The organism is Marinobacter sp. (assembly GCF_041690615.1).
Classification (GTDB): domain Bacteria; phylum Pseudomonadota; class Gammaproteobacteria; order Pseudomonadales; family Oleiphilaceae; genus Marinobacter.
Genome location: NZ_JAWLGY010000010.1, coordinates 57,234 through 114,904, shown reverse-complemented (window position 1 = coordinate 114,904; position 57,671 = coordinate 57,234). Strand labels below are relative to the sequence as shown.

Below are 57,671 nucleotides of genomic sequence, written 5' to 3'. Positions count from 1 at the left end.
AGATGCGCACCGAAACCGCATGGCAGAACCTGTTCGGTCGCAATCTGTTTATCCGTCCGGACAGCTACAACCCGTCCTCGAAAGACGAGTGGCAGATCCTCAACGCGGCCAACTTCGAGTGCGTCCCGGATCGGGACGGCACCAACAGTGACGGCTGCGTGATCATCAACTTTGCCGCCCGCAAGGTTCTGCTGGCCGGCATGCACTACGCCGGCGAGATGAAAAAGGCCATGTTCTCGGTGCAGAACTTCCTGCTGCCCGAGAAAGACGTTCTGCCCATGCACTGCTCTGCCAATGTGGGCGAAAACGGCGACACCTGCCTGTTCTTCGGCCTTTCCGGCACCGGCAAGACCACCCTGTCCGCCGACCCAGACCGTTACCTGATCGGTGATGACGAGCACGGCTGGGGTACCGGCACCGTCTTCAACATCGAGGGCGGCTGCTACGCCAAGTGCATCGACCTGAGCAAGAAGAACGAACCGATTATCTGGGACGCCATTCGTTTCGGCGCCATCGTGGAAAACGTGGTCATTGACCCGGACACCCGCGAACCGGACTACACCGACGTTTCCCTGACCGAGAATTCCCGCTGCGCCTACCCGCTGGAGCACGTGGAGAAGCGCGTCGAGGAGAACCGGGCTGGCGAGCCTTCCCACATCGTATTCCTGACCTGCGACATGACCGGCGTACTGCCGCCCGTGTCCATTCTCAGCAAGGAAGCGGCTGCGTACCACTTCCTGAGTGGCTACACCGCGCTGGTGGGCTCCACTGAAATGGGCTCCTCCTCCAAGCTGAAGTCCACTTTCTCCACCTGCTTCGGTGCGCCCTTCTTCCCGCGTCCGGCCGGTGTCTACGCCGAGTTGCTGATGAAGCGGATGGACGCCTTCGGCAGCAAGGTTTTCCTGGTCAATACCGGCTGGACCGGTGGTCCCTACGGCGTGGGCGAGCGCTTCAGCATCCCCACCACCCGGGGCATTATCGCTGCCATCCAGAACGGCGACCTGGACAACGCAGAAACCGAGCACCTGCCGACCCTGAACCTGTCCGTACCCAAGGCGGTACCGGGTGTCGACAGCAACCTGCTGAACCCGCGCAACACCTGGGCCAGCAAGGAAGACTACGACGCCAAAGCGGCCGAACTGATCAGCCAGTTCGTGGAGAACTTCAAGAAGTTCGAGGTGTCTGACGCCATCGTGGCGGCTGGTCCGAAGCTGTAATCGTACCAGGCCAGAAGAAAGCGCCCTGCCCCCGGCACGGCGCTTTTTTTATTCCCAGCCCCCCCAGGCGGCGAACCGGACGAACTGTCCGCCCCATCATGGACAGCCGTTCAGGGGCAGGAAAGCACGTCAGGACTTTCCTGCGCTCAGGATGGTTGGTAGGTCACCCGTCCGTCGCATACGGTCCAGCGAATGACCCCTTTCAGGGCCTGACCTGGTACAGGCACGTGAACCCCCCGGGATATCAGGGACGGCGGACCGGCCTGCCAGGAGTCACCGAGGGACCATAGGCTGAAGTTCGCCGCTCGTCCGGGCTCAAGGCCGGACGTCTGACCAATGACGGCAGCAGGCCCGTCGGTCATGGCTCGAACCAGCGCCTTGAGGGACAATTCTTCCTGCTGGACCAGGTTCAGTCCCATGGAGAACAGGCTCTCCACAGTGGACATCCCGGGTTCAGTAATACCCAGGGGCGCCTGTTTGGCGGCGGAATCATGAGGCTGGTGCTGACTGACAATGGCATCGATGACACCGTCTTCCACCCCCTTGAGCAGGGCCTTGCGGTCCGCCTCGGTGCGTAGCGGCGGAACCACATGGTAACGGCTGTCAAATCCGGACAGGGCCTCTTCGGTGAACACCAGCTGGTGCATGGCCACGTCGGCGGTGACGGCGACGCCACGGCTTCTGGCCTCGGCGACCATCTCCACGCTGCGGGCGCAGGAAAGCTGGCCCAGGTGCAGGCGCACACCGGTTTCCTCGGCCAGCAGCAGCATTTCCATGACCGAGGCAGTTTCTGCCACTTCCGGCACACCCAGCAGACCCAGACGGGCGGCTACCTTGCCATCATGGGCATAGCCATCCGCCGCCAGAGCCTGATTCACAGGCTGCAGCATCAGGGTCAAATCAAAGGTTCGGGCATAGGCCATGCAACGACGCAGGATGCGGGCATTGGCCATGGCATGGGTGCCATTGCTGAACGCCACACAGCCGGCATTACTGAGCCCCACCATGTCGCTGAGCAGCTCCCCCGCCAGGCCCCTGGTGGCAGCGCCGACCGGCAGCACCCTGACTGCAGCGGAGCTACGGGCCACATCCCGGATCAGGTTGGTCACTGCGCCGGAGTCGTTGACCGGCGAGGTATCCGGCGATGCACACACGGTGGTGAACCCGCCCCGGGCAGCAGCGCGGGTTTCCGAGGCGATATTGCCCTTCTGGCCATTGCCCGGCTCCCGCAGGTTGCAGCAAAGGTCCACGAAGCCCGGCAGCAGGGTCAGACCACCGGCATCGATGACCCTGCCGGCGGATTCGGTGATCGCTTCCGCACCCATGGCCTGGATAATGCCGTCGCGAACAAGCAGACTGACCGGACCCTCACTGACAGACAGACGCGCGTTATCAATGCGCAGGCTGGCGCTCATTGCTCACCTCCCTGCTGGCGGGATCGCCCGGCACGCTCTGCCACCTGGCCGCTCATGGCCATGGACATCACTGCCATGCGGATGGCTATGCCGTTGGTGACCTGGCTGAGAATCACCGACTGGGGTCCGTCGGCCACGGCGGACTCAATCTCCACGCCCCGGTTGATAGGTCCCGGGTGCATCACAATACAGTCCGGCTTTGCCAGGGCCAGTTTCTCGGTATCCAGGCCATACAATCGGTAGAACTCACGCTCGCTCGGCAGCAAGGCACCCTCCATCCGCTCTTTCTGAAGGCGCAGCATGATTACCACATCCAGGTCTGCCATGCCCTTTCTCATATCGTATTCCACCGTGCAGCCCAGGCTGTCCACATCTGCGGGCAGCAAGGTTCCGGGTGCAATCAGCCTTACCTCCTCTGCACCCAATGTCTGCAGGGCACGAATCTGGGAACGGGCCACCCGCGAGTGAAGGATATCCCCCACGACGGCTACCTTCAGGCCCTCGAACCGGTGCTTGTTCTGACGGATGGTCAGCATGTCCAGCATCGCCTGGGTGGGATGGGCATGGCGACCGTCACCGGCATTGATAATGGCCACTCCGGGGGTAACCGACTCGGCGATAAAATGGGGGGCTCCGCTCTGGGAATGACGGACAACGAACATGTCGCTGGCCATGGCTTCCAGGTTGAGCAGGGTGTCCGACAGGGACTCGCCCTTGGATGTGGCGGAGGTGTTGATGTCCAGGTTGAGCACGTCAGCAGACAGGCGCTTGGCCGCCAGTTCGAAGGTGCTGCGGGTGCGGGTGCTGGACTCGAAGAACAGGTTGACCACCGTACGCCCCCGCAGCAGCGGTACCTTCTTGATGGTGCGTTCGCCCACCTCGATAAAGGAATCCGCCGTATCGAGAATGTCGGTCAGCATGACCCTGTCCAGCCCGTCCAGGGTAATAAAGTGACGCAACTGGCCGTCGCCGGTGAGCTGCAGATTACGGGAAGCCCTGTCATGGGCACTCAGGGAACCGGGTGCCTGATCCATCATGCCTTCACCTCCCGGAGCTCAAGGGCCAATGGCTCCGGTCCAACCAGCTTTACCCGCCGGGAAGGCGGCAGACTCAGTCGTTCTCCGCACACATCCGGTTGAATCGGCAGTTCGCGGCCGCCCATGTCCAGCAGGGCCACCAGGGAGATGGAGCTGGGCCGGCCATAGTCAAACAATTCGTTCATCGCCGCGCGAATGGTGCGTCCGCTCATGACCACATCATCCACCAGCACCAGGTCGCGACCCTCGGTCTCGAAAGGCAGATGGGAGGGGGTGACCCGGGGGTTGAGCCCGATACGGCTGAAATCATCGCGGTAGAAGGAGATATCCAGCTCGCCCCAGGGCTCTTCCAGCCCCAGCCGCCGGTGCAGTTCGCTGGCCACCCAGACACCACCCGTACGGATACCCACCAGCAGGGGGCGCTGGATGTCCCGTTCATTCAGGTAACGACGAAGCCCTAGCTCAATTTCATCCAGCAAGGCGGGAACGGCGGGTAAATCAGTCATGACAGTGTCACTCTCCCGTTGATGAGTCCTCGGATCTGTCTCGCTGGTCATTGAACCAGCTCTCCAGGATCAGTACAGCCGCCAGGTCATCCACGCCATGGCGACCGAAGTCACTGCTGCCGCCCCGGGCCAGCACCGCGTCCTTGGCTTCGAAACTACTCAGGCGCTCGTCCATCATTTCCACTGGCAGGTGATAACGCCCATGGATGCGTTGGCCGAATTTCCGGGCCCGGGCGCACATGTCGCTTTCAGTGCCATCCATGTTCAGGGGCAGGCCCACCACAACCAGGTCCGGCTGCCACTCGGCCAGCAGCTTTTCGATCTGCGGCCAGTCCGGGATGCCGTCGCGGGCGGAAACCATGGCCACCGGGCTTGCGGTGCCCAGCAGGGACTGACCGAATGCCACACCAATGCGACGCAGACCAAAATCAAACGCAAGCACCTGATGCCCGCGCGTTTGCCGCACGTCTGGTTCAGGCATGGCCCACCGACTGGTCCAGCTGGCCCGGATCGATCCCCATCCTGGCCAACACGGTTTTGTAACGGTCCTGCCACGGAATGTCGAACAACAAATTGTCGCTGGCCGGACAGGTCAGCCAGGCGTTGCCAGCCAGTTCTTCTTCCAGCTGGCCGGCACTCCAGCCGGCGTAACCCAGGGCCACCAGGTAGCGCTCCGGGCCGGCATCATTGCCGATGGCCTGGAGAATATCCCGGGAGGTGGTGACCTGAATATCCTCACTCACGGCAACCGTGCTCTGCCAGTCACCATAAGGCGGGTGCACCACAAAACCACGTTCCTGCTGGACCGGACCACCGGCAAACACTGGCGCCTCAAGGTGCCCGCCATCCATATCCAGCTGTTCCAGGATTTCCCCCAGGGAAACATCCAGCGGCTGGTTGATCAGCAGGCCGAAGGTACCGTCGTCGCCATGGTCGCAGATGTAGACCACGCCACCGTGGAAGTTGGGGTCACCGAGCCAGGGCGAGGCCACCAGAAAGTGGTCTTTGAGGTTCTGCAGGGGCGGTTGGCGGTCAGTCATCCCGACGACAACCCCCGGCGCTGGAACGACCAGGTACGTATGATTTCAAGCTCATCGGTCTTCTCACGCATTTCCTCCGGGAATGGCGCAAAGGGTGCGGCAAGACGGATGATACGGATGGCGGCATCATCGAGAACCGTGCTGCCGGAGGATTCAAGAATATTCACTTCCTTAATGGTGCCATCCTTGCGCAAGGATACCAGCAAACGCAGGTCGCCGTAGATACCCCGGCTACGGGCTTCCTCGGGGTAGTTGCTGTTACCCACACGCGTTACCTTGTCGACCCAGTTACGGACATACCAGGCATTGGACGACTGCAGGGTGGAAGCCGCGGTCACCCGGGTCACCCGGGGGCGACGGGCGTAGGACTGTTTCTGGGCATCAAGGCGGGCTTCCAGGCTGGCGATTTCCAGGCTGCGCTCCATCAGGCTTTTCTTCTCGGCCACCGGCAGGTCCTCTTCCGGTTGCTCCTCGCTTTCTTCAGGGGCCACAGCTGTCTCTGACGGCGCCCGGGTCTGCACCACTTCACGCTCTGCCTGCGGCTGGCGCTCGGTCACCGTCGGCGGTTCGGGCTGTATCGGTGCCACGTCACGGGCGTTGACCTCTGCCACCTCCGGTGTGGTCTGCTCGAGCTTTTCCTCGGCCTCCCCGCTGCCCTGCTGATTCGTGGCCGCCAGAAAATCAGCCTCGTCCGGTGCCTGCTCGTCATCGAACCGGGACAGGGTGATTTCCATGGTTGAGGCGCTGGTGGCCGGCTCCTCCGGGGCAAACGTTACCCCCAGCAGGACCACTGCATGCAGCGCGAGCGCCATGAACAAAGTAAACATCAGGCGATCGTTCGCCGTGACCTGTGCTGCCATTCCTGCCACTTCCAGGGGTTTCGGATTCAGGGAATCGTTCTATTATCCCAGACGACGCTCGATGGCATCCATGAGCTGGCCCGCAATATCGATACCGAAGGCGGCATCCAGTTCCCGAACGCAGGTGGGACTGGTCACGTTGATTTCAGTGAGATAGTCCCCGATCACATCAATGCCTACGAAGATCAGGTTCTTCTCCTTCAGCACAGGGGCGACACGCTCACAGATTTCCCGGTCCCGGGCTGTGAGTTCCCGACCCTCACCGCGACCACCAGCGGCCAGGTTGCCACGGTTCTCGCCGACGGAAGGTATCCGGGCCAGGGCGTAAGGCACCGGCTCACCCTCGATCAGCAGGATGCGCTTGTCCCCGTCGGTAATCTCCGGAATGTACTTCTGGGCCATACACTGGTGCTGGCCGTCGTTGGTGAGGGTTTCGATGATTACCCCCAGGTTGAAGTCATTCTCTCGAACCCGGAAGATTGACTTGCCGCCCATTCCATCCACCGGTTTCATGATCACATCACCATGTTCCCGGTAGAACTCCCGCAGACGCTCGGAGGAGCGGGTAACAATCAGCGGGGGGGTGCAATCCTCGAACTGGGTCGCAAACAGCTTTTCGTTGCAGTCCCGCAGGGCCTGGGTCGGATTCACCACCAGCGCACCCTGACGCTCGGCCGCCTCCAGGATATGGGTCGCCATCAGGAATTCACGGTCCACCGGGGGGTCCTTGCGCATCAGAATCGCATCCAGGTCACCCAGGGCAATGTCGTCTTCATGGCCGAAGCTGTACCAGTGGGCCGGATCCATCTGAACATCCAGTGACCGCACCCTTGCCCGGGCCTGGCCGCCTTTCATATACAGGTCCGGCAGCTCCATGTACTCCACCTGCCAGCCCCGTTGCCGGGCCGCCCAGAGCATGGCCAGTGAGGTATCCTTCTTGAACGAAATATCCTGGATCGGATCCATCACTACGCCGATTCTGAGTGTCATCGAGTCTCTCCGGTCAATTGACGAAAAACAGGAACCCGTCTACAGAGCATACTGATCAAACGGTGCTATGCTGCATCATGATGGTATTGTACCGGGCGCCGGAATGCACCTGTGATTGCAGCGTGTCGAATATCCGTCACTGCCGGGCATCAAAACTGTGAGCGCGTACAATACGTCACAAACTGAAACTTTGTTGCACGTCACGAATATCCTATAAATAGAGGGGCTTGATAGAACACCTTCAATTTGTGTGTTAAAAAGCCACTCTCTGAACAACGACACTCGCAGAGCGCAAGGCAGTTGCACAATGGATGACAACTTCGAAAATCTGAAAATCATGGTGATTGACGACAGTAAAACCATTCGTCGCACCGCAGAGACGCTGCTCAAAAAAGTGGGCTGCGAGGTAATCACCGCGACCGACGGATTCGATGCGCTCGCCAAAATAGCCGATTCCCACCCCGACATCATTTTCGTGGACATCATGATGCCACGTCTGGATGGCTATCAGACCTGCGCCCTGATCAAGAACAACTCCGCATTCCGCAAGACACCCGTTATCATGCTGTCCAGCAAGGACGGGCTGTTCGACAAGGCCAAGGGGCGTATTGTCGGGTCAGACCAGTACCTGACCAAACCGTTCAGCAAGGATGAGCTGCTTAACACGATTCGCCAGTATGTTCCCCAGGCGGAACAGTGAATCCGCCCTACAAGAGAACCATCGAGGATAACATGGCCCGCATTCTGATCGTTGACGACTCCCCCACCGAAATCAAGAAAATTTCCACCATCCTGGAAAAACACAAACACGACGTCCTGACCGCTGATAACGGCGCCGATGGCGTAGCCATGGCACGGGCCGAGAACCCGGACCTGGTGCTGATGGATGTGGTCATGCCCGGACTGAACGGCTTCCAGGCTACCCGGCAGCTGACCCGGGCACCGGAAACCGCCTCTATCCCCGTGGTTATTGTGACCACCAAGGACCAGGAAACCGATCGCGTCTGGGGCACCCGTCAGGGGGCCAAGGGCTACCTGGTCAAGCCTGTTAACGAGAACGACCTGATCAGCACCATCAACAGTCTCGTGTCCTGAAAAAACGCCCTATGGAGTAAGCATGTCTGCCCAGGCCACACCCTTTGCCGTACTGACGGATATTGCCCGGCGAAGCCGGTCCCTGGCTGCCGGCCTACCGGAGCAGCAGGAAGCGGTGACCCTCTGGAACGGCATCGGTTTCATGCTGGCCGGTCAGCGCTTTGTTGCCCCGATGGGCGAAGTGGTCGAGATTCTTCACCTGCCCCGCTTCACTCACGTGCCAGGGGTTCGCCCGTTCATGCTCGGCGTGGCCAACGTTCGTGGCCGCCTGCTGCCACTGATCGACCTTGCCCAGTTCTTCGGCCTGCCACGAACTGCCCGCAGCAACCGTGACCGGCGGGTGCTGGTGGTGGAACAGGACGACATCTTCACCGGCCTGGTAGTGGATGATGTGGCCGGTATGCAGTATTTCGCCGAGGACAGCTTTGTGTCCCGGTCAGAAGATATCCATGAAGCAGTGACCCCCTTCGTGCAAGGGGGCTATGTCCGTGACGATGAAATCTGGAACGTGTTCTCAACTTTTGCGCTAATCGATGATGAGCGCTTTCTGGATGTGTCACAGTGGTAATGTTTACGGCCGTGCCGGCATTGCTGGCCGACTTACCCTCCGAAACCTATTTGCCAAAAAGAAGAGAGGCCGGGAGCCAAAGATGAAAAACAAAGCCGGAAGATTCAGCATGGGACAGGGCGCCAACAAGCTTGTTGCCGGCCTGATCGCAGCGCTGATCGTACTTACCGTGCTGCTCGTTGTTGTCCTGTTCATCATCAACCAGAACAGCCGCAACGATCAGGAATATATTGCCTATGCAGGTGAGTTGCGGGTACTTTCCCAGGAAATCACCAGTAACGCCACCGAGGCAGCCGACGGTAACGAAGAAGCCTTCAGCCGGCTGCAGGCCAGCCGTAACGAATTTGCGGAGCTGTGGGGCTACATCCTCGAGGGCAACCCGCAGACCGGCCTCCCGGCCAGTGACCTTGCCGCCGAGAGTCAGGTACAACCGTACTGGGACACCGTTCGGAACAGCGCCGACAGCATCGTGAACACCCGCGAGGAAGTACTGGGCCTGCACGAGGTTGCCAGCACCCTGAACGAAACCATTCCCCGCCTGCAGGTGGAGTACCGGGACATTGTCTCCGTACTGCTGGATAACGACGCCCCGGCTGACCAGGTAGCCCTGGCCCAGCGTCAGTCGCTGCTGGCAGAGCGTATTGCCCGGGCGGTGAACAGCGTTCTCTCCGGTGAGGAAGACGCGGTCGTCGCCGCTGACCGTTTCGGACGCGACGCCACCGAGTTCGGTCGGGTGCTCCAGGGTCAGCTGGAAGGCAACCCGGCCATGAGCATTTCACGCATCGATATTGAGGAAGCCCGCTACGGCCTGGAAGCGGTACAGGAGCTGTTCCAGTACGTTTCACAGAACATTGACGCGATCCTGGAGGCATCTCCCGACCTCTACAGCGTCCGTAACGCCTCCAACGATATCTTCCAGAACTCCCAGCTGCTGCTGCAGGAAATATCCACCCTGGCGGACGTGTTTGCCAGCCAGGCCGGCGCCCGTGCGATCAGCCCGCTGCTGGCTTACCTGATCCTGGCACTGATGGTCGCAACCGTTGTCGCCATCGGTGTGGTGCTTTACCGCGCTGCCCAGGAGCGCCTGGCCCAGACCCAGGCCCAGAACGAACAGAACCAGAATGCGATCCTGCGTCTGCTGGACGAACTGGCCGACCTGGCGGATGGTGACCTGACCACCGAGGCCACGGTAACCGAAGACTTTACCGGCGCCATCGCTGACTCCATCAACTACGCGATTGACCAGATGCGTGGCCTGGTACAGGCCATCCGGGGTACGGCGGTACGGGTAGCCTCTGCCGCCCAGGAGTCCCAGTCCACTGCCATGCAGCTGGCGGACGCGTCCGAGCACCAGGCCCAGGAAATCGCCGGGGCCTCCGCGGCGGTTAACGAGATGGCCGTATCCATCGACCAGGTCTCCTCCAACGCCGCCGAATCCACCGCGGTTGCGGAGCGCTCGGTTGCCATCGCCAAGAAAGGCGCGGAAGTGGTGCAGAACACCATCCGCGGCATGGACAACATCCGCGAGCAGATCCAGGAAACCTCCAAGCGGATCAAGCGTCTGGGTGAGTCTTCCCAGGAAATCGGCGACATTGTATCGCTGATCAACGACATCGCCGACCAGACCAACATCCTGTCGCTGAACGCTGCTATCCAGGCCTCCATGGCCGGTGATGCGGGCCGGGGCTTCGCGGTGGTTGCCGACGAGGTTCAGCGCCTGGCGGAACGTTCCTCTGCCGCCACCAAACAGATTGAAGCCCTGGTAAAAACCATCCAGTCGGATACCAACGAAGCGGTTATCTCCATGGAACACACCACCGCCGAGGTGGTCCGTGGTGCACGCCTGGCCCAGGACGCGGGTGTCGCCCTGGAGGAAATCGAAAACGTTTCCATGAGCCTGGCGGAACTGATCCAGAACATCTCCAACGCGGCACGCCAGCAGGCCTCGTCGGCAGCGCACATTTCCAACACCATGAACGTTATCCAGGAAATCACCTCCCAGACCTCTTCCGGTACCAATGCCACGGCACGGTCCATCGGAAACCTGGCCGAGATGGCTTCCGAGCTGCGGTCTTCGGTTGCCGGCTTTACTCTGCCGGAAGAGGACCAGGCCGACATCGTGGAGCACGAGGAAGACAACAACGTGCCGGTGGTCAGCTGACCACCGTTGCCAGGGGCAATGAGGGTTTATGGCTGAAGCACCCCGCAACCTGTCTCACGGCTCCGAACACTGGGTGCTGCGCCCGCTCCCGGACATGGACGAGGCGCAGTTCCACCAGTGGAAGACGTTGCTGGAACACCGGACCGGCATGGCCCTCGCCCCTGAGCGCAAGTCCTTCCTGGAAACCAACATCGGCATCCGCATGCGCGAGATCGGATGTGGCAGTTTCCAGGCCTATTACGAAAAGATTGTGGCCGGACCGGAAGCCGTCGTGGAATGGTCCACACTTGTGGACCGGCTTACCGTCCAGGAAACACGGTTTTTCCGGGATGGGGATGCCTTCCGGCTGGTGTCTGACTATGTGATGACCCGGCCGCGGGAGCAACTGCGACAGCGCCCGCTGGAGGCCTGGAGCGTTGGCTGCTCCACCGGCGAGGAAGCCTATACCCTGGCGATCCTGCTGAATGAATGTATGACGCAGCTGAAGCTGCCACCGCTTTACGGAGTGACCGGTTCTGACATCAGCAAGCCGGCCCTGGAAAAGGCGCAAAAGGGGCTTTTTAATCCCCGGCGCCTGAACGGCATGGATGACAGTCTCCGACAGCGGTATTTCCGGGCAGGGGCCCGTAACAGTGCAGAAATTGAAGAGCGCATTCGCGAGCGTGTCTGCTTCACCCGGCTCAATGTGCTGGACCTGAAGCGGGCACCCATGCAGGGGATGAACATCATTTTCTGCCAGAACCTGCTGATCTATTTCCGTCGCTGGCGCCGGCGGGAGATCGTCACCAGGCTGGCGGAACATCTGGCCCCTGGTGGCCTGCTGGTGCTGGGACAGGGTGAAATCACCGGCTGGCAACCGCCGGGAATGCAGCGGGTTCCCTCGGAACATGTGCTGGCGTGGATTCGCCGCCAGTCAGACGACGAATAACCGGAGTGGTTATGGGCAACAACCATGACAGTATCGCCCTGGACTGGGTTCGTGGCGAAATAGAACAAACACTGACGCAGGGTCAGCAGGCGCTTGAAGCCTATGTCGAGAACCGTGATGACACGGCACGCCTGCGTTTCTGTCTCAATTACCTGCACCAGGTAAACGGCACACTCCAGATGGTCGAGCTTCAGGGCGCCGCCCTGCTCACCGAGGAAATGGAAAAGCTCACCCAGAGCCTTCTCAGGGGCGAGGTGTCGGACACCGACCAGGCCCTGGACAGCCTGATGGAAGCCATTCTCCGGCTTCCCCGGTATCTCGAAAGCCTGCGCAACAGCGCCGACGACCTGCCTCTGACCCTGCTGCCCTTGCTCAATGACCTGCGAGCGGCCCGGGGCGAGGGCCTGCTGTCCGATCTGTCACTGTTCCGTCCCGATATGAGTCAGGCCCGCTTCGAGGCCTCCCCCCGGGTGGCGCGCCTGCTTCAGGATCCCAAGGTCCTGGCCAACGTCGGCAAGCTGGGGCAGATGTTTCACCGGGCGGTGAGCAGCATCGCACCCGGCAGCAGCAATGACGTTCAGTACGACAACCTGCAGAAGGTTAACCAGCGGCTGGTCAAGCTCTGCACCAGCACCCCCCGTGAACAGCTGTGGCGCGCCTCCGGTGGTTTCATCGAGACCTTGCAGCAGGAGATCAATGAGCTGACCCCGGCCACCCACGCGCTGCTGAAGGAACTGGACGACGAGATCCACCGCCTTACCCGGGAGCCCAACGACATCCTGCGGCAGCCGGTACCGGAAACCCTGTTTCGTAACCTGTTGTACTACATCGCACAGGCCCATGAGGCGACGTCGCCTTATATTACCGACTTGCGGGAAAGGTATCGCCTGGAGCAGGCCATGCCCACGGGCACCCGTGTCGACAGCGCCAGCGGTCCCGGCCGGGAAGCTATCCACTCGGTGGTCCTGGCGCTTAACGAAGAGGTCGCCCGGCTCAAGGATCAGCTTGACCTGTTTGTGCGGGATCAGAACCGCCAGAACCAGGATCTGGAAGAACTGCTGCCGGGCCTGCGCCAGGTAGCCAATACCCTGGCCGTACTCGGCCTGGGCAACCCCCGCCGCATTATCGGGGAGCAGCTTGACGTGGTGGAGCGTCTGCTGGACCAGAGCGAAACCGTGGATGACGGCACCCTGCTGGACATCGCCGGCGCCCTGCTCTACATCGAAGCCACCCTTTCCGGCATGGACCGGGACCACAACCTGACGCCCGAAGGCGCTGACCGGGGAGAGTCCGAAGAAGTCGCCGGGCCGGGCCGTCAGGAACTGGGTGATGCCCACACCGCCCTGCTGCGGGAATCCCGTAACGCCCTGGAACAGGTCAAGAGTGCGGTGGTCAATTTCATCGCCTCCCAGTGGGACCCGAGGGAAATCGAACACGTGCCGGAGATGCTCGCCAGTATTGAGGGCGGCCTCAAGGTCATTCCACTGGAACGACCAGCCATGATACTGACAGCCGTCCGCGACTACATCCAGCAGGTGCTGCTGGAGCGCAAACGAATTCCGGACTGGAAACAGCTCGATACCCTGGCTGATACCATTACGAGTATCGAGTACTACCTTGAGCGCCTCTCCGACGGCATCAGCGACAACGAGTCCGTTCTGCGAGTGGCCGAAGAAAGTCTGCGCACCCTGGGCTTCCCCCCGGGTGCCGAGCCCACCTGGGCCGAAGACGAAGTCGCCGCGACCGGGATTCCTGAAGCGCCAGAAGCTGCTCCGCCACAAGCGCCGGAGCAGACCACCAAGCACTCGGATCTGGAACTGGTGGACGACGAGATCCTGGAAATCTTCGTCGAGGAAGCCGGCGAGGTTATGGATACCATCAACACCTGGTATCCCCGCCTTCGCCAGGACCATGACGACCGGGAAGCCCTCACCGAAGTGCGCCGTGCCTACCACACCCTCAAAGGCAGTGGCCGGCTGGTGGGGGCCACCAGCATCGGTGAGCTGGCATGGTCCATCGAGAACCTGCTGAACCGGGTTCTGGATCAGACCCTCCGGCCCACCGAGGACCTGTTCGCCCTGGTGGATGAGGTCAACAACCGCATTCCCACCCTCATCGAGGAGTTCCGTACCGGAAACGCAACCGGCGATGTGGATGCTCTTATCCAGCGGGCCGAGGCCATGGCCAACACCCGCAAGACCGGCAATGGCGAAGAGGCCGGGCCTGTGGCCACGGCGCACGATGAAACCGCCGGGGAAGCCGCCGAGACTCCCGCCGGCGAACCCGGAGCCACCGGCAGCGTCGAAAGCAACTTCGACGATGATGACCTGATCGATGACGAGATCATTGAGATCTTTGTTGAAGAGGCCGGCGAGGTACTCGACACTATCAACGAATACCTGCCCATGCTGCTTCGTCAGTATGACGACCGCAGCGCCCTGGCCGAAGTGCGGCGCGCGTTCCATACCCTCAAGGGCAGTGGCCGCATGGTCGGTGCCAGCATTGTGGGTGAACTGGCCTGGGCCGTCGAGAACATGCTTAACCGCATTATCGACGGCACGGTATTCATGAATGACGACATTGCCGGACTGCTGCGGGAGGTCACTGACACCGTTCCTGCGCTGGTCACCGATTTCGAGCAGCGCCGCACCCCCACCGTGGACACCACGGAGCTTCAGCAACGGGCCACGGCCCTGGCCAATGGCGAGATTCCCGACACCCGGGCCATGCCCGTCAGTGAAGCACCAGACACTCAGCCGGAGGAAAGCGAACAGGGGGACGCTGTCACCGAAGGTCTGCCCGCCGGGGAAGCCGAAACTCAAGCCGGATCCACAAACGCCGACACTACCGGGGAAGAGGGCAGCGATGACCTGGTGGATCCGATTCTCGTGGAAATCTTCGAGAGCGAGGCCCGGACCCACCTGGCCGCCCTCGAAAACTTCCTTGAAGATGCCGGGGGCCGCAGCAGCGTGGCCTATACCGACCAGGTGTCCCGTGCCCTGCATACCCTCAAGGGCAGTGCCAATACCGCCGCCATCGAACCGATTGCCCAGGTGGTGACGCCTCTGGAGCAGTTCGTCAAGCAGGCCCGGGCCGAAAACCGTCGCGCGGACGGCGACGTTATCGGGCTGATTCACCAGTGCTGTGAATTCCTCAGGACCGGCCTCGATCAGCTGAACACGTCTCCGCAACGACCGCTGGCTGGCACCGAATCCTACCTGGAACAGCTCGCCGCTGTGTCTGCCCGAACCCTGGGCCGCCGCGACAGCGACGACGAGGAAGCAACCGGCGGCACCGACAGCCAGCTGGTCTCCCTGTTCCTCAACGATGGTCTGGACGTGCTGCTGGACGCAGACCGTATCGTTCAGGACTGGGCCGCCGACCCGTCGCAGACCAGCGACATGGACCGCCTGTCCCACGAGCTGGAACAACTCACCACCGGTGCACAGGATGCCGGCCTCGCAGATGTTGCCGCCCTCACTGAAGCCCTCGCCCGGGTCTACCACAACGCCCTGGCGCATCCGGAAGGCCCTGATGACTGGTTCATGGAAACCGTTCAGTCTGCCCATGAGCACCTGATCAACCTGATGGACCAGGTCGCGGCCGGCCTGGCGACCCAGCCGGACCATACCCTGCTGACCGAACTCCAGGTACTGGCAGACTCCCTGTCCACTCCGGATATCGAGTCCGACGAGCCGGAAGACATTGACTACGACAGCTACGAGCTGCCGGCCGCAGAGCCGGAAACCGAAAGCCACCGTGACGGCGACTCCGCTGATGACGTTGACGACGAGCTGGCGGAGATTTTCCTCGAGGAAGCCCAGGATCTGATTGCCAGCACGGCGGATGCCCTTGAGGCCTGGCAGTCCCGGCCAGACAACAGCGACATGCTGCGCCTGCTGCAACGGGACCTGCACACCCTCAAGGGAGGTGCCCGCCTGGCGGGAATCCAACCCATCGGAGACCTGGCCCACGAACTGGAAACCCTGTTTGAAGGCCTGGCCGAGCACCGTCTTGGAGTTACCGAGGAGCTGTCAGACCTGCTGTTCCGCTGCCATGACCGCCTGGCCGGTATGGTGGAATCCCTTGCCGAGGGAGAAGCCACTCGCCCCGCTCCGGACCTGGAAGCAGACATCCGCCTTTACATGGACACTGCCAGCGGCGAACGTCCGGTTACCGATATCCCGGGCGCCGGGGCACCGGAACCCTTCCGGGAAGAGGCGTCCGGGGCGGCCGCCAGGGAGCAGGAGGCCCCCGAAGATCAGGAGCCACCGGAAGAGCAGGATGACGCCACCGGGTTCCCGGAAGCGGAAATCCTTGCAGACAGCGACACAGACGATCTCAGCGAAGACCTGTCGGGGCTGGATGTCAGCGATCTGGAAAACGAGCTCGAGCAGCTGCACGAGGATCTGGACGAAGTCGCCGGCGAGCCCCGTCCGGAGGATGAGTCGGAAACCATTGCCACGGAAGCCTCCGACCAGCCTGCGCCAGCAGAGAACGGTGAAACCTACGATCTCTCACACCTCGACCCGGACCTGGTAGCGATCTTCCTGGAGGAAGCCTACGACCTGATCAACGCCACCGGCAGCGCCCTGCACAGCTGGAGCGAGAACCCGGCGGATACCTCCCTGGCCGGAGAGCTGCAGCGGGACGTGCATACCCTCAAGGGCAGTGCCCGCATGGCCGGCGTGGACCCCATCGCCGACCTGACCCATGTGCTGGAGGACCTGTTCGAACGGGTGGCCGATGGCCGCATTGGCGCCAGTTCCGCCATGCTGGACCTGCTGTTTGCCTGTCACGACCGGCTGGCGGGCATGGTGGACGAAATTGCCACCTCCCGGCCCTGTGCCCGGGCGACCGATCTGATCAACCGGGTACAGGCCATTATCAATGGCGAACCCGACGGCGCAGCCGCTGACAAAGCAGGCCCTGATGTCGCCGCAACACAGCAGCCGGAACCCGTCGGGGGTGTGTCTGAAGGCCCGGAAGCGGAAGCCAGCGAAGAAGCTCCGGAGCTCACCGCTGATGAGATCACCGGTATGTTCCTCGAGGAAGGTCTCGACATTTGCGAGTCCATCGAGGAAAGCCTGTCCCACTGGCGGGAGGAACCAGAGCAGCTGACCGGTATTACCCAGCTGCAACAGGAACTGCACACCCTCAAGGGCGGCGCACGCCTGGCGGATATGGACGCCGTGGCCGACCTGGCCGAAGCCTGGTCGGATGCCCTCGGCCCGCTACTGGAAGGTTCCGGCAATCAGCCCCTGGTGCTCACCCTGAGCGAGCGGGCCAATGGCGGCCTCCGGGCCATGCTGGACCAGCTGGAGGAAGGCCACCGGCCGAAACCGGATGCGGGCCTGCTGCGCTTGCTTCAGGAAGCTGCCAGCCACCTGGATGAAGGTGAGGACGAAACTCCGGAATCAGCCTCTGCCGACGAGGAGGCCCCCGATACGGAAGTACTGGAAATCTTCCTGGAAGAGGCCGGGGAAATCCTCGACCAGCTGGAACAGCTACTGGCTGACTGGCGCCAGGAACCGGAAAGCCAGCATTTCAGCCAGGAAGCCCAACGGGCCCTGCACACCCTTAAGGGCGGCGCACGCCTGTCCCGTCAGCCCGGGCTGGGTGACCTGTCCCATGACTTTGAGACCCTGCTCACCGAGCTGGACGACCAGTCCCCCGGCCCGGAGGACTGGAAGAAAATCACTGAGCACCATGATGCCCTGATCGCGTCGGTGGCGAAGGTCCGTGAGCATTTCGAGGGCTACCTGGCCAGCCAGGCCACTCCTGCTGGATCCGCCAGTGACGAACGGCAGCCTGCCTCGGCACCCACGGCTGAGCCGGCACCGGCCGCGAAGCCGCCACAGCCGGCCCGCAAGGCCATCGAGAAGCGTCGCAAGGACAGTGCCCGCGCGGCCCAGGAAACCATCCGCGTGTCCGCGCCCCTGTTGGACGAGCTGGTCAACCTGGCTGGTGAAACCAGTATTACCCGGGGTCGCCTGGAACAGCAGAACAGTGATTTCGGCCATACCCTGGATGAAATGGCAGCCACCATTGACCGCCTGCGGGAACAGCTGCGGCGAATGGACATCGAAACCGAAGCCCAGATCCTGTTCCGCGCCGAGCAGGAGCACGGCCCCGACTATGGCGAGGACTTCGACCCGCTGGAAATGGACCGCTATTCATCGATCCAGCAGCTCTCCCGTGCCCTGAGCGAATCCGCCTCTGACCTGGCGGACCTGCGGGAAACCATGTCTGACCGGGTGCGGGATACCGACACCCTGCTGGTCCAGCAGTCCCGTATCAACACGGAACTGCAGGAGGGTCTGATGAAGACCCGGATGATTCCGTTTGCCTCCATGGTGCCGAGGCTGCGGCGGATTGTCCGGCAGATCAGCGGCGAGCTGGACAAGAAGGTGGAGTTCGACGTTCGCAACGCAGAGGGCGAGCTGGACCGTAACATACTGGAGCGGATGGTGGCGCCCCTGGAGCACATGCTCCGGAATGCCCTGGACCACGGCATCGAAAGTCCGTCCGATCGGGCCCGGGCCGGCAAGCCGGAAACCGGCCAGGTGACCCTGACCCTGGCCCGAGAGGGCGGCGAGGTGGTCCTGCGGATGATGGACGACGGCGCCGGCATTCCCAGCGAGGTCATCCGCCGCAAGGCCATCGAGCGCGGCCTGCTGGGCGAGCACGAAGACCTCAGCCAGCGGGAAATACTGCAGTTTATCCTGCAGCCGGGCTTCTCCACCGCCGAGGCAGTCACCCAGATCTCTGGCCGGGGCGTGGGCATGGACGTGGTGGCCAGCGAGATAAAGCAGCTCGGTGGCAGCCTGGACATCGACTCACAGGTGGGCCATGGCACCACCTTTACCGTGCGCCTGCCGTTTACCGTATCGGTCAACCGGGCCCTGATGGTTTCCACCGGCGAGGACTTCTATGCCATCCCGCTGAATACCATCGAAGGCATTGTGCGGGTGAGCACCTGGGAGCTGGAAGAGTACTACCAGCCTGAGGCCCCACTCTACGAGTATGCCGGCCAGCAGTACCGTCTGCAGTACCTGGGCGGTTTGTTACACAGTGACCACAGGCCCAAGCTGCAGGGGCAGGCACTGCCATTGCCGGTGATCCTGGTGCGGGGCTCCGAGCAGCCCATGGCGCTGCAGGTGGACAGCCTGCTGGGCAGCCGGGAAATCGTGGTTAAATCCCTCGGGCCCCAGTTCAGTTCGGTGCGTGGGGTATCTGGTGCCACCATTCTGGGTGACGGTAACGTGGTGGTGATTCTGGACCTGCCGGCCATGATCCGTTCCGATATCCTGTCCGAGCGTCAGCGACTGGCCGAGCAGGCGGCCCAGCAACAGCAGTACCGGGAAGACCGGCCTACCCTGGTTATGGTGGTGGACGACTCGGTTACCGTACGCAAGGTTACCTCGCGCCTGCTGGAGCGTAACGGCATGGAAGTGGTGACCGCGAAGGACGGCCTGGATGCCGTGGCCCAGTTACAGGACCACAAGCCGGATATCATCCTGCTGGATATCGAAATGCCGCGAATGGACGGCTTTGAAGTGGCCAGCTTCGTGCGCCACGATGACGACCTTCGGGATGTGCCCATCTGCATGATCACCTCCCGTACCGGGGCCAAGCACCGGGAACGCGCCCTGGGCCTGGGCGTCAATGAATATCTGGGCAAGCCGTTCCAGGAAACCGAGCTGCTTGAAACCATTGAACGCCTGACCAGCGAAGAGCCAGTAAACGGAGAGGGGTGATGACCACGGACGGCGGGCGACCGGCTGTAGCCATCGTCTCTGATGATGTGTTGCAGCGTCACCGCCTGCAGGAAGCGACAGGTCGATTTGGACTACGGCCGGGCTTTTCCGGTTCTCCGGAGCGCATATTGGGTTACCAGGTCCTGCCGGACGCCGATCTGTGGCTGATCACCCTGGAGGACGAGGCGGATCACCCGCAACTGTTCGACCACCTGCTGGATCATACCGACGCCCCCATCCTGTTCGGTATTGATCCGGCACCGGGGTCGGGCACACGGGACTTCGTCCGCTGGGAGCGGCGCCTGCTGGAAAAGCTTGAACAACAGCTCGGCCCGCTGGAGCAGACCGATTCCGGGGAGGACCTGGCGGAACTGGCCACGCAGCCATTGGCCCCAGCCAACGGCGGGGCGATTGAGTTGCCTGCCTGGGTTGCCCCGGCCCACCCGGGGCAACCTGCAGAGGAGGTCTGGATACTGGGCGCCTCACTGGGCGGACCGGCTGCGGTGAAGAGTTTTCTGGATCACCTGCCACCCGGCTTGCCGGTGGGCTTTGTGTACGCCCAGCATATCGACGGCAATTTCACCGATGTGCTGGCCCGGGTTCTTGGCCGTCACGCCCATTACCGGCTGCAACGGGCGGAGGAAGGCATGCGTATCACCTGTGGCCGGGTCACGATCATGCCGGTGGAACGGGAATGGGGGCTCACCGCCGATGGGGCGCTGACAGAGAAGGACCGGCCCTGGCCCGGTCCCTACGGTCCCTCCATCGACCAGGTGCTGCTGAACGTTGGCGACCATTTCCGGGGTCGCTGCCATGCCATCCTGTTTTCCGGCATGGGAAACGATGGCGCTGTCGCCGCCCCCATGCTGAGGGCCTTCGGCAGCCATATCTGGGTACAGGCCAGTGACACCTGTGCCAACAGTGCCATGCCGGAAGCCGTTGCCGGCACTGGCTGTACCAGCTTTTCCGGCTCGCCGCAGGAGCTGGCCCGGGCACTGGTACGAACGCTGGCCGATGCGGCCCTGCTGAAACCGACTTCGTCGCAGGATGCAACCTGAGGACCGAAACATGACCGACACCACCATGCAAACCCTGCACTGTGTACTCATTCCCATGCACAACCGGCAGTTGTTGTTGCCCAACGTGTCCGTCGCGGAAGTGGTGGATCATGATGCCACCCTGAGCAGGGGGGAGGACCACCCCTGGCTGGCCGGCTACCTGGACTGGCGGGGGCAGAAGCTACCCGTTATTTCCTACGAGGGCGCCAACCAACAGGAAACTGCGCCACCGGAAGCCGGGCGCGGGCGCATCGTGGTGCTCAATACCATTGGAGCAGACCATGACCGCCTGCCTTTCATGGCCATCATGACCCGGGGCATCCCCAGCCAGGCGCGACTGGATGCGGAACAGCTACAGGGCCAGGAAACAACCAATACCGGCCCGGCGGACCTGATGCAGGTGGAACTGGAAGGGGAGCCGGCATGGATTCCCAACCTGGAATACCTGGAAAGCCTCGGCGTTCAGGCACTTCGAACCGCCTGACCAGCCGCCGTGTGGTTCCGGGTGATTAACCGCTTCCCGGCGGAGCACCGGGTCATATCGGGGCATTTTTCTCCCATCAGGGCAATGTTATACTGTTGCAACACGACCCGGATGGCCCTTTATGTCCCACGACGCGCTCCCCTATCGCCCCCACAATCATGATGCCTGTGTCAGGGATGCCCTGGCCGAGGCACGCTCCATCTGCCAGGCCCGCAACGCGCGGCTCACGCCCATCCGCCAGCGGGTGCTGGAGCTGATCTGGGAGTCCCACAAACCCCTGGGTGCCTATGACCTGCTCGCCATGCTCGCCCAGGAAGGCCATAACGCCGCACCACCAACGGTCTATCGCGCGCTGGACTTCCTCCAGCAGCACGGCCTGGTGCACCGGATCGCCTCCCTGAACGCCTTTATCGGCTGCAGCCATGCCCGCGAACATCACACCGGCCTGTTCCTGATCTGCCGGGGCTGTCGCAATGTCCACGAACTGTCATCCGAGGGGGTTTCCCGGGCGATCGCAGCCGCCAGCAGCGCTGAAGGCTTCACCCCTGTTGAGACCACGATCGAAGTAGCCGGTCTGTGCCCCCGCTGCCAGCAACAACAGGCGACGCCGGCATGAGGGACAGCAGCCAGCCGCTGGTCAAGCTGGACCAGGCCTCCGTGGTGTTCGACGAGAACCCGGTGGTGGACCATGTCAGCCTGACGGTGAACCGGGGCGACATCCTGACCATTATTGGCCCCAATGGCGCTGGCAAGACCACCCTGATCAAGGCGATCCTGGGTATCCAGCCGCTGACCCGGGGAACGATTCGCAAGGCCCCGTCGCTGCAGATCGGCTACGTCCCCCAGCACCTGCAACTGCAGCCCACCCTGCCCCTGAGCGTGCGCCGGTTCATGGCCCTGACCGGGGCACCGGAGTCAGAGACCCGGGCAGCACTGGAGCAGACCGGTATCGGACACCTGTTCCGCAAGTCGGTCCACCACCTGTCCGGTGGCGAGATGCAGCGATTGTTGCTGGCCAGGGCCCTGGTGCGAAAACCCGACCTGCTGGTTCTGGATGAGCCTGCCCAGGGAGTCGATATCAACGGCCAGGCGGCCCTGTACGACCTGATCCGTGCAGTGCGGGACGAGCTGCAATGCGGTGTGATCATGATTTCCCATGACCTGCACCTGGTGATGGCGGCCACCGACCGGGTGATCTGCCTGAACCAGCATGTCTGCTGCAGCGGCTACCCGGCGGACATCTCCCATGATCCGGCCTTTGTGGAAACCTTTGGCCGACCGGTGGCAGAAAGCCTGGCGGTCTACCATCACCACCACACTCACCGCCATGACCTCCATGGCGATGTCATCGAAGGTCGGCCGGAAACCACCCATTGCGAGCACGATCACCACCATGCCCCTTCTTGACCTGATTCTGGACGACTTTTTCTGGCGGGCCCTGCTCGGCGGCCTGGGTGTGGCGGTGCTGGCCGGCCCCCTGGGCTGCTTCGTGGTGTGGCGGCGAATGGCCTATTTCGGCGACACCCTGGCGCACTCGGCGCTGCTCGGCGTTGCCCTGGGCTTTCTGTTCCACACCAACCTCAACCTCAGCGTCGCCGCCACCTGTGTCGTGCTGGCGCTGGCGCTGGTATTTCTCTCCCGCAACCGGGCCCTGGCCACGGACACACTGCTGGGCATCCTGGCCCACAGTGCGCTGGCGATCGGCCTGGTGGCACTCAGTTTCATGCCGGATGTTCGGGTGGACCTGACCGGCTACCTGTTCGGTGACCTGCTCGCCATGAGCCGCCAGGACCTGGCGTGGATCTTTGGCGGTGGCGTGGTGGTCCTGGGGCTGTTGTGGTGGCTCTGGCAGGGACTGCTGATGGCGACCATCCATGAGGAACTCGCCCGTGTTGAGGGCTTCCCTGTTGCCCGGCTGCAACTGGTACTGATGGTGATTTTCTCGCTGGTCATCGCCGTGGCCATGAAAATGGTCGGTGTTCTGCTCATCACAGCCCTGCTGATCATTCCAGCCGCCACCGCCCGCCGCCTGGCCAGCAGCCCGGAGAAAATGGTGGTACTGGCTGTCGGCTTCGGCATGATCGCCGTTGCCAGCGGCCTCAGCCTGTCCTGGAACCTGGACACCCCCGCGGGACCTTCCATTGTGGTTTCTGCCTTTGTCGCGTTTCTGCTGGTCTATACCCTGATCCGCCGCAGCCGTGCCTGATCACTGAAGTCCACGGTTGCCTGGCACGCCGGACCCTGCCGGATCCGGTACGTAGCTGCCCGCCGGCAGGAGCCTGGCCAGCATTCCCGCCCTGTCGATAACGAATTGCTTAAGCCCGGCGGGCTGCTAGAGTGAAGAATGATCGCGGGCTACCGCCGACCGCTCCCGGGAAGACAGCAAACAGGACGCGCCCATGGACACCCACCCCACGTCAGGAAGACCTGGTACCCTCTGGTGGCTGCTGCCAGTCCTGGTGCTGGTCTGCGGGCTGGTGGTGACCCTCCTGATCGCGCCCCGCAGCCAGGCTCCGGTGCAGGCGCTGACCCAGGACCTGTCCCGGGCCCACCATGACCAGCTCAGCCGTGCTCTGGTAGAGCAGGCCACGGATGTGCTGGCTGCAGCGCGGGAGCTCACCGCCCGGGGACCCGCTACCGATGCGGACAGCTTCAACCGTCAGGCCACCTCACTGCTGGCCGAGTTCCCGGAAGTGGCTGGCGTAGAGCTGCTGACCACGATCGGCCACGCCCAGCGGCCCATGGTGGAACGCCAACTCAGCGAACAGACTGGCCAGTTTGTTCGGTTCGCCCGCTGGACGGGCACCCGCGATACACAGGCTGCAGAGCCCGCCGATCACTACCTGGTGATCCGTCAGGGCGTGTTCCAGCCGGACACCGGGCCCGGCGTCTCCGGTCTTGGCCTGGTAGCCACCTCTGTTCCCCACTGGCGTGACGCCTTGCGACTGGCGCGTCGGGAAGATCGCCCCGCCGCCACTACCGTCACGGAGCTGGAGCGTAACGGAGGCCAGCAACGAGCCTTGCGGGTGTTCATACCCTTCCCGGAAAACGAAAGCAGCAATGATGCTGACCTGCTGGCGCTGGTCATCCGACCGGATCACTGGCTTGAGCATCAGCTCGCTGCACTCCACGACAGCCGCTGGCAGGTAGAGATCCACGATATTTCCCAGCACGCCCGACAGCCCCTGGCCGCGCTGCCGGCGGCCAACCCACCGGCCAGTGACGTGCCGGCCACCCGCTCCACTCTGACCCTGGCCAACCGCCAGTGGATGCTCAGTACCCGGCCCGCCGGCGAATGGCTTGACAGTCTCCGTGAGCAGGCGCTCTGGCCTGCCTGGCTTACCGGCCTGGCGGTCACCCTGCTCGCCGCCGCTCTGACAGCCTGGGCCTGCTGGCAACTGATTGTCCACAAGCGCCTGCTTCGGCGCCGCAGCATTCGTGCACGGAAGCTCGGCCAGCAACTGGACAATACCCGGGTGGAGAAAAACATCCTGCATCATTCACTGCAGGAAAGTGACCGCCGCGCCCGGGACCTGATCGAACTGGGGGCCGGTATCTTTGCAGAACTGGATGAAGGGCGTCACATCGGCTATCTGTCCCCCCAGGCGGCTACCCTGCTGGACATCCCGTCAACGGAGCTGGTGGGTACACCGCTGGACGCCCTGTTCGCCGACGACGAGCAGCGCGAGCTGGCCATGACCTTCGACGCAGCCCGACGTGACCAGGGCATCCAGCGGCTGGACACTGAGCTGACCACACGCAGCGGCCAGCTACTTCCGGTTACTTTGCGGGCCAAGACTCTCAGGGATCCCCTCAGTGGCTGCGCAGGGTTTCGCGTCACCCTCACCCCACGATAGTGGCCGCAGGGCAGGCCGTCAGAGAGGATGCAGAACCTCCCTCACACGCCCGGAATCCACCAGCTCAAGAAACTCGTCCCCCAGGCGTTCGCTGCGGGCAATGGCGGTGCGCCAGGTCCGCTCGCGGCCGGCATCATCCCCGGCATAGCGCTCGAAATCCTTCCGGTCCGGCAGTTTCTTGTCCGGCAATGAATCCAGGTAGGCCCGGGACGGGGCCACCAGCACTACATCCTGCAGGCGGCCGGCATCACCCCGGCGCCAGGGGAGCGTCTTGTCGAACCAGCCTGGCACGACCCTGTCGGTAAAATGGGGATACAACACAACACCCGGCTGCTGGTAGGGCAGGTCCAGGTGATAGTCCAACAGGCCACCGTCCCGGTAGACACCTTCCGGCGCTCCGGGAATATTGCGCACACCGGACATCACCAGCGGAATGGACGCCGATGCCAGCAGGGCGGGAATCAGGTTCTCACGGGTCAGGGGGACCTGGTGACTGGGGAAGTCCACCAGTTTGGCCAGGGGAGCGGGCAAGCGCCGGTCATGGATAATGCCCCGTTCAAAGAAACGCCCCAGGTGGCGACGACTCACCATGTTGGCGCTGATGGCCTTCATCAGGCCGAGCCCGAGTCGGCCCCGGGTGTCATCTTCGAGTCCGGCCAGACTGCGGACCACCACAATACTGAGCCGGTACCAGGGGTGCTCCAGGATGGTCTGTTCCCGGCCACCGATGAGCTCTTGCAGAAACAGGGTGCTTTTGCGGGTGACTTCCGCCGGGCTGACACCCTTTGAAAAACGCTGACAGGTATAAAGTTCCGCCAGTTTTGCAAGCTGGGCGGCAGGATCATCGGATGAGGCCACCGCCGCGAAGCGCCAGCTGCCAATGGAGGAGCCGATCAGCGCCCGTTCCTGGGGAACCCGTAGCAGCCAGTGGCCGAAAATGGCCCGGTCCAGACCGGACAGACCCAGTGCCTTGGGGCCGCCAGCTGCGCCGGGAATCACGTGAACATCTTCCGGGCGCAGGCCCCGGTCACGGATCCGCTCCAGTGCCCGGCGTCCGGCCCGGACGGTCAGTGCCGGTGGGCGGGTATGAATGGCTGGCATGGCTGGTAACCTCCCTGGTCGGTGATGCTCGCCCCGTGGTTGCCTGACGGGTGATACAAGAGCACTGGAAGCGTAATCAAACACCCGTTTATCTGGATGGGCGGGAGTTTATCGAAGTCCTCCCCACTGTGCCATTACCGCCCCGGCGGGTCGCCCGCTGTGGTCCGATCAGGACCGTGACCGTATAGGATACTGTTAGCGGCCAACATGTCTTACAATGGCCGGTTCAGCCATGCTCCACCGCAGACGGAATCCATCATGACCGACGTTCTCGACTCCCTCTCCGACCACTACCGCGCCATCCTTGAAGGTCTCGGCGAAAACCCGGACCGGGAAGGTCTGCGGGATACCCCGGCCCGCGCCGCCAAGGCCATGCAGTTTCTGACTCGCGGCTATAACCAGAGCCTCGAAGACCTGGTTAACGGTGCGGTTTTTGAATCGGCCATGGACGAGATGGTGGTGGTCAAGGACATCGAACTCTACAGTCTGTGCGAACACCACGTGCTGCCGTTTATCGGAAAGTGCCATATTGCCTATATTCCCAACGGCAAGGTACTGGGTCTCTCCAAGTTCGCGCGTATTGTGGACATGTACGCCCGACGGCTGCAGATCCAGGAGAACCTCACCCGTGAAATCGCCGAAGCCGTGGAGCAGGTCACCCAGGCCGCCGGGGTTGCCGTGGTGATCGAGGCACGACACATGTGCATGATGATGCGGGGTGTCGAAAAGCAGAACTCGGTGATGAAGACATCCATGATGCTGGGCGGTTTCCGCAAGAACCAGGCAACCCGCACCGAGTTCCTGCAACTGGTCGCCGGTCGCGACTGACGCCATGGCAAACCCCGTCGCTGTTGTCACCGGTGCCGGCCGCCGCCTGGGTTTCGAGACCAGCAAGGCCCTGCTCGAGCGAGGTTACCGGGTATTTGCGCTGTATCGCAGTGAAACCGATGACCTCTTTCAGCTCGCAATCCTCGGCGCCATTACCCTGAAGGCAGACCTGGCTGACCCGGACAGCGTGGATATGGCCATAGCCCGCATTCTCAAACAGACCTCAGAAGTGCACCTGCTGGTCAACAATGCCTCGGAATTCACGGCGGACGAAGCGGACCATCAGGCCCTCGCCCACCAGGCAAACCGTCTGTTCCAGATCAACAGCGTGGCCCCCATGATGCTGATGGCCGGGCTGACGGACGCGCTTCGCAAGGGTTGCAACAACGACAGAGCGCCGACCCTGGTGATCAACATCACCGACATCTTCGTGGAGAAACCCAACCCGAAGTTCGCCGCCTACTGCGCCAGCAAGGCCGCCCTGAGCAACCTGACCCTGAGCTATGCCCGCATGCTGGCACCGAAGGTGAGGGTCAACGCGATCATGCCCGGGCCTGTCCGCTTCCTGCCAGACCACACGCCGGAGGACCAGGCACAGGTGCTGTCCGAAACCCTGCTAGCCCGGGAGGGGGGCTTTGACTGCGTGGTCCAGCAGATTCTTTCCCTGCTGGACAATCACTTCATGACCGGCGCCCTGATTCCCGTGGACGGTGGCCGGCGCCTGGCCTAGGGGCTGACCATCCAGTAACAGCGCCACGCCCTGCACCGGCTCTTCCCGCAGGAGTTGCCGAAAATAACCTTCACCGATTCCGGTGACGTCAAATCGGGGTGTGCCAGCAGTTTGCAGAATGTCCACGTCGATCGGGCGGTCCCGCACGCTGCTCAGGGGATCGGACCGGTCCCGCCCCAGCGCTTCCTCCAGTGCGTTCAGTCGTCCCTTGACCTGACCAGGAGATTCCCGGGTCTCGAAAATTGCCAGTGCGTTGAGAAACGGATTGTCAGACGCCATGCCCTCCGGAGACGTCCGGATAACCGGCGACAGGGCCACCACCCCGAACAGGCCGGCCAGCCTGGCCACGGCCCGCGGCAAATTTTCTTCGGGGGCAATATTGCTGCCCAGACCACACAGATACCACATACCGGTTACCCGACTGAGTGACAGAACCCGCAAGCGATGCTCGTCGCTTTCTCCAGCATCATACGTATTTACGCCCGCTTTGGCCCAGCATCCCAACGCCGGTGTGCGGACAGGTTCCTAGGCAACCCGGACTGAGGGCGTTAGTATGAGCACATCCAATTTGACGGCGGGAGACCCTGAACATGCCAGTTGAACACCCCGAGGAAATTCGCAGGATTCTGGGCGAAGTCCGCACCATTGCCCTGGTGGGCGCCAGCGAAAAGCCCAACCGCCCCAGCCATGAGGTCATGGCCTGGCTGCAGGGGCGTGGTTACCGGGTAATCCCGGTGAACCCGAAACTGGCAGGACAGACGCTGCTGGGGGAAACGGTATACCCGGATCTGGCCAGCCTTCCGGTGGCGGTCGACATGGCAGAGATTTTCCTTGCTTCCGAACGCACGGATCCCGTTATCGACGCAGCGGTCGCCCAGAAAATTCCGGTGATCTGGCTGCAAATCGGCGTGATCAATGAGGAAGGCGCGGCACGGGCCGAGGCCGCCGGCGCAAGGGTTGTCATGGACCGCTGCCCCAAGCAGGAGATCCCCCGCCTGGGGATCCCCCCGGTGGCTGCCTGAAGCACCTGTTGAACCGTGTCGCCGATTGCTCTGGACCTGAGAGCGGGCCGAAGGAAGTGCCCGGTCTCCATTAACGTAAAGTATTAAAGAACCGGAAGCCGGGGCCGTTTACACTACCTGTATACATGAAATATTAGAATAATGAATTTCCGTGCACGGCTGGCAATCCACCAGTCCTGCCGGACCATAATAATAATGAAACCATCGCGAGCCTTCCGCCGGAGCCCTGTGTGCCGCAGCCACGTCCTGTATCTGTAGTAATTTTACGCCAGCTGATGAAGCCGGTTTTCCCGGCCATTGTATTACTGACGTTTCTCGCAATGGCAACAGGGCTCAAAATCGGCCTGGACTCCGAGGAAGACGCCCAAATCCGCCAGACCCTCGCCCTGGACACCGAAACCCTGGCAAGGCGCCTGGAGCAGGATTTTCTCAACCATGTCATTGCCCTGCGGCGCATGGCCAACCGGCTGGACGTGCAGCCGGACCTGCCGCAAGCGGTCTGGCGCGAAGATGCCCGTCACTACCTGCAGGATTTCCAGACCTTCCAGGCCATTGAATGGATCGATGAGAACCTGGTCATCCGCTGGATAGAACCCATGGCAGGCAATGAAGCCGCACTGGGTTACAACGCCGGCTTCACTCCGGCGCGGCGCCAGGAACTGAAACGCGCCCAGGAGGAAGGAGCGCTGAACATTTCCGGCGTTATCCGCCTCACACAGGGTGGCCCCGGGCTGGTGGTCTATGCGCCGGTGGGTGCAGGTGAGGACAATAACGGCTTTATCGCCGGCGTGTTCCGGATGGAACGCCTGGCCGATGCCCTGATCCTGCCCCGTATTCGCGGCAACTTCAGCGTCGAGTTGCTGGAAGACGGAGAAGTGACCTTCAGCCTGCCCGCCGCCGGGCCGGCACAGACCGAATTCAGCCACACCACACAAACCAACCTGCCGTCGGTAGAGTGGGCGCTGCGGGTGAGACCCACCGCCGAATGGATCCAGCGTTACCGCAGTCCGTGGCCGTGGGTGACTTTTATCAGCATGCTGACCCTTGGTGTGCTGGGCTCGCTGACCATCCTGCTGGTACAACTGATTTTCAAGCGCAACCAGGCCCTCTTGCGCACCCGGCAGGAACTGGAAGAAGAAATCGACCAGCGGGTTGCCATCCAGCAGGACCTGGCCCGCCTCGAGTCCACCGACACCCTTACCGGCCTGGCCAACCGCCGCTTTTTCATGGAAGACCTGCAGCATACCCTGAGCCAGGCTGACCGACAGTTGCGCCAGGTAGCCCTGGTGATGATGGACCTGGACCGGTTCCAGATGCTCAACGACTCCCTGGGCCATCACTTTGGCGATGAGTTGCTCGCCCAGGTCTCGGCACGCCTTGACGCCCTGAGCAGTGAACGGGTGATGGTGGGATATTCCGGCGGTGACGAGTTCATGATCTGCCAGCAGCATGTGGAAGATATCGATGATGTGATTCACCTGCTGGGCCTGCTCAAGGGGTGCTTCGACGAACCCTTCGAGGTGCATGGCCAGCGTCACCACGTTACCGCCACCATGGGTGTCGCGGTTTATCCCCAGAGTGGACTGGATGCCGACACCCTGCTTCGCAACGCGGATATCGCCCTGTACCGGGCCAAGGAGCAGGGGCGCAACACCTATCAGTTCTACACGGAGGGCATGCAGGAGCGGGAAGTGCGCCGGCTGGAGCTGGACAAGGACCTGAGCGAGGCCCTGGCCCGGAACGAATTCGAACTCTACTACCAGCCCCAGCTGGACCTGGCCACCTCACAAACCACGAGCGTGGAAGCGCTGATCCGCTGGAATCACCCGCAACGGGGTCTGGTGCCACCCGTCGATTTCATTCCCCTGGCGGAGGAAAGCGGACGCATCACCGAGATCGGCCGCTGGGTCATCCGGGCAGCCTGCCAGCAGCTCAGGCAATGGCAGGGTTCGTCACTGGCCGGACTGGGTATCGCCATCAACCTGTCCGGCCGGGAGCTGGCGGAAGCGGACCTGCCAAACTTTCTGTCGGCGTGTTTCCGGGAATACGGTGTCGAGCCGGGGCAGCTGGAAATCGAGCTGACGGAAGAGTCGTTCATCGCCAACATCGAGCATAACCACAGGCAGCTAAGGCGAATCAGTGATCTGGGAGTAAAGCTGGCGATTGATGATTTCGGGGTTGGCTATTCTTCCCTGGGTTACCTCAGGGACTTTACGGTGGACCAGCTCAAGATCGATCGCTCCTTTATCACCGACGTCACCCAAAAGCATGATGATGCGGTCATTACCCGGGCGGTGATCAACCTGGCCCATAACCTGGGCATTCGGGTGGTGGCCGAGGGTGTTGAGACCGAGGACCAGCTCCGCTTCCTGAGACAGAACCGGTGCGATATGGCCCAGGGTTATCTGATGAGCCGCCCCGTTCGGGCAGGGGAGCTGCCAGGGCTGATCGAAAACGGGCTGATACCCGTATCTCTCCAGGAACATGACTGAAGCCTGGATCTGAAACCTGACCGTAGCAGATCATGGTAGGATTCAGGCTGAATTCCCCGCTTTTCTGACAGACAGGATCCCATGGCAAGCTATCTGACGCCTGAACAGAACCAGCGCCTGAGGCGTTGGGAAGCCGTGAACAAGGGCTATTTCATTTTCGCCTTCGCGGCGCTGATTATCCTGCTGGTCTTCAGCAGCCAGCTTGGATTGTCCAGTGGTGACAGCTGGGGGCCTCTGGGTGTGCTGATTGCCCTGTTGGTGATTCCTATCATCGTTCTGCAGTTACAGCTGAAATGCCCGGCCTGCGGTCATCCCATTGGCTGGCAGGCCAAGTTGATGGCGCCGGATCAATGTCGGCATTGTGGGGTTTTTCTTCGGTCTCGTTCTGATTGATGGTTGTTTTTTACCAGGCCTGCTGAGTTTTGGTGCCTGGCTCTGGGGCGCCCCGGGGATTTTTCCACCGCAATTCACGGCCCATCCCTGGACCGGCCTTGCTCCGCGCCATCCATGGCGCTGTTCCAAAATCCCCGGGCCACCCCAGATCCGTCAGACTAATGAGCAATCCTCCGCCACCACTACAACACAATCGGATTGATCAACCTTCTCCGTAACTTGCCTCCTGAAATGCCATCTGATGCCTCGCTGAACGGTGGCTAAACAATGACTATCCCGGCTTACACGCCCCGCAAAAAATCGGCGTTGACTGCATCTGCTCATAGGTCTGGGGGTGGGTGGGGGTATTACGCAGCAGCGCCAGGGATGGCGCGGAGCAAGGCCGGTCCAGGGAAGGACCGTGAATTGCGGCGGAGTAATACCCCCCACCCACCCCCGGGCCCGCCCCCAAAGTAAAGCTCCATACTCCCCAGTCGGACCCAAACACCAACAACAAAAAACAAACCCTTGACCTATGAGCAACTCACAGGTTCTAGTCTAGGCTCATATCAACCGAATACCGGATAAACCCAATGAAAGTAAGCGAACTGGCAAAGGCAGCAAAGGTAAAGCCGGACACGGTCCGCTTCTACACCCGCGAAGGCCTTTTAAACCCGACCCGCAACCCGGACAACAACTACCAGCAGTACGACGCCGAGGACCTGCGCCGGCTGCGGTTTGCCCGCAAGGCGCGGCAGCTGGGGTTCTCGCTGCCGGAGATTCGCTCCATCCTGGAGCAAGCGGATGACCATCACTCCCCCTGCCCCATGGTTCGCGAAGTGTTCGAGGCCCGCCTCGCCGAAGTGGAGAAAGAGATCCACCAGCTCCAGCAGTTGCGGGAGCGTATGCAAAGCGCCCTAACCGCCTGGCAGGCAATGCCCGACGGCACACCCGACGGCCACACTATTTGTCGGCTGATCGAACACTGGGACAACGACACCCCATCCAGGCCCGAGGAGGACCGCCACCATGGCTGAAGCTGAAATGGAAACCCTCGTACCCGCTCTGACTATTACCGGCGCAAGTTGTCAGGGTTGCGCCAAAAAGATCCGGGCGGCCCTGGAGCCCCTTACCGGCAGCACTGACCGAGTTGAAGTGGACCTTGAGAACCAGACGGTAGCACTGCCAGCTGATACCGACCTGGCCGATGCGTCTCAGCGGGTCACCGATGCGGGCTACCCGGCCGAACCCCTGTGGCAGCCGGCACTCTCGGTTTCCGGTGCTACCTGCCAGGGTTGTGCCCGCAAGATCCGCAATGCCCTGGAGCCGCTAACCGGCGCGCCAGAGCGCACCCATGTGGATCTGGAAAAGCAGACCATTTTGCTGATGCCCGGTATTGACCGGAACGAAGCGGCTGAACGAGTAACGGAAGCCGGTTACCCGGCGCAGCCCCTGAACGAGGAAGAGCCTGGCGAACCGGAACAGCCAGAGCCGGAACCAAATACGGCGCACCAAACACCGGAGCCTGACAAAGCCCCGGAAGTTGAGGCACCGGCACCAGCCAGCCACGATGACCAGGTACAGCTCTCGGTGACCGGCGCCACCTGCGCCTCCTGCGTGGCCACCATCGAGAAGGCACTGATGTCCGTAAGGGGCGTGACCGGGGCCCATATGAACCTGGCGGACAATACCGCCACGGCCACCGGCGACGCCGACCCGGATGCCCTGGTGCAGGCGGTGGAAAGTGCCGGCTATGGCGCCACCGTGATCGAGGACCCGGACGCCGCCGATGAGCAGAAGCAGGCGCAGGATCGCAAGCAATACCGGGACATGATGGTGAAGATGGCTGTCAGCCTGGGCCTGGGTATCGGGCTTATGGCCTACGGCATGGGCTTCGGATCCATGATGATCAGCGACGCCAACCAGCTGACCTGGATTAACCTGGGCATACTCACTTTTGCCGTCATGGTGGTTACCGGCGGGCATTTCTTTGTGGGTGCCGCCAAGGCGTTCCGCCATCACAACGCCAACATGGACACCCTGATTGCCCTGGGTACCGGCACCGCCTGGATCTACTCCATGGTGGTCTCGTTATTCCCGGGCGTGTTCCCGGACATGGCCCGCCATGTCTACTTCGAGGCGTCGGCGATGATCATCGGCCTGATCAACCTGGGCCAGGCTCTCGAATTGCGGGCCAAGGGCAAGACCTCCGAGGCCGTGCGCCGCCTGCTGGACCTGCGGGCAAAGACCGCCCGGGTGATCCGGGATGGTGAGGAGCAGGACATTCCTGTCGAGCAGGTCCGCAAGGGCGACCATATCCGCGTCCGGCCCGGTGAGAAGCTGCCGGTGGATGGCGTCATCGTGGACGGTAACACCCGCATCGACGAGAGCATGCTCACCGGCGAGCCCATGCCGGTCAACAAGGCCAGCGGTGACGAGGTTTCCGCCGGCACCCTGAACACTCATGGCTCCATTGTGTACGAAGCGACCCGGGTGGGTAGCGAGACGGCCCTGGCCCAGATTATCCGGCTGGTGAAAAAGGCCCAGGGCTCCAAGCCCGCCATTGGACGGCTGGCCGACAAGATTTCTGCTGTCTTCGTGCCCAGTGTCATGCTGGTCGCCGTGGTCACCGCCCTGGCCTGGTTCAACTTCGGACCTGATCCCCGGGTGGTCCACATGATGGTGGCAGCCACCACCGTGCTGATCATCGCCTGCCCCTGTGCCCTGGGCCTGGCCACCCCCATGTCCGTCATTGTCGGTGTCGGCAAGGCGGCAGAGTATGGAGCCCTGATCCGCCAGGGGGACGCTCTGCAGACCGCCGGCAAGCTGGACCTGGTAATCCTGGACAAGACGGGCACCATTACCGAAGGCCACCCGGCGGTAACCCATGTTCACGCCGCTGAGGGCGGTGAAGACGAACTGCTGGCCCTGGCTGCCGGCCTTGAGCAGCACTCCGAGCATCCGCTGGCGGAGGCTATCCTGGAACGGGCAAAGTCCGATGGTGCGCCCAAACGCTCCGTTATCGGCTTTGAAGCCCTGAATGGCAAGGGCGTACAGGGTGAGCTGAACGGTGAGCCCCTGCGTCTTGGTAACCGGCGCTGGCTGGAGAGCGAGGGCATTGATCTTGCCGGCCTCGACGAAGCCGCCCGCGCCATCACCGATGAGGCCGGTACGCCGCTGTTCCTGGCGCGGGGCGGCCGCGCCCTGGGGGTTATCGGTGTGGCCGACGCCATCAAGGAAGACTCCGAAGCGGCCATCCGACGCCTCCACGATGCGGGCATCCGGGTCATGATGGTGACCGGTGACGTACAGGCCACCGCCGAAGCCATCGCCCGCAAGGCCGGTATTGACGATATTCGCGCCGAAGTGCTACCCGAGGACAAGGCGGAGATCGTGGAAGAAATGCGCCGCAAGGGCCACACTGTGGCCATGGTGGGAGACGGCATCAACGACGCACCGGCACTGGCGGCAGCAGACGTCGGCTTTGCCATCGGTACCGGCACCGACGTGGCCATCGAAAGCGCCGCCATCACCCTGATGCGGGGGTCCCTGCACGGAGTGGCGGACGCGATACAGATCTCCCGGGCAACGGTTCGCAACATTCACCAGAACCTGTTCGGGGCGTTTATCTACAATACCCTGGGTATTCCCATCGCCGCCGGGGTGCTGTATCCGGTCTGGGGCATTCTGATGAGCCCGATCCTGGCCGGCGCGGCCATGTCACTGTCATCCGTCACCGTGGTCACCAACGCCAACCGGTTACGGCTTTTCAAACCCCGTCACCAATCTGAAACGCAGGAGGGGAACTGATGGCAACGGTGCTAGTCAACCTTGCAGGACTGGTATTAATGGGCGCCATCGTCTGGTGGTTCTGGCTCTCCGGATCCGGCGATGCCGGCGCCCGACACGATCATCATTGAGGACCGCACCATGAAGAAACTGACCATTGCCCTGGGCCTGGCCGCCAGCCTCACTGCGGCTCAGACGGCCTGGGCCGAAGATGACCTCAGCATCAAGGTCTACAAGTCACCGACCTGCGGCTGTTGTGGTGACTGGATAGACCACCTGGAAGAAAACGGCTTTGAGGTGGATGTCACCGACACCAACAACATGAACCAGGTGAAGATGGACGCCGGCCTGACGCCACAGCTGGCCAGCTGCCACACCGCGTTTATTGATGACTACGTGATCGAGGGCCATGTGCCGGCAGCGGATATCCGCCGGCTTGTGGAAGAAAAGCCCATGGCTCATGGTCTCAGCGTGCCCGGCATGCCGGTAGGCTCACCGGGTATGGAGGTGGGTGACCGCAAGGACAACTACCAGGTACTGCTGTTCAACGAAGCGGGGCAGACCAGGGTCTTTGCCGACTACCACTGACCACCGCCACGGATCAGCTCAGGCGGAACCGGTAACGGCTCAAGGGAAAATACCTGTTGCCTGAGTCGACGGGTTTTCTACGCACAGGCCATATCCTGGTCTATCATGGACTCACCTGACCCCAAGCCGGAAGGATTACCGCCTTGAGCCTCAAAACCCGCATTCTCGGCCTGACTGCGCTGCTGATCATGGTGGCTTCTGCTGCCTCCTGGATGGCCTATCGCGCCCTGTCTGAAGATATCATCGAACGCTGGGGCCAGCAGGTTGCCGAGATCCAGGTTCGCTACGACAGCGCACGGCTGCTGCAGTCCCTTGAACGGGAAATCGGCCTGGCCCGTCAGATGGCGGACTCTTCCACCTTGATCCAGTGGGCCCGGAACCCCGAAGACCCAACCCTGGAGGCTGCGGCCATCGAGCAGATGGAAAGCTTCCGCGCCAACTTCCGGGACAACAGCTATTTCGTCGCCCTGCAGGAAACCGGTCGCTATTACTTCAATAACCAGGCCAACGACTACGCCGGTAACCAGTTCCGCTACGTACTCAACCCGGAAGACCCGGACGATGCCTGGTTCTATCAGCTTATCGAGGAGGGCCGGGACTTCCACCTGAACGTGAACCCGGATACCGAACTGGGCGTCACCAAGCTCTGGATCGATGTGCTGATGCGTGGGCCCGACGATGAAATCCTGGGCATGGTGGGCACGGGTATGGACCTGGACAACTTCCTGCAGGATATCGTGGACATCGGTCAGGACGGCATCACCACCCTGTTTGTCGACTACAACGGTGCCATCCAGCTGTACCGGGACCGCAATTACATCGACTTTGCCAGCATCATCAAACCGGAAGGCCAGAAGAACACGGTCGATCTTCTGTTCGAGTCACCGGACGACCAGAAGAAAGTCCTGGGCATGCTGCAGATGCTCAAGAATGAGGGAGGCAGAGAAGGCGCCGTTGCCAGCAGCTTTGTTGAGGTGGATGGCCGAAAACACCTGGCGGGGGTAGCCTTCCTGCCTGCCATTGGCTGGTTCGAGATTACCCTGCTGGACCTTGAAACCCTGCTGCCGGTCAGTTACCTGTGGCCTCTGGTGGGGGTATTCCTGGCCACCCTGCTGGTCAGCCTGCTGCTGTTCCACTGGCTGATCAGTCGCCGGGTGCTCAACCCGGTACTGGCGCTGGAAGACGCGGTGTACCGGGTAAAGCAGGGCAATTTCGAATTGCCGCCACTGCCCAAGCCCGATAACGAAATCGGCCGCCTCAGCACCCATTTCGAGGCCATGACCGCCAGCCTGAAAACCATCAACGACGACCTCAAGGACCAGGTGGATGAACGTACCCGCGACCTGCATCGACTTGCCCGCATGGACCCTCTGACGGAGCTTGGTAACCGCAGGGCCCTGGACGAACTGTTTGCCGCCGAGATCGAGCGCTCCTACCGTCAGGGCACCGGTTTCGGCGTACTCTGGCTGGACATCGATCATTTCAAGGGCATCAATGACGGCCAGGGCCACCAGAGCGGTGACGCCATCCTGTGTGATATTGCCCACTGGTTGCGGGCCAGCCTGCGCCCCTACGACCAGGCCGGCCGCTGGGGTGGTGATGAGTTCGTGGTGATCCTTTCACCCTGCGATGCCCACACCCTCAGCCATATTGGTCAGCGTATACGCACCCATATTGAAAGCCAGAGCCGGGCCATGGGCATGCCGGTCACCGTGAGCATTGGCGGACACCTGGCCCAGCCTGGGGAACCCCTGGATGAGATTCTGAGGCAGGCCGACCAGGCCCTCTACCGCGCCAAGCAGGCGGGCCGGAACCAGCTGGTCACCAGCAACCAGGGCACGGCCGAACCCGCAACTCCCGAGCCCTAGCCCGGAAGCAGTTCAATGGGATAACGGACGGTGGAACGGCCTGCACCGGACTTCTCGCCGAAATTGACCAGCTGCAGGCGGGCACAGATCTTCGCTTCCAGGGTTGGCTGGCCAAGGGATGACTCCACCACCTTGCAACTGGATACCGCACCACTCTCCTCGATCACCAGCTCCGGTGTCACGGTGCCCTGCAGGGAGGGGTCCCGACGCAGGGCCCGGTTATAGATACTGAACACCGCCGCCTTGTTGGCGTCCATCGTCCGGCGCAGCTCTTCCCGGCTGCGGCTGACCCGTGGGCTGGTTGCGCGGGTTGGCTCGGCTCTGGCCGCGGACGACGGCGCGTTTGCCTCCCTGGGAGCCTGGACCCGGGTCTGCTGACGATCCTGCAGCGCCACCTCGCGGGTCTGGCCGGAGGCCTGGTGATCCGACGTGCCCCGGGACCGGTGCCCGGTCGCCTGCCGGGCCAGGCGATCGGTATCAGCCGCGGCAGGCGAGTCGCTGCGAGCCCTGGGGCCTTGCAATGAGGTAGAACCGGAACGTTCCCGCAGGGCAGACAGTTCGCTACTCATGGCCATGATGCCGGTCTTACCGGCGGTTTCCCGGGCCTGCTCCTGTTCGGATGGCTCCGGGGTGGGCGTCTCGGGTTGCGGGGCGGCCGCCGTCTGCTCCGCTGGCGCTGGTTTCGGTTCAGGGGCGGGCTCAGACTTAGGGGCCGGTTGCGGTTCTGGCTCTGGCTGCGGTGCCGGCCTCGAAACCGGCTCGGGTTCTGGTTCTGGCTCGGGTTCGGGCTCAGGCTCAGGTTCAGGTTCCAGCTCTGACTCCGGTTCCAGTATCAGCTCCGCCAGCTGTGGTGGCTCCCCGGTCTGCTCCGGGGGCGGCTCGGAAATCGGCATGAGCTCCAGTACCACGATGGCTGCCAGGAATACCGGTGCCAGTACCAGGCTGATGATTCGCAGGCGACGACGCTCGCCTTCGCTCTCTTCCCAGGGCAGGCCATAGCGGCTGGCAGCCATGTTACGCGCCCTCCGGATGCTTCTGGGTGACGGCCAGGGAGATGGCCGAATAGCCGGCGTCCGTGCACGAAGCCATCAATTTGCGCAGCACGGCGTAGGGCAGCTCCTGGTCCGCCAGGATCGTCACCGGTCGACCGTAGGCCACTTCTGAGCGAGTGCCAGAGGTAACCCCCCGCCCTGCGACCTCAGGCATTTCCAATGCTGCCAGGGCCTGGCTCAGGGGACCTGCAATGGCTGACTCGCTGGCTTCCAGTGCCCCTCGGGTCATGATCAGGCGACCATTGAGCAGCACGTTGTCTGCCGTCACGATCAGGGTCGGGGCATCTTCCGGCGTTTGCTGCGTGGTGGACTCCGGCAGCACGATCTCCGGGTTGTCGCTGATCAGCTGATTGTCCGCCGACGAGTTCACCATCAGGAAGAACACCAGGATGGTAAAAATATCCATCAGTGACACCAGGTTCAGCTTCCCCTGGTTTTTTGTGCGACGGTGATGGCGCCGCAGGCGGCGCGCCCGTGGCGATTCCTTCACGGCGACACCTCCGCGATCAGCCGTGGCGGCGCATCACCCACGGAAATATTGGGAAACAGCTTCACCTCCACCAGGCTGGTCACCTCCACGGTATGGAACGACCGTACCGTGTCCATTACGCCGATGAGGGTCTGGTAGTGGGTGTCCGGCGTTGACTTGACGGTGATGTTTTCCTGCTCCGGCCAGCGACTCTTGAGCTGCTTCATCACCTGCAGCAGCTGGCCGTAGTCGGGCCCGGCCGGCCGCGCGTCCTTGCCGCTGGTTCCTTCCCGACCAGTCGTGGCCTGCAGTGGCGGAATCTCACGCAGCACGTGGCCCTCGCTGTCGGTAACCACCAGCGCCTGTCCGGCAATCACCACCACCGGACGAATGGGCTGTTCCTCGGCCGCCGCTCCGGAGTTGCGGGGAAAGTTAAGCTCGATCACGGTGGTGCGTGCAAATACCACACTCATCAGCAGCACCGGCACCAGCACAATCATCAGGTTGAGGAACGGGGTGACGTCCAGGTCTGCTTCACTTGTCAGACGGCGATGTCTGCGCCTCATGGCATTCTCCTGACCAGTAGCGTCCGAACAGGCACTCAGCGCGAGGCGGTGCCGGCCGCCTTCGATTGCTGGGGCTGGGGCGTCCGCTGGGGCGCCGTAGCGGGCGCGGGACTGGCATCACTGATCAGGTTGAGCACCTTGATGCCTGCCATCTCGAAGCTGTCCACGATCTCGTTGGTGCGGGTCTGCAGCACCGCGTGGATCAGCAGCAACGGAATGGCGGCAATCAGCCCGAAGGCGGTGGTGCTCATGGCCAGTGAGATACTGCCCGAGAGCATGGCCTGGCGGTTACCGGCGGCCTCGTCGGCCCCCAGGGCGGTAAAGGCGTCGATCAGGCCGAAGATGGTCCCCAGCAGGCCCAGCAGGGTAGCCACATTGGCCAGGGTGGCGAGGTACTGGGTGCGTTTTTCCAGCCGGGGCATGATTTCCAGCAGGCCTTCCTCCATGGCGTATTCGATGTCTTCCCGGGGCTGCTTGCGGGCCAGGCGCAGCAGCCCGGCGCCGATCAAGGTGGCCATGGCGCTGCCGGAGTCCCGGGCGTAGTCGAGTGCGCCCTTGAGATCCTTGCGGTAAAGCATCTCGTGCAGCTTTCGGAAGTCCCTGCGATTGATGTGCTTCTGGGTGGTGAGGTAGAGCCAGCGCTCTACCGCGACCACCAGCCCGATCAGCAGCACAATGGCGATAACGACCATGAAAGGGCCTCCGTCCTGGAAGAAGCCAGCAATGGATTCGATCATGGTGGGTTACTCCTGGGTGTCCTGTGATCGTGGGTCAAGTCGGGTCTGGTGATAATCGAGGCGTCTGCGGAAGTTCTCCCGCTCCACCGGTGCCGGGGGCTCGCCGGTCACCAGGTGCCGTTCCATGGGTTCCGGTCCTCTACTGGCGACCGGTTGCCAGGGCACCAGGTAGAGCACCGTGGGCAATTCCTCTTCTCCCTGGATACGGGCTCCCTCGATGGTGACCACCCTGCCCTGGTCGCCTGCCTGCTGGCTGTGGGCCGGACCGGCAACCAGCAATATCAACAGCGGAAAGACTAGCGAGATGCGCCGGTAGCGACTGTGCCGGGTTTCCCGATTTCCTGTGCTCATACTCGTCATGTCACTCATAAGGGGCATCAAAGTCGGTTTTTGAGATCGGCTACCCATTGCGCCACCGCAGGATCAGGCTCAGCCAGCAGCGACTGATACGCCTGGTACAACTCCATTGCTTCCCGGTGCCGCCCCAGGTAGAGGTCCAGCAGGATGCCCAGATTGCGCAGGCTGGGCAGATGATCCGGATCGGCCGTCAGGGCCCTGCGGTAATAATCTTCCGCCCGTCCGAATTCGCCGTACTGACGGGCCATCACGCCCAGGTGGTTCAGGGCGTCCGGTTGCCCCGGTTTTTTCGCCACTACCCGTTCAAAACAGGCACGGGCCGGGTCAGTACGGTTGTCCCGGAAATCGAGAATGCACAGATTGAGCAGCGGACCGGTGAGGTCGGGACGTGCCTGGTGGAGCCGTTCCAGCTCCTGTCGCGCCCGGGCCGGATCCTGGTCCATGCGGGACACAGCCTCCTGGTACTGACTGCGGAGTTCGGCCGAGACCGCTCCCTTGTCCGTGCCCGGTTCCCGGCCGGTATCCGGGCCGGTGGCACACCCGGCGACAACGCATGTTGCCAGCAACAGGCTTGCGCGCCAGGCGTTATTCCAGCTCATGGACAGCACCTCCGGCCTGTTCCGGTTTGTGATAGCGGGCAGGCAACAGTTTGCCCAGGGCCTCGAAACTGCGGCGAATCCAGCCGTCGTAGTGGCCATCCCGGGTCGATGCGATGTTCTGCTCGTGGATGGCAATGGCGTCGTCCTCGAAAGGATAGGCCTGCTCCTCCAGCAACAGCTCATACTGCATCTGCTCCATATCATTGAGTCCCGGTGGCCGTTCGGACTCCATCAGGTCGCTGGCCAGGGCCCGGTACAGCTCCGCCAGGCGGTAGCCAGCCTGGCTGTAGTAGTCCTCGTGGCCATAACCAGCGGCCTTCTCGTAGCCGTCCGCGGCTTCACCCAGCGCCGCCATCCTGGCGCGCAGGTTCTCCTGTAATGGCAGTGTCAGCGGGATGGCCTCGAAGTCCGCCCGGGCCTCGTCAGCCAGGGTAATGGCCGCCCCCGACGCCAGCATCGTGATGCGGTTGCCGGCCTGGTCACCAAGGCGGTCTGCCGCGGCGATCTGCTGCTTCAGCCAGTAACGGCGGCGGTCGGGATCTCCCTGTTCACCATGAAGTTCCGCCAGCCGGTTGGCGGCTTCCATGTACGGGCCGGACGGCTCCGGCCATTGCTCGGCGTAGCGCTGATAGGCTTCAATGGCCCGGGAAGTGTCATCGCCACGGTCATACAGCTCCGCCGCCAGCCACCGGCTCTCACGCTGCTGTTCGGGGTCGGTGGCCTGATCCGCCAGGGTGGTCAGTTCTTGCGCCGCCCGTTGCCACTGGCCGGTCTCCCGGTAGGCCAGAGCCATCCTCGAGGGAAGACGGGCGGTCAACTCGTGACCTGGCCAGGCGGTCCGCAGATCGTTCATCACCACCAGGGCCTCGCCATAATCCCCCATCTCCAGTAACAGACCGGCGGCATCGTAGCGGGCACGGGCACTCATCTCGGTACCGGGGGCGATCTGGGCTACCCGCAACCATTCGGTGACGGCTCCCTGGCTCTCACCGGCCGCCAGCAGCTGTTCACCCTGCTGGTAGACAGACGCTGCCAGACTGTCCTGTAGCCCGCTTCGACGGGGGTCCTCCATAGGCATGTCCGCCAGCGCCCCCGAGTAGGCATGCTCTGCATCAGGGTAATCGCCGTTCTGGTAGTAGCTTCGGGCCTGCAGGAGACGGGTTTCCAGGGCCAGGCCTGGGTCTTGCAACGGCTGCCAAGACAGCAGCCGGTTGCCCAGACCCTCTACGCCCCGGTGATTGCCAGCGGCCGCCTCGTATTGCACGGCCCGGTATAGGATGGCCTCGGCGCGACCGTCCTCCGGAAAGTGACTGGCGAAACGGATCCGGCTCTGCTGTTCCAGGTCCGGCCATGGGCCCTCAGCATTCTCGGTCAGGCCCGAGTCGCCATAGGCCAGGATCGCAGCGTAGCCCGCCTCGGCAGCCCGTTCATGCCGGCCCTGTTCATAGGCCACCCGCTCAAAGGTCTCAATTGCGGCGCCCCACTGCCGCTGCGCCAGGCGGGTTTCCGCCAGCAGGAACAGCATTTCCGGGGTTTTCGGGTGCCCCGGGAAGGTATCGGCAAAGTCCTGGTAATAGCCGGCGGCCTGGTCGTACTGCTGGTCACGAATGGCCGGGGCACCGGCGTCCCGGGCCTGCAGATAGTGTCGGTTGGCCAGTTCCGGCAGCAGCACGATCAGCTGGTCACCGGTGGCACCGCGCACCGTTTTGGGGGCCTGCTGCCAGTAGTCGCTGCGTACCCCATACTGTTCCACGAACCGGGCCTGGGCAGACGGCACTGCTTCCGGGAAGCCGCCGTCCCGGTAGATGTCCATGATGCGCACTGCGTAGTGGGGCGCCTGCTCACTAAAGGGATGGGCTTCGATGTAGTGCTGGTAGACGGCGATGGCGTCGGTGTACTGCTCGCGGTCCTGGAGTTGCCGGGCATAGCGTTCGTAGACCAGGGGTTCCCAGGGTCTGGAACCGATCCGTTCAAACAGGTCGGCCACGGCCGGTGCCCCGCCCTGATAGGAGAAAGATAGCGCCAGTACCCGGAACAGGTCCTCCACCAGGGTCTGGTGTTTCCGGTCCAGCTCACCGGGTGCGGCACTGTCCGGCAAAAGCCGGTCCAGGGCCCGGCTGTAGCTGACAACCGCAGCGTCGTAGTTGCCCTGGCGAAATTCGGACCAGCCCTTCATATAGAAGCCGTGGGTGGCGAAGGTTTGCTGGCGCTCATCATCCACGCCCTCGGTGGCACGAATGACAGCCGCGTAGCCGTCTTCCGCAGCCGGATAGTCTTCCTCAATGAACAGAATCTCGGCACGGCGGAACTGCGCCTCCACCCATAGCGGCGAACCGGGGTGCCGATCGATCAGGCTCTCCAGTTCCCGGCGCTGGGCTGTCCGGTCGCCCCGGAGGTCAAAGATGCGGGCGAGCTGATAGCGCAGCCGGTGGTTGTCCGGATGCTCCGGGCTGTCCGCCAGCAACTGGCGATAGCCCTCGATCACCGGATCAAAGTGATCCTCGGCGGTATCCGCGAATTGCTGTTCCGCCTTGATGAACATCAGGTCGTGGAGCCGGTAGGCGGTGGCATGTTCCGCCTGTGGGTCATCCAGCAGCCCCAGCAGTTCCCGGTAGCGGATAATCAGCTGGTCCAGCATTGTTGCCAGCTGTTCCGGTGTCGTCTCGAGGCCATCGCGCTCTTCCCGATACTGCTGGTCCAGCAGGCGGGTTTCGGCGAGTCGCGAGGCCAGCAGGTAGCGGTGGGCCTGCCGCTGGTCACGACGGTAGTGGTCCTGCAACAGGGCCAGCAGGTGGCCCCCGGCGTCAGCCCGGGCGCTGGCTATGACTTCAGTCAGGCCACGCAGACGACGGTGACTATCCGCCACCCGGGCAGACAGGTCATCTGCTTCTCCCGGACCGGCCATTTCCTGTTCCAGCCTGGCCTTGCGTTCGGTCAGTTCCCCCAGGGCCGCGTCCAGCTGGTTCAGCGCCTGACGTACCCGCCAGCGGTTAGGGCCATAACTGTCAGCCAGCTGCCAGGTCAGGGCGGCGGCGACACGGTCCAGCTTTCGGCGCTGTCCGGCGGTGCGCTCGTCATCGGGCAACTGGGCAAGCCGTGCCCGGGCCCGTTCCAGGCGATCGCTGAGGGCGCGCTGCTCGTGGCTCATGAAGAAAGCCTCGTCCTGTCCGGCCTCGGCCCGCGCCACCTGTTGATGGAACCGTTGCTGGCGCTGCAACCACTGGTCATCGTCGATGCCTGCCAGCGCTTCGCGGGTATCCTCGATGCGCTTGCCACGCTGCTGCCGCCGGGTTTCCAGCATCAGGTGGAAAGAGGCGAGCTTCTGGTCGCCACCGTCCAGCAGCCGGGCCATCTGGTTGAGTTCGTGGTAGTCCTTCAGGGCACGCTGAAAACGTTCGCTGGCCACCAGTTCCGCCAGCCCGTTGCCATCCTCGCCCACACCCGGAGCCGGCATCACATGAAGGCGGCCATAGGGGTCGGTAACAATGGCATCCGGATGTTCCAGCAAAGCCGAGCCGGGAAGCCAGCTATGCTCCCCCGGGGCTTCCGGGGCGAACACGACGGCATTGAGCAACTCGGCCTGGTCGACCGTCACCAGCCGGCTGGCGGCGCCTTCGAAACGGGACTGCCAGTAGGCCGATGCCTCCCGGTAGGCCGCAAGTGCCTGGTTGCGACGGCCGGTCCGTTCGTAAAGTGCACCCCTTACCAGGGCCATCTGTTGCTGGGAGGGGTCGCTGATCTCATCCGCCGGCCACTGGGCCAGAACCTGGTCGGCGGTTTCACCCTCGACAGCGAGGGTCTCCAGGCGGCGGGCCTGCGTACCGAACAGGCTGGTGTCATCGATACCCGCCAGAATTTCCGACACCCGGGACTGGTCCCCGGATTGGTACCGCAGGGCCGCCAGGGTCAGGTAAATGCGATCCTGCAGGGCGCGGCGTTCGCCGGGCTGGGCGTCCAGCCATTCGCCTTCTTGCGCCAATGTCCCACCCAGATCAGCCAGCAACCGTTCACCGTTGTCACGGTTACTGGCCAGTACCCGGTTATAGCGCAGGTAAACCGACAGCAGGCTGTTGTCCGGAAGGGCATCAAGCACCCGGCCCAGCTTGGCATCGCTGTTTTCACTCTCCCGTTGCAGGGCCAGCTGACCCTGCAGGTAAAGGGAATCCCGGTAGAGTTCCGGCTGCTGTTCCCGGAACACTGACTGGTCCAGCTGTGCCAAGGCTTCCCGGGCGCTGTCCTGGTCGCCCTCGAGGTAGAACACCCTGGCAAGGTAGAACCATGCCTGGTTGCGTCGGCGCGGGTCCACGGAGTCGTCCAGTCGTTGTTCAAACCGGTTCCTGGCTTCCCGCGGCATGCCCCAGGAAAGCATCAGCCCTCCCTCCACCAGGGCGGGATGCTGACCATGCCCCTTGATACCCCCCTGCTCCTGGACTACTGCCAGCCGGGTCAGGGCATCCAGCGCATTGCCCTGGAAATAGTCGTACAGAACCTCTCCCCAGGCGGAATCCTGGGCCCGGGTCGGTGGGCCACTGGCCGCTGCCGTGGTCGTCATTGTCGACAGCGAAATGCCAGCCACGAGGGCCACACTGGCCTGGTGAATGCGGGCCGCCAGGCCATGACGGGTCATACCTGGCTTCACGGTTACTCCCACTCCACCAGTTCGACGGCCGGCTGGTAATCCGACGAGCGGTCGCGGATGCGTACTTCCAGGGCGGCGGTATCGGTATCCTTGTCCAGCTGATAGGTGGCCGCCTTGCGGTAAGACCGGTTCTCGGGGCCAATACCGTCCACAAACACCGTCACCTCATGCTTGCCTGTCTTCAGGTTACCCATGTGCAACCGCTGCATGCCGCCACGACACAGGGCATCCACCTGGCGGTCGGTATACAGGTGACTGGCCACCACCTCGTCATCCACCTTGAGCTTTACCGCATCCAGGGCCAGAAACTCGCCGGTTTCCACACTCAGGAACACCACAAACCGGGTGCTGGCGGGAAACAGCAGGTCTTCCTCAAGCACAAACAGGTCCCGGTTCAGCTCGATCACCTGCTTTCGCAACTGCTCAACATTCATGGCCACGGAGTTTTCTTCGCCATTGCCCTCCTGGGCCTGGGGCAGCGCCGGCCCGGCCAGCAGCATCAGCACAGCCCATACCCGGAACCGGCGGCGGTGGAAAAACTGGTTTGCTGTCATAACGAAGCCTCGGATATTCCGCTGGTCCGCCCACGGGGGCCGGACGCGCATTCAGTATTCAAACAGGATGGATGCCCGGGTGACCCACGCATCAAACCCATACAGGGGTTCCTCTCCCGGCAGGTAGTCACCACTGGCGGTGACATCCCGGAAGTTGTCGTAGTCGAAATCCAGGTAGTCCACCAGCAACCCCACTTGCAGGCGGTCTATGCCGGGTATGGCAGCCCGTTCCCACTGGTACTCGACACCCGCACTGAAGGTGAGCCCTGAAAAGGTGCTCATTTCCTTGTCACGGGCCAAGTGGGTCCGGGAATTTCCGTAGGCATACAAATCGCTGTAGAAGTCGGCCTGGTCCTGGGTGTAGTAGCGGATGCCTCCCTCCAGGGTCCAGTCGGGGCCCAGGCCCTGCACATACCCCAGCTCAACGGTATGGGCGTCGATTCCCCAGTCGTCGGTGAAATAGCGATAGCCGCCTCTCAGCGAAGCCCGCCAGGGAAGGTAATAGCGGCCCCGCAAGGCTGCCGAGACGCTCGTACGTGTATCCGGATAGCGCTCTGGCTGGTACAGGTAATTGGTGGGGTCCGACGGGTCGATGTAGCGGTTCTGTCGGTAAGGATTTTCCAGGAAGCCCTCGTCTGTGATCACTTCCAGGTCCAGTCCCACCAGACTATTGGGGGTCAGGACCTGGGTCAGGCCCAGCTGGTAGTTCTGTCTGTCGGCCTCTTCCTCGAAGGTGTCGTTGCCCACTTCCCTGACGGTATCCCAGCCCCGGGCATAGCCGATGGACAGGGTCGTCATGTTGCCGAAGAATTCCTGGGTAACGCCGAGGAAAAGTGTGTTGGCCTCATAGTCGTTCTCGCTACTGTTAGTGTAGCTGAAGCTGATAATGGAATTGCCCTCCAGGTAGTCCGCACCGAGGGTGTATTCCCTGCGCTCTTCGGTGTAGGGGCTTGCGGTTGCCATCACATCCACCGAGGCGGCGGACACCGAATCCACGTAATACTGGCCCGTGAACGACACCTGGTTACCCACACCCTTGCGAACCAGCACCGAGGGGCCATCGATGGTCATCCCGCCGCCTTCGTAACGGTGATAGAAAGCGTCCACCTTGTCCTCTGGCAGTGTTGCGCCCTGAAGGCCAGTGGTCAGCAACAGCAGCCACCCCGGCAACACGGGGGAGAAACGCCGGTCAGTTACAGCCACAACCACCTCCTGAGCTGCCCTGGGCACCACGGGCGGATTCACGGGCACCATAGACATGCTGTATGTATTCACCGGCTTTGCCCTGGCGGCTGTCCAGCATCACCGGATCGGCCAGGTTCGCCCGCTGATAGGGCTTAACCCAGGGCTCCGGTGCCGAACATCCGCTCAGCAGCAACGCCGACAGCAGACCGGTCATGAGGTGACGCACGACAGACGATTGCATGATCGGCTCACTCCCGGATCAGTTCGCGGATCTGGGCCCGGTAGTCGTCCTCGTACCCGGGCTGGTAGCCGTGGTGCAGGTAACGGGCCTGGCCATTGCGGTCGATCATGACCGTAGTGGGCATGGCCTGGACGTCGTAGCGCTCGCTGACCTGACTGTCGTGGTCCCAGAGAATGGGGAAATTCACCGGCATGTCTGCAAGGAATTCCTCGGCATCTTCCCGGTTCTGATCCACGTTGACCGCAAGTACCCGGAAACCGTAGTCCCGGAACTCCTTCTCGATGTCATCCATATGGGGCATTTCCTGGCGGCAGGGACCACACCAGGAGGCCCAGAAGTTCAGCATGATCACCTCACCACGGAGATCTTCCAAACGCAGGTTGTCACCACTGCGGCTCTTGAGGGTGAAATCCGGCGCGGTGCCGGAATCCCCGGCCATGGCTGAAACGGACACCAGCAGCCCAATAACAAGGCAAACAGCTCTGACCAGTTCCGATATATTCAAACTGAACTCTCCCTACTTGCTAATACCATATAGTAAACACATCACTTTATTTATGTGATGAACCTAGAAAAACATGGAAACAGAAGCACTGACTTCCGTATTTACGGAAGTTTTGTCATCGCCAAGAATGTCACTGTCAAAAAGATACTGACGAACATTAAGGTGTGCAGAAAAAGAATCCGTGAATAACACTTGATAACCGGCACCATAATTAACCGTAAAACGATTGTCGCCGGCAAAATCTGTAGCCCCTGCGCCACCGGTCAAATAGAAGTTTGTATTGAAGACCTGGCCTCCCGGGAAAAATGCCTCACCGGGTAACAGCCGATATCCGAGGTTGAGGTGATACCAACGATAGTCCCGGTCATCGTCAGGCAGCAGTTGTACGTCCCCCGCCAGGCGCTCAAAGCTGGTTTGCTCCGCCTCGGCGAACCCGATGCCCGCCTCCACGAAGAAGGCTTCGCTGATGTTGTAGCTCAGCCGGGCTCCGTACATGAGGGAGGACCCGAAGTCCTCGATGTTGAGCCAGCCGACCACAGCCGCCACTTCGAAATTCTCGCTGTCCACCAGGGCCTGCTCCACCGGCCGTGGTTGCACATCGGCTTCGATCAGCGGGGGCTCACGTTCCGACTGGGCCCTGACATCCTCCGGCGTGGCAAGGATGGCCACCAGGAAGGCAACTGCGATGATCACTTTCAGAAGAAAATACCGAGTCCGAGTTTCCATTCCGTCACTTCTTCGTTGGTTTTGCGGTCCGTGAAGACCTTGTAGTCGCGGATTTCGGCCCGCAGGAAGTACTGGTCGGCCAGGTAGTACCTCAACCCCAGGCCGATATGGGCGGTGGGGTTCTGGCGTCGTTCAGTCTGCGCCAGGGTCGCCTTGGGACTGATCCAGGCTACCCCCCCACCCATGGTGAGATAGGGCGCCAGTCGCCAGCCGGGGAATGGCTGGTGCTGAATACTCAGGTTCGCCAGCCGGATTTCCGAGCGGCTGCCCAGCACCTGGGAACCCTGGACTTCCAGCGCCAGGTTGCGCGTGAACTGCCATCCGGCAGCGACACTGATCGACGCAGCGCCCTCGAAGTCGCCCATCATGATGACTGCCTCACCTGCGCGCTTGATGAAGTCATCCCGTTGGGGGCGAGCCGCAACCGCCACCTGGCCATCGGCGGTCAGGGATCCGGTTGCCAGGTCATCCTGCAGCACCCAGCCCTCCCGGCCACGGCTGTCACGGACCTTGATCCAGCGGGTTTTCTGTTTCAGCAGGGTGAGCCACTCGCCCTTCTCGCTGGCGTGGAATACCGGATAGCCGCCGGCGGGCCCGGTGTACCACTTCAGGAACGGTGAGGTGACTACCACCTGGGCCGGGCTGTCGCCGGAAGACCACAGCCAGTCAAGCACCCCGGCCTGCAGCGGCAGGCTCCAGAGCAGACTGCACATCACCAGCAACCCCTTGCGGGCCAGACTACTCGGAGCCATCAGTTCTCCGGCGTATCAAAGGGGTTGTTGTAATACTGTGCGCCCAGGTCCAGCCACTCGCTGACCAGTCGCAGCTCGGCATCCGTCAGGAACCCATCGTGGGCGCCACCGGCAGCGAACGTATCCATAAAACCCTCGCTGGCAAGGGCCCCGGCGGAACTCATGACCGACCCGATCGACACCCGAACAAGCACCGGAATCGGGTTGCCGTCACCGTCCAGGATGAGTTCGCCGTCGCCATCTCTCAGGAATTCACCGGTATCCACCTGCCGGTCCACCAGTACGCCATCGATGACTTCCTGCTCGAAACGGGTAGCCAGTAACTGGCGGTAGACCTCCAGGTGGCGAGGCTGATCAGGCGATGCGCCGTCGCTGAAATCAAGGTGGGCCGCTGGCACCTGAACGGCGCCATCGGAATCAGTCCCCGAGTGGCAGCCAGTGCAGGTGTAGTCATCCAGTGCCGTACCGTCGTCGTCCAGCAATACCCGGTCCTTGCTCCACAGGGGATGGATGTGGGTTTCATAGTTGATCACGGCACGGCAGTAGGCGCTCCAGTCAGCCTGGCAGGCGGCAGAGACGGGCGCCGGGGTATCCAGGTCCCCATAGCTCAATACGAACGAGGCGACCTCCTCCCCGGGCCGGGCCCACTGATCCTCGAATTCCACGTCTGGCGTCAGCCTGCGCACCTGGTTGTGGCGGCTCCAGGTTTCCGCCATGGTTTCCCCCATTTCCGCCCAAAGGGCACTGCTGGTGCCGGGAAACTCCAGGTTGCTGGTAGGGGCGCCAGCATTCGCCGGCGGCGGGTCGGCCCGGTAATGCCCGTGGGGCACGTCACTGTTGGCGGTATGGCAGCCATTACAGGTCAGGGTCTCTCCGGGACGCAGCTGCAGCCAGTTCTGGTGACGGGGGGAGGTCCGGCGACCGCGGGCATCCACCACGCTGATGGCAAAGGCAACATTGGCCGGCACAGCCGCACGCACGGAACCGTCAGGCTCCACCGGTACATACCCGAGGATTTCCCGCATCCCCTGGGCCCGACTGATGCCAAAGTCGGCATTATTGATTGCGCGCACGTCATCGTCCGGAATGGATACCGGCTTCTCGAACCGGACAAAGCGGGCGGGACGTTGATCCGGCGGCGTCACGCCGGGATTGGCCATGACGCCGATGCCACTACTGGCAGTGTCCACGCCATCGAAATCGTACACAGAACGAATGTGGACAATGCCCAGGCCTTCGTTTACCAGCTCACGGGCGTCTTCCGCCAGGGCCCCGACGTCCAGGTCCGTCGCGCGATAGGCGGGGAGCGGGCGGGAGCTCATCAATACCGCCTCGGAGATCTGCTGCCCCTCCCGGGCCGGGGTGATGGGTAGCTGAGTATCGTTGTCGGCGTTGCGTTGCCATAAACCGAACAGGGGGGGTGCCACCTCATACTCTTCCGAGCCCAGACGTTCCGCTGTACACGGCAGGTTCGGCTGGCCCTCAATACTGCCATTTACCACTTCCCGCACCCGGCAGGGGCTCCAGCTGACGAGGTAGCGGCTGGAACCGTCAAACAGCGGCATCACCGAGTCGAAACTGCCTGCGAGGCTGGCCGAGCCATCCCGGGACTGCCCCGGCACCAGTGGCTCGAGGGCGTCGCCGGCGACACCCTCCAGGGTCAGGTCGTGCTCTACAAACCGCTCTATATCCACCAGGCTGGGGAACGAGGTCAGGTCATTGTTGCCCAGCCCGCGGGCCAGCACGAGGATATCGCCAGTGCCGGTCTGGATCGGCCGGAAGTAATGCAGGTTGCTGCCGTCGACGCTGTGGGAGTGCCGGCCGAACACATAGGCAAGGCCAGTCCCGTCCGGGTTGACCTGGTAAAGATTGAAACCGTTGTTAGCAGTCTGGCCCGCATTGTCCCATCGACTGAACAGGATACGACCGTTGTCCAGCACCACCGGGTCAAGGTCGTGGCTCTGGTTGAAGGTGATCTGGCGGATATCTGTGCCGTCCGCGGCCATGACATGCAGGACGAACGCCGGCGACCTCTGTTGTTCGTCCTGCGCCGCAAACATCCCCTTGCCCTCGTCCAAAAGTATGGCCCGGGATGCCCGCTGGCGTGTGGAGGCGAAAACGATGCTGCCATCGGGAAGATAGGCAGGGGCAATGTCATGGGCGGCATCCGCCTCGGTATCGGAAACAATGATCCGGCGCAAAGTGCCCGCGCCCAGATCGTACTCCCAGATATTCCAGGTGGGCTCGATCTCTTCATCACCGGTGACCGGTGCATGCATGGCAAACAGCAGGCGCTCACCATCATGGGAAACCGTCAGGTCACGGACGTCGTAGCGCAACCGTCCGTCATCATCCAGGAACCGGTCACCCGGAAATGCCCGAGAGGCAATATCCTTCGCAGCGGCGGAGGGTGCAGCACTTTCCTTGATATACAGCCGTGCCCCGGGCATGAAGGCGTCGGGCTGGCGGCGGTCACGAACCACAGGCATGGCACTGCCAGTGTTCAGGACCAGCGGACGCTGGATATAGGCAACGGCCTGTTCGTTCACCACGGGATCGGGCTCCTGACTGCCGCCCCCGCTTTTGCAACCACTTGTTATAACAATGGCAACAAACAAAGCCGTAAATAAATGCGCCCGCACTTTATTTATATTGGATATTAATTCCGAGACGCAAGTCACAATCGATAGTCCTTTAAAATACAGGTTTCCTCTGTTTTTAAGTATCTCCGGTTATTGCTCACACTCCAATAACTTCGTCTGACCTGTTTCATTTATCGTGGAGCAGCACACAAAATAGTTAGAACTCCTACCGTAAAATCCAAACGCTGTTAAACATGTCACACCTTTTTCGGCAGTTCCGAAATATGAAGTGACCAATATCAATGGGAAACTGCAAAGGATATGCGTCATGGACGCCAGACGTCAGTCTTGTCTGACAGGTAAACAGTCAATACCAACCCGGGACCAGGGCAACTCTCCTGACCGGATAAGCCTTCACGCCCCCTTGCTACCAGTCAGCCCCGCCCGCCTGCTGGCAACTGTGTTGATGGCCACCCTGTTATCGGTACCCACCTTGCTGACAGCCGGAGAGCGTGAGCAGGCCTTTCGAATGCATAGCCGGCTTACTGGCGTGCCGCCAACGGAGAGTGTGCTGCAGCAGATGGCGGCGGAAATCGCCAGCGGCAACCCTGTGGCCGCAGCCTATATCGCCATGGATGATCCCGCTTTCTACAACGTGACGATCAAGAGCCTGGCTGCCCCCTGGACCAATGAGGCCATGAGCCCCTTTGTGCCACTGAACGATTACACCGCAACCGTGATTGGTCTAGTACGGGACGACGCCGACTTCCGCACGGTGCTGTACGACAACGTGCTCTATGAGGGCGACATTGGCGGGTTACCCCCATACAGCACGGGCAACAATGCCCACTACGAAGCACTGGAGAACGCCGGTGTTCCGCTGGCGGATTCCCTGCGCCGGGTCAGCCAGTCCAGCCGGAATGGCCTGCCGTCACAGGCCACCGCCGGCGTCATGACCAGCCGGGCAGCAGCCCGGGCCTTCTTTATCGATGGCACCAACCGGGCCATGTTCCGCTTCACGCTGATGAACCACCTGTGCAATGACCTGGAGCAGGTGGCGGATGTCACCCTGCCGGTGGATCGTATCCGCCAGGACGTCTCCCGCAGCCCCGGTGGCGACAGTCGGGTATTCCTCAACAACTGTGCTGGGTGCCATACCGGCATGGATCCCATGGCACAGGCTTTCGCCTACTACGACTACGAGTACGACAACAACGCCGATCTCGGGGAACTGGTGTACAACACCATCGGCATGACCGACCCGGAGACCGGCACCCGTGTACAGAGCAAGTACCTGATCAACGCCACCAACTTCGAACACGGTTACATCACCCGGGATGACCAATGGGATAACTACTGGCGCACCGGTGACAACCGCCGCCTGGGCTGGGACGACACCCTGCCCGGCTCCGGTGAGGGCGCCAGGTCCCTGGGACGTGAACTGGCCCACTCTGACGCCTTTGCCCAGTGCAAGGTTCGCCAGGTCTTCGAGCAGGTGTGCCTGCGGGAACCCGGTGATGCCGATGACCGCAACCGGCTGGAAGCCATCGTCAGTCGATTCAGGAGCAGCGGCTACCAGCTGAAGCGGGCCTATGCGGAATCAGCCGCCTGGTGTATGGGCCAGTAAAGGGATGCGCAAGTCTGTGATAAAGGAATACGAGGTCACGATGAAGATCACCATAAGGCTCTACCGGCCCCTGCTTTGCACCCTCCTGCTGTCGGCGCTGGCCCTGAGCGGCTGCAACACGGGCGAATCCACCGAAAGCCTGCCCAACACCCAGGCCCCGGGCACCAGCCAGTACGATGGCCCGGCACCGGCCACCGCCGATGTGCAGGCATTCAAGATCAATGTATGGGACAACCTGTCACTGACCAGTCGCTGTGGCGAATGCCACAACAGCTCGGGCCAGTCGCCCCGCTTTGCCCACGAGGGTGACGTCAACATCGCCTACGCCCAGGCCAATACCGTGGTTAACCTGGCTGACCCCGGGCGCTCTGCGCTGGTCAGCAAGGTCGCCGGCGGCCACAACTGCTGGCTGGGAAGCGACCAGGCCTGCGCCGACGCCATCACCAGCATGATCAGCGGCTGGGCGGGAGGCAGCGCCGGCAGCGTCAACCGCATCGAGCTGCAGGCCCCTGCCCTGCGTGACCCGGGCGGCACACTGCCATTTCCCGAAAGCAGTGGTGCGTTTTCCACCACCGTTTACCCACTGCTGACCAGTTACTGCAGCAGCTGCCACGCCGATGGCGACACCCGGCCCTACCTCGCCAGCGGTAACGTGGACACCGCCTACGACGCGGCCAGAAGCCGCATGAGCCTGACGGCTCCCTTCAGCTCGCGACTGGTGGAACGACTGCGGGATGACCGTCACAACTGCTGGAACGACAGCTGTGAGGCCTCCGCCAATGAAATGGAATCGCAGATTGAAGCCCTGGCGGCCACGGTCACTCCCAGCAACGTGGACCCGGACCTGGTGACCAGCAAGGCGCTGACACTCGATGGTGATGGCCTGATGGCCAATTCCGGCGGTCGTTACGAAGATCATGTGATTGCCCTCTACGAGTTCAAGACAGGGGAGGGCAACACCGCCTTTGATACGTCCGGCATTGAGCCCTCCATGCACCTGTCACTGACCGGTAACGTGGAATGGGTTGGTGGTTACGGAATCAGCTTCGGGCCGGCCTATACTGACAACGGCTCCAGCATCCGCAGCGGCAAGGCCCAGGCCACCACCGGTAACAGCCGCAAGCTTCATGAACTGCTTGCCGCCTCCGGCGAATACAGCCTGGAAGCGTGGCTGGTACCCGCCAATGTAACCCAGGAGGACGCCCGCATCGTGTCCTACTCGGGATCCGCCACCAGCCGCAACCTGACCCTGGGCCAGACCCTGCAGAACTACGAGGTACTGCAACGCAGCTCCACCACTGACCAGAACGCCACATTCAGCACCGAAGACGGCGCCAATCGCCTGCAGGCCAGTCTTCAGCATGTGGTGATCAACTTCACCCCGGACCAGGGCCGCCGGATTTTCATCAATGGCCAGGCTACCGACGATGTCGACCCCGCCCCCGGCGGCCTGCTGAACAACTGGGACGACAGCTTTGCCCTGGTGATGGGTAACGAGACCGACGGCGCTGCGCCCTGGGAAGGCACTCTGCGACTGGTGGCCTTCCACAACCGGGCACTGTCACCGGAACAGGTGCGTACCAACTTCGAGGCCGGTGTCGGTCAGAAATATTATCTGCTGTTCGGCCTGTCGCACCTGATCGACGTGCCCCAGGCGTTCATGGTGTTCCAGGTGAGCCAGTTCGACAATTACAGCTACCTGTTCGCCGAACCCTTCTTTATCAGCCTCGATGACGAGGCCAGCCCCGGCAGCATCCCCCTCGCCGGCATGAAACTCGGCGTCAACGGCCGTGAGACCCTCACCGGCCAGGCATGGAGCCGCCTGGAAACCACCCTGAATGACAATGACTATGTTCCGGGCCGGGGCCAGCCGGTTTCCCGCCAGGGCACCATCGTGTCCCTGGAAGGAGGTCCCGCAGCGGACGAGTTCTTCCTCAGTTTCGAACGACTGGGTGACCACCAGAACGTGGTGATCGAAGGAACACTGCCGTCCTCGCCGGGGCTGCCCGAGCTCCCCCCGGCACCGGACATCGGTCTGAAAAATTTCGATGCCATCAGTGCCACCATGGCAAAACTGACCGGCGTTCCGGCAACCAATCCCGAAGTACGCAGCACCTTCGTCACCGTGCGCGAACAGCTGCCTTCAGGACCAGGTATCGAGGGCTTCCTGTCATCCCAGCAAATGGCGATCACCCAGATGGCAATCGGTTACTGCAATGAGCTGGTGGACGACACCAGCCTGCGGTCAGCCTTCTTTCCGGGCTTCAGCTTCGGTGCCTCTCCGGCAACAGCCTTCTCAGCGGGCAACCGGGAGCTGATAACCGGGCCACTGATCGACACCATGGTCGGCCGCAACCTGGATACGCAGCCACTGGTGGCAGACCTGGAGGGCGAACTGGATGAACTGATGGATACCCTGGCCGCCTGCGGTGGCAGCTGCCCCGCCAACCGCACCGCTACCGTCGTCAAGGCCAGCTGCGCCGCGGTGCTGGGCAGTGCCACCACGCTGATTCACTGACACCGGCCGTCACAGGAGGATTTGACCATGTTCATCAGAAGATCAGGGACGCGGCCGCTGGCCAACCATGAGCCGCTGTTTCACAGTGATCACGCCCGCCCCCGCACCCGTCGGGAATTTATCGCCCAGGGGCTGAAGGCAGGTAGCGCCGCGGTATTCGGAGCCTCGACACTGAGTCTGTTCGCCAATCCGCGGGCCGCCTCCGCTGCCCTGTCACCGGACCTGCATACCCTGCGGCAGAGCTGCGGCATTGCCGTGCAGGGTGCCGGCAAGATTCCGTTCATCTGCTTCGACCTGGCCGGGGGCGCCAGCATGGCCGGCTCCAATGTCCTGGTGGGCAGGTCCGGCGGCCAGTTGGACTTCCTCAGTACCCAGGGCTACAACCGACAGGGGCTGCCGGGTGATATGCTGCCCAACAACCCCTCGTTCATTAGTACCGAGCTGGGGCTGGCCTTTCATTCAGACAGCGGTTTTCTGCGGGGCATACAGCAAAGTACCAGCGCGGGTACCCGCGCCGCCATCAACGGTTCAGTGATTGCCGCACGCTCGGAAAACGATACCGGCAATAACCCCCATAATCCCATGTACGGCATCCACCGGGCCGGCGCCGATGGCGAACTGCTGACACTGATCGGCTCACAGACCTCAGACTCCGGCGGCAACTCCATGGCACCCATGGAGCTGATCATCCCACAGGTGCGGCCCACCAAGGTGGACCGTCCCAGCGATGTGACCGGACTGGTGGATACCGGCAGCCTGGTGGGCCTGCTGGACCAGTCCGATGCGGTGGCCGTTA

The 57,671-nt window shown here is 62.3% G+C and carries 48 protein-coding genes (2 of these 48 cut by a window edge); 25 read left to right on the top strand and 23 right to left on the bottom strand.

All coding sequences use genetic code 11. The features are described from left to right. Positions 1–1,217, top strand: the 3' portion of a protein-coding gene (locus ACESMZ_RS09175; protein ID WP_372957339.1) for a phosphoenolpyruvate carboxykinase. The gene continues 373 nt to the left of window position 1, outside the view; only the last 1,217 of its 1,590 coding nucleotides appear in the window; its start codon lies off the left edge, out of view; it ends in the stop codon at positions 1,215–1,217. 146 nt (positions 1,218–1,363) lie between these two features. Here ACESMZ_RS09175 and ACESMZ_RS09170 read toward each other — a convergent pair whose 3' ends face one another. From ACESMZ_RS09170 to gshB, 7 genes are read right to left on the bottom strand one after another with little or no spacing between them, the layout of a single operon-like run. Then, positions 1,364–2,632, bottom strand: coding sequence for a dihydroorotase (locus ACESMZ_RS09170; RefSeq protein WP_372957299.1), 1,269 nt, complete (start codon positions 2,630–2,632; stop codon positions 1,364–1,366). Further along, on the bottom strand, positions 2,629–3,666 hold the full coding sequence (locus tag ACESMZ_RS09165; RefSeq protein ID WP_372957340.1) for an aspartate carbamoyltransferase catalytic subunit: 1,038 nt from the start codon (positions 3,664–3,666) through the stop codon (positions 2,629–2,631). The genes ACESMZ_RS09170 and ACESMZ_RS09165 overlap by 4 nt, the downstream gene beginning before the upstream one ends. Then, positions 3,666–4,175 carry a bifunctional pyr operon transcriptional regulator/uracil phosphoribosyltransferase PyrR gene (gene pyrR, locus ACESMZ_RS09160; protein ID WP_372957300.1) on the bottom strand — a complete coding sequence of 170 codons (510 nt, stop codon included), beginning with the start codon at positions 4,173–4,175 and terminating at the stop codon, positions 3,666–3,668. The genes ACESMZ_RS09165 and pyrR overlap by 1 nt, the downstream gene beginning before the upstream one ends. Positions 4,176–4,182: 7 nt before the next feature. Next, positions 4,183–4,656 carry a Holliday junction resolvase RuvX gene (gene ruvX, locus ACESMZ_RS09155; RefSeq protein ID WP_372957301.1) on the bottom strand — a complete coding sequence of 158 codons (474 nt, stop codon included), beginning with the start codon at positions 4,654–4,656 and terminating at the stop codon, positions 4,183–4,185. Further along, positions 4,649–5,215, bottom strand: a complete 567-nt coding sequence (locus tag ACESMZ_RS09150; protein ID WP_372957302.1) for a YqgE/AlgH family protein — start codon at positions 5,213–5,215, stop codon at positions 4,649–4,651. Before ACESMZ_RS09150 ends, ruvX begins: the two co-directional genes overlap by 8 nt. Then, positions 5,212–6,075: an energy transducer TonB gene (locus tag ACESMZ_RS09145; RefSeq protein ID WP_372957303.1), complete on the bottom strand. Its 864-nt coding sequence runs from the start codon at positions 6,073–6,075 to the stop codon at positions 5,212–5,214. Before ACESMZ_RS09145 ends, ACESMZ_RS09150 begins: the two co-directional genes overlap by 4 nt. Positions 6,076–6,117: 42 nt before the next feature. After that, entirely contained in the window at positions 6,118–7,065 is a 948-nt protein-coding gene (gene gshB, locus ACESMZ_RS09140; protein ID WP_372957304.1) for a glutathione synthase, read from the bottom strand. 307 nt (positions 7,066–7,372) lie between these two features. Here gshB and pilG point away from each other — a divergent pair, with 307 nt between their 5' ends. The 12 genes from pilG (at position 7,373) to ACESMZ_RS09080 (ending at position 24,976) form a co-directional block, all read left to right on the top strand. Beyond that, the gene (pilG, locus tag ACESMZ_RS09135; protein WP_091852009.1) at positions 7,373–7,765 is read left to right on the top strand and encodes a twitching motility response regulator PilG; all 393 of its coding nucleotides are present in this window, start codon (positions 7,373–7,375) and stop codon (positions 7,763–7,765) included. Between the two features lie 32 nt (positions 7,766–7,797). Continuing rightward, entirely contained in the window at positions 7,798–8,160 is a 363-nt protein-coding gene (pilH, locus tag ACESMZ_RS09130; protein ID WP_372957341.1) for a twitching motility response regulator PilH, read from the top strand. A gap of 22 nt (positions 8,161–8,182) precedes the next feature. After that, positions 8,183–8,728 carry a chemotaxis protein CheW gene (locus ACESMZ_RS09125; RefSeq protein ID WP_372957305.1) on the top strand — a complete coding sequence of 182 codons (546 nt, stop codon included), beginning with the start codon at positions 8,183–8,185 and terminating at the stop codon, positions 8,726–8,728. 82 nt (positions 8,729–8,810) lie between these two features. Beyond that, entirely contained in the window at positions 8,811–10,889 is a 2,079-nt protein-coding gene (locus ACESMZ_RS09120; protein WP_372957306.1) for a methyl-accepting chemotaxis protein, read from the top strand. A gap of 28 nt (positions 10,890–10,917) precedes the next feature. Further along, positions 10,918–11,817 (top strand): CheR family methyltransferase, encoded by a 900-nt coding sequence (locus tag ACESMZ_RS09115; RefSeq protein ID WP_372957307.1) that lies wholly within the window; start codon positions 10,918–10,920, stop codon positions 11,815–11,817. An 11-nt stretch (positions 11,818–11,828) separates the two neighbouring features. Continuing rightward, positions 11,829–19,577 carry an Hpt domain-containing protein gene (locus ACESMZ_RS09110; protein ID WP_372957308.1) on the top strand — a complete coding sequence of 2,583 codons (7,749 nt, stop codon included), beginning with the start codon at positions 11,829–11,831 and terminating at the stop codon, positions 19,575–19,577. Continuing rightward, positions 19,577–20,635 carry a chemotaxis protein CheB gene (locus ACESMZ_RS09105; protein WP_372957309.1) on the top strand — a complete coding sequence of 353 codons (1,059 nt, stop codon included), beginning with the start codon at positions 19,577–19,579 and terminating at the stop codon, positions 20,633–20,635. The genes ACESMZ_RS09110 and ACESMZ_RS09105 overlap by 1 nt, the downstream gene beginning before the upstream one ends. Positions 20,636–20,645: 10 nt before the next feature. After that, the gene (locus ACESMZ_RS09100) at positions 20,646–21,119 is read left to right on the top strand and encodes a chemotaxis protein CheW (protein ID WP_372957310.1); all 474 of its coding nucleotides are present in this window, start codon (positions 20,646–20,648) and stop codon (positions 21,117–21,119) included. A 121-nt stretch (positions 21,120–21,240) separates the two neighbouring features. Beyond that, on the top strand, positions 21,241–21,735 hold the full coding sequence (locus ACESMZ_RS09095) for a Fur family transcriptional regulator (protein ID WP_372957311.1): 495 nt from the start codon (positions 21,241–21,243) through the stop codon (positions 21,733–21,735). Continuing rightward, positions 21,732–22,526 (top strand): zinc ABC transporter ATP-binding protein ZnuC, encoded by a 795-nt coding sequence (gene znuC / locus ACESMZ_RS09090; protein WP_372957312.1) that lies wholly within the window; start codon positions 21,732–21,734, stop codon positions 22,524–22,526. Before ACESMZ_RS09095 ends, znuC begins: the two co-directional genes overlap by 4 nt. Next, positions 22,513–23,325, top strand: a complete 813-nt coding sequence (znuB, locus tag ACESMZ_RS09085; RefSeq protein ID WP_372957313.1) for a zinc ABC transporter permease subunit ZnuB — start codon at positions 22,513–22,515, stop codon at positions 23,323–23,325. The genes znuC and znuB overlap by 14 nt, the downstream gene beginning before the upstream one ends. A gap of 193 nt (positions 23,326–23,518) precedes the next feature. Then, positions 23,519–24,976, top strand: coding sequence for a CHASE domain-containing protein (locus ACESMZ_RS09080; protein ID WP_372972514.1), 1,458 nt, complete (start codon positions 23,519–23,521; stop codon positions 24,974–24,976). An 18-nt stretch (positions 24,977–24,994) separates the two neighbouring features. Here ACESMZ_RS09080 and ACESMZ_RS09075 read toward each other — a convergent pair whose 3' ends face one another. Beyond that, positions 24,995–26,077, bottom strand: coding sequence for a patatin-like phospholipase family protein (locus tag ACESMZ_RS09075; RefSeq protein ID WP_372957315.1), 1,083 nt, complete (start codon positions 26,075–26,077; stop codon positions 24,995–24,997). Between the two features lie 258 nt (positions 26,078–26,335). On the opposite strand from ACESMZ_RS09075, the gene folE reads away from it, so the two are divergent. After that, complete coding sequence (folE, locus tag ACESMZ_RS09070) at positions 26,336–26,905, top strand: GTP cyclohydrolase I FolE (RefSeq protein WP_372957316.1); 570 nt, start codon at positions 26,336–26,338, stop codon at positions 26,903–26,905. 4 nt (positions 26,906–26,909) lie between these two features. Continuing rightward, entirely contained in the window at positions 26,910–27,635 is a 726-nt protein-coding gene (locus tag ACESMZ_RS09065) for an SDR family NAD(P)-dependent oxidoreductase (RefSeq protein WP_372957317.1), read from the top strand. Here ACESMZ_RS09065 and ACESMZ_RS09060 read toward each other — a convergent pair. Next, positions 27,522–28,043, bottom strand: a complete 522-nt coding sequence (locus tag ACESMZ_RS09060) for a 2-amino-4-hydroxy-6-hydroxymethyldihydropteridine diphosphokinase (protein ID WP_372957318.1) — start codon at positions 28,041–28,043, stop codon at positions 27,522–27,524. The genes ACESMZ_RS09065 and ACESMZ_RS09060 overlap by 114 nt on opposite strands. A 182-nt stretch (positions 28,044–28,225) precedes the next feature. On the opposite strand from ACESMZ_RS09060, the gene ACESMZ_RS09055 reads away from it, so the two are divergent. From ACESMZ_RS09055 to ACESMZ_RS09025, 7 genes are all read left to right on the top strand, one after another. After that, complete coding sequence (locus tag ACESMZ_RS09055) at positions 28,226–28,657, top strand: CoA-binding protein (RefSeq protein ID WP_372957319.1); 432 nt, start codon at positions 28,226–28,228, stop codon at positions 28,655–28,657. Between the two features lie 320 nt (positions 28,658–28,977). Next, entirely contained in the window at positions 28,978–31,149 is a 2,172-nt protein-coding gene (locus ACESMZ_RS09050; RefSeq protein WP_372972513.1) for a putative bifunctional diguanylate cyclase/phosphodiesterase, read from the top strand. 81 nt (positions 31,150–31,230) lie between these two features. Beyond that, positions 31,231–31,542: a hypothetical protein gene (locus tag ACESMZ_RS09045; protein ID WP_372957321.1), complete on the top strand. Its 312-nt coding sequence runs from the start codon at positions 31,231–31,233 to the stop codon at positions 31,540–31,542. Between the two features lie 572 nt (positions 31,543–32,114). Beyond that, a complete protein-coding gene (locus ACESMZ_RS09040; protein ID WP_372957322.1) occupies positions 32,115–32,558 on the top strand; it encodes a MerR family transcriptional regulator in 444 nt (147 codons plus the stop codon). Further along, positions 32,551–35,331, top strand: coding sequence for a heavy metal translocating P-type ATPase (locus tag ACESMZ_RS09035; protein ID WP_372972512.1), 2,781 nt, complete (start codon positions 32,551–32,553; stop codon positions 35,329–35,331). The genes ACESMZ_RS09040 and ACESMZ_RS09035 overlap by 8 nt, the downstream gene beginning before the upstream one ends. Before the next feature lie 120 nt (positions 35,332–35,451). After that, entirely contained in the window at positions 35,452–35,898 is a 447-nt protein-coding gene (locus tag ACESMZ_RS09030) for a DUF411 domain-containing protein (RefSeq protein ID WP_372957324.1), read from the top strand. A 143-nt stretch (positions 35,899–36,041) separates the two neighbouring features. After that, positions 36,042–37,766: a diguanylate cyclase gene (locus tag ACESMZ_RS09025; protein ID WP_372957325.1), complete on the top strand. Its 1,725-nt coding sequence runs from the start codon at positions 36,042–36,044 to the stop codon at positions 37,764–37,766. On the opposite strand, the gene ACESMZ_RS09020 is transcribed toward ACESMZ_RS09025, so the two are convergent. From ACESMZ_RS09020 to ACESMZ_RS08955, 14 genes are all read right to left on the bottom strand, one after another. Then, entirely contained in the window at positions 37,763–38,779 is a 1,017-nt protein-coding gene (locus ACESMZ_RS09020; RefSeq protein ID WP_372957326.1) for an AgmX/PglI C-terminal domain-containing protein, read from the bottom strand. The two genes, ACESMZ_RS09025 and ACESMZ_RS09020, sit on opposite strands and share 4 nt — an antisense overlap. A 1-nt stretch (position 38,780) precedes the next feature. Next, positions 38,781–39,308: an ExbD/TolR family protein gene (locus ACESMZ_RS09015; RefSeq protein ID WP_372972511.1), complete on the bottom strand. Its 528-nt coding sequence runs from the start codon at positions 39,306–39,308 to the stop codon at positions 38,781–38,783. Continuing rightward, the gene (locus ACESMZ_RS09010) at positions 39,305–39,853 is read right to left on the bottom strand and encodes an ExbD/TolR family protein (protein ID WP_372957328.1); all 549 of its coding nucleotides are present in this window, start codon (positions 39,851–39,853) and stop codon (positions 39,305–39,307) included. The genes ACESMZ_RS09015 and ACESMZ_RS09010 overlap by 4 nt, the downstream gene beginning before the upstream one ends. Positions 39,854–39,888: 35 nt before the next feature. Next, entirely contained in the window at positions 39,889–40,590 is a 702-nt protein-coding gene (locus tag ACESMZ_RS09005; protein ID WP_372972510.1) for a MotA/TolQ/ExbB proton channel family protein, read from the bottom strand. 6 nt (positions 40,591–40,596) lie between these two features. Then, entirely contained in the window at positions 40,597–40,941 is a 345-nt protein-coding gene (locus ACESMZ_RS09000) for a hypothetical protein (RefSeq protein WP_372957330.1), read from the bottom strand. A gap of 26 nt (positions 40,942–40,967) precedes the next feature. Further along, complete coding sequence (locus tag ACESMZ_RS08995; protein ID WP_372972509.1) at positions 40,968–41,546, bottom strand: tetratricopeptide repeat protein; 579 nt, start codon at positions 41,544–41,546, stop codon at positions 40,968–40,970. Then, positions 41,533–46,185 carry a tetratricopeptide repeat protein gene (locus tag ACESMZ_RS08990; protein ID WP_372972508.1) on the bottom strand — a complete coding sequence of 1,551 codons (4,653 nt, stop codon included), beginning with the start codon at positions 46,183–46,185 and terminating at the stop codon, positions 41,533–41,535. The genes ACESMZ_RS08995 and ACESMZ_RS08990 overlap by 14 nt, the downstream gene beginning before the upstream one ends. Before the next feature lie 2 nt (positions 46,186–46,187). Further along, positions 46,188–46,739 carry an AraC family transcriptional regulator gene (locus ACESMZ_RS08985; RefSeq protein WP_372972507.1) on the bottom strand — a complete coding sequence of 184 codons (552 nt, stop codon included), beginning with the start codon at positions 46,737–46,739 and terminating at the stop codon, positions 46,188–46,190. Positions 46,740–46,790: 51 nt separating this feature from the next. After that, complete coding sequence (locus tag ACESMZ_RS08980) at positions 46,791–47,942, bottom strand: DUF3570 domain-containing protein (protein WP_372972506.1); 1,152 nt, start codon at positions 47,940–47,942, stop codon at positions 46,791–46,793. Next, positions 47,929–48,165 (bottom strand): DUF4266 domain-containing protein, encoded by a 237-nt coding sequence (locus ACESMZ_RS08975; RefSeq protein ID WP_372957335.1) that lies wholly within the window; start codon positions 48,163–48,165, stop codon positions 47,929–47,931. The genes ACESMZ_RS08980 and ACESMZ_RS08975 overlap by 14 nt, the downstream gene beginning before the upstream one ends. A 7-nt stretch (positions 48,166–48,172) precedes the next feature. Continuing rightward, positions 48,173–48,670, bottom strand: coding sequence for a TlpA family protein disulfide reductase (locus ACESMZ_RS08970; protein ID WP_372972505.1), 498 nt, complete (start codon positions 48,668–48,670; stop codon positions 48,173–48,175). A gap of 63 nt (positions 48,671–48,733) precedes the next feature. After that, positions 48,734–49,396 (bottom strand): outer membrane beta-barrel domain-containing protein, encoded by a 663-nt coding sequence (locus ACESMZ_RS08965; RefSeq protein ID WP_372972504.1) that lies wholly within the window; start codon positions 49,394–49,396, stop codon positions 48,734–48,736. Further along, entirely contained in the window at positions 49,366–50,148 is a 783-nt protein-coding gene (locus ACESMZ_RS08960; RefSeq protein ID WP_372972503.1) for an SH3 domain-containing protein, read from the bottom strand. The genes ACESMZ_RS08965 and ACESMZ_RS08960 overlap by 31 nt, the downstream gene beginning before the upstream one ends. Then, a complete protein-coding gene (locus ACESMZ_RS08955) occupies positions 50,148–52,700 on the bottom strand; it encodes a hypothetical protein (RefSeq protein ID WP_372972502.1) in 2,553 nt (850 codons plus the stop codon). Before ACESMZ_RS08955 ends, ACESMZ_RS08960 begins: the two co-directional genes overlap by 1 nt. Before the next feature lie 358 nt (positions 52,701–53,058). Here ACESMZ_RS08955 and ACESMZ_RS08950 point away from each other — a divergent pair, with 358 nt between their 5' ends. The 3 genes in view from ACESMZ_RS08950 to ACESMZ_RS08940 are tightly spaced (at most 40 nt apart) and all read left to right on the top strand, a layout consistent with a single transcriptional unit that may run on beyond the window. Continuing rightward, positions 53,059–54,357, top strand: coding sequence for a hypothetical protein (locus tag ACESMZ_RS08950; protein ID WP_372957850.1), 1,299 nt, complete (start codon positions 53,059–53,061; stop codon positions 54,355–54,357). Positions 54,358–54,397: 40 nt separating this feature from the next. Continuing rightward, entirely contained in the window at positions 54,398–56,875 is a 2,478-nt protein-coding gene (locus ACESMZ_RS08945) for a LamG domain-containing protein (protein ID WP_372957851.1), read from the top strand. Positions 56,876–56,902: 27 nt separating this feature from the next. Further along, a protein-coding gene (locus ACESMZ_RS08940) for a hypothetical protein (protein WP_372972501.1) crosses the window boundary here: on the top strand, positions 56,903–57,671 show its beginning. 794 nt of this gene lie beyond the right edge of the window; the window shows 769 of its 1,563 coding nt (coding positions 1–769); it begins with the start codon at positions 56,903–56,905; its stop codon lies off the right edge, out of view.

What these genes read in the sequence shown, in the direction of transcription:
- ACESMZ_RS09125 (WP_372957305.1), top strand. Translation starts at nt 8,183, where the DNA reads ATGTCTGCCCAGGCCACACCCTTTGCCGTACTGACGGATATTGCCCGG.
- ACESMZ_RS09165 (WP_372957340.1), bottom strand. Translation starts at nt 3,666, where the DNA reads ATGGATCAGGCACCCGGTTCCCTGAGTGCCCATGACAGGGCTTCCCGT.
- ACESMZ_RS09005 (WP_372972510.1), bottom strand. Translation starts at nt 40,590, where the DNA reads ATGATCGAATCCATTGCTGGCTTCTTCCAGGACGGAGGCCCTTTCATG.
- ACESMZ_RS09105 (WP_372957309.1), top strand. Translation starts at nt 19,577, where the DNA reads ATGACCACGGACGGCGGGCGACCGGCTGTAGCCATCGTCTCTGATGAT.
- ACESMZ_RS08965 (WP_372972504.1), bottom strand. Translation starts at nt 49,396, where the DNA reads ATGGAAACTCGGACTCGGTATTTTCTTCTGAAAGTGATCATCGCAGTT.
- pilH (WP_372957341.1), top strand. Translation starts at nt 7,798, where the DNA reads ATGGCCCGCATTCTGATCGTTGACGACTCCCCCACCGAAATCAAGAAA.
- ACESMZ_RS09100 (WP_372957310.1), top strand. Translation starts at nt 20,646, where the DNA reads ATGACCGACACCACCATGCAAACCCTGCACTGTGTACTCATTCCCATG.
- ACESMZ_RS09000 (WP_372957330.1), bottom strand. Translation starts at nt 40,941, where the DNA reads ATGAGCACAGGAAATCGGGAAACCCGGCACAGTCGCTACCGGCGCATC.
- ACESMZ_RS09080 (WP_372972514.1), top strand. Translation starts at nt 23,519, where the DNA reads ATGGACACCCACCCCACGTCAGGAAGACCTGGTACCCTCTGGTGGCTG.
- pyrR (WP_372957300.1), bottom strand. Translation starts at nt 4,175, where the DNA reads ATGACTGATTTACCCGCCGTTCCCGCCTTGCTGGATGAAATTGAGCTA.
- znuC (WP_372957312.1), top strand. Translation starts at nt 21,732, where the DNA reads ATGAGGGACAGCAGCCAGCCGCTGGTCAAGCTGGACCAGGCCTCCGTG.
- ACESMZ_RS09045 (WP_372957321.1), top strand. Translation starts at nt 31,231, where the DNA reads ATGGCAAGCTATCTGACGCCTGAACAGAACCAGCGCCTGAGGCGTTGG.
- ACESMZ_RS09110 (WP_372957308.1), top strand. Translation starts at nt 11,829, where the DNA reads ATGGGCAACAACCATGACAGTATCGCCCTGGACTGGGTTCGTGGCGAA.
- ACESMZ_RS09020 (WP_372957326.1), bottom strand. Translation starts at nt 38,779, where the DNA reads ATGGCTGCCAGCCGCTATGGCCTGCCCTGGGAAGAGAGCGAAGGCGAG.
- ruvX (WP_372957301.1), bottom strand. Translation starts at nt 4,656, where the DNA reads ATGCCTGAACCAGACGTGCGGCAAACGCGCGGGCATCAGGTGCTTGCG.
- gshB (WP_372957304.1), bottom strand. Translation starts at nt 7,065, where the DNA reads ATGACACTCAGAATCGGCGTAGTGATGGATCCGATCCAGGATATTTCG.
- ACESMZ_RS08995 (WP_372972509.1), bottom strand. Translation starts at nt 41,546, where the DNA reads ATGAGCTGGAATAACGCCTGGCGCGCAAGCCTGTTGCTGGCAACATGC.
- ACESMZ_RS09120 (WP_372957306.1), top strand. Translation starts at nt 8,811, where the DNA reads ATGAAAAACAAAGCCGGAAGATTCAGCATGGGACAGGGCGCCAACAAG.
- ACESMZ_RS08960 (WP_372972503.1), bottom strand. Translation starts at nt 50,148, where the DNA reads ATGGCTCCGAGTAGTCTGGCCCGCAAGGGGTTGCTGGTGATGTGCAGT.
- znuB (WP_372957313.1), top strand. Translation starts at nt 22,513, where the DNA reads ATGCCCCTTCTTGACCTGATTCTGGACGACTTTTTCTGGCGGGCCCTG.
- ACESMZ_RS09065 (WP_372957317.1), top strand. Translation starts at nt 26,910, where the DNA reads ATGGCAAACCCCGTCGCTGTTGTCACCGGTGCCGGCCGCCGCCTGGGT.
- ACESMZ_RS09060 (WP_372957318.1), bottom strand. Translation starts at nt 28,043, where the DNA reads ATGTGGTATCTGTGTGGTCTGGGCAGCAATATTGCCCCCGAAGAAAAT.
- ACESMZ_RS08975 (WP_372957335.1), bottom strand. Translation starts at nt 48,165, where the DNA reads ATGCAATCGTCTGTCGTGCGTCACCTCATGACCGGTCTGCTGTCGGCG.
- ACESMZ_RS09170 (WP_372957299.1), bottom strand. Translation starts at nt 2,632, where the DNA reads ATGAGCGCCAGCCTGCGCATTGATAACGCGCGTCTGTCTGTCAGTGAG.
- ACESMZ_RS09030 (WP_372957324.1), top strand. Translation starts at nt 35,452, where the DNA reads ATGAAGAAACTGACCATTGCCCTGGGCCTGGCCGCCAGCCTCACTGCG.
- ACESMZ_RS09040 (WP_372957322.1), top strand. Translation starts at nt 32,115, where the DNA reads ATGAAAGTAAGCGAACTGGCAAAGGCAGCAAAGGTAAAGCCGGACACG.
- ACESMZ_RS08950 (WP_372957850.1), top strand. Translation starts at nt 53,059, where the DNA reads ATGGACGCCAGACGTCAGTCTTGTCTGACAGGTAAACAGTCAATACCA.
- folE (WP_372957316.1), top strand. Translation starts at nt 26,336, where the DNA reads ATGACCGACGTTCTCGACTCCCTCTCCGACCACTACCGCGCCATCCTT.
- ACESMZ_RS09050 (WP_372972513.1), top strand. Translation starts at nt 28,978, where the DNA reads ATGGCAACAGGGCTCAAAATCGGCCTGGACTCCGAGGAAGACGCCCAA.
- ACESMZ_RS09055 (WP_372957319.1), top strand. Translation starts at nt 28,226, where the DNA reads ATGCCAGTTGAACACCCCGAGGAAATTCGCAGGATTCTGGGCGAAGTC.
- ACESMZ_RS09075 (WP_372957315.1), bottom strand. Translation starts at nt 26,077, where the DNA reads ATGCCAGCCATTCATACCCGCCCACCGGCACTGACCGTCCGGGCCGGA.
- ACESMZ_RS08945 (WP_372957851.1), top strand. Translation starts at nt 54,398, where the DNA reads ATGAAGATCACCATAAGGCTCTACCGGCCCCTGCTTTGCACCCTCCTG.
- ACESMZ_RS08985 (WP_372972507.1), bottom strand. Translation starts at nt 46,739, where the DNA reads ATGACAGCAAACCAGTTTTTCCACCGCCGCCGGTTCCGGGTATGGGCT.
- pilG (WP_091852009.1), top strand. Translation starts at nt 7,373, where the DNA reads ATGGATGACAACTTCGAAAATCTGAAAATCATGGTGATTGACGACAGT.
- ACESMZ_RS09115 (WP_372957307.1), top strand. Translation starts at nt 10,918, where the DNA reads ATGGCTGAAGCACCCCGCAACCTGTCTCACGGCTCCGAACACTGGGTG.
- ACESMZ_RS09150 (WP_372957302.1), bottom strand. Translation starts at nt 5,215, where the DNA reads ATGACTGACCGCCAACCGCCCCTGCAGAACCTCAAAGACCACTTTCTG.
- ACESMZ_RS09035 (WP_372972512.1), top strand. Translation starts at nt 32,551, where the DNA reads ATGGCTGAAGCTGAAATGGAAACCCTCGTACCCGCTCTGACTATTACC.
- ACESMZ_RS09010 (WP_372957328.1), bottom strand. Translation starts at nt 39,853, where the DNA reads ATGAGGCGCAGACATCGCCGTCTGACAAGTGAAGCAGACCTGGACGTC.
- ACESMZ_RS09095 (WP_372957311.1), top strand. Translation starts at nt 21,241, where the DNA reads ATGTCCCACGACGCGCTCCCCTATCGCCCCCACAATCATGATGCCTGT.
- ACESMZ_RS09145 (WP_372957303.1), bottom strand. Translation starts at nt 6,075, where the DNA reads ATGGCAGCACAGGTCACGGCGAACGATCGCCTGATGTTTACTTTGTTC.